The organism is Gammaproteobacteria bacterium (assembly GCA_015709695.1).
GTDB lineage: Bacteria > Pseudomonadota > Gammaproteobacteria > Steroidobacterales.
In genome coordinates this window covers 109,503-166,293 of the sequence record CP054183.1, presented here as the reverse complement: position 1 = coordinate 166,293, position 56,791 = coordinate 109,503, and the positions used below count along the sequence as shown (strand labels likewise).

Genomic DNA, 56,791 nt, shown 5'->3' with positions numbered 1-56,791 from the left:
TGGCGCTCGGCGCGGCGCCCCAGCCACCAGCCGTTGAGGGCCCAGGCGCCGGCGAGCCCGGCGCCAAGCAGCGCCACACCCGCGGCGGACAGCCCGCCGCCCTCCAGCGCGCCCTTGACCTGCGCGGACAGGGCATCCCCGCCACGGTAGACGGGGACGTCGATCAGGTTCTTGGCCTTGTACTTGCTCTCGGTATCCACGCGGCTGAAGAGCATCTCGCGCGCCGGGCGGATGAAGGCGTATTCGCCGGCGCGCCGCGCCACGAATACCACCGCCAGCACCGCGAAGCTGTTGAACAGCGCCAGCGCGGTGAAACCGGCCACCATCGCCACCGGAATCACCGTCAGCAGGACCATCACGCCGAGGCGCGAGGCCACCCGGCCGGTGATGAAGAGCTGCGAGACCACGGCCAGCGACTGCACGATGTAGTCGAGGCGGCTGAAGACCCGGGTACGCTCCTCGATGTCGGGGAAGGTCTCGGTCACCAGCCGCAGCTGCTCGAAGTACAGGAAGGTGTTCACCGAGGCCAGCAGCACCACGAACAGCGCGATACCCAGCAGGTAGGGCGACTTCAGCACCAGCGTGAACCCGGCGAAGGGATTGCCGCCCATGGCGCGCTCGTCGCGCGCTGGTGCGCCGTGCTGCACCGGGGCACCCGCCCAGATGCGCAGCAGGCGGCGCTGGCAGAAGATGGCCACGGCGAAGAATGCCGCGCCCATGTAGAGCACGCCCGAGTTGCCGATGTGCGCAACCGTCAGGTCCGTCATCAGCGGCCCCAGCAGCGCGCCGGTGGTGCCGCCGGCGGCAATCACGCCGAACAGGCGATGGGTCTGGCCGGTGTCGAACAGCTCAAGCAGGAAGCTCCAGAACACCGAGACGATGAACAGGTTCAGCACGCTGATCCACACATAGAAGAATTCGCCGAAGGCCAGGTAGCCGGCCTGCGTGGAGAACGCCAGGCCGACCGCCGCCAGCGACAGCATGACGAAGCCGTAGATCCAGGGCAGGAACGCCGAGCGCCGGAATCGCGTGCAAAGCCAGCCATAGGCCGGCACGATGAGGATGGACGCGACCCATGTCACCAGGTACAGGTCCGCAACCCGTTCCTTGCCGAGGATCGTCCCCACGGTCTCGCGCACCGGGCGCACCGCGAAATAGCCGCCGAGCACGCAGAAGAACAGCAGGAACGCCGCCACCACCGCCGGCGCTTCCGCGGGTTCCACCTGCGCGACCCGGCCCAGCAGGCCGCCGCGGCCGCCGGCACGGCTCACCGGGCGCCGACCCGCAGGATCTTCATGCCGTTGGTGCCGCCGGAAACGCCGGTGAAATCACCCTTGGTGATGATCACCAGGTCACCCTCCTCCACATGGCCCATGGCGCGCAGCGTCGAGATCACTTCCTCGTTGACCAGCGCCGGATCGGAGTGGGTGATGTCGAAAGCGACCGGGTAGACACCGCGGTACAGCTGCACCCGCCGCCGCGTGGTCTCGTGGCGCGTGAAGGCGAAGATCGGGATGTCGGTGCGTACTCGCGACATCCATAGCGGTGTGCTGCCCGACTCGGTCAGGGCCATGATGGCCTGGGGCCGCAGGTGGTTGGCGGAGTACATGACGGCCATGGCAATGGCCTCGTCCACGGCCTCGAACTGGTCGTCGGCGCGGTCGCGCGGGCGCCCGCCGGAGAACTGGTAGGTCTCGGCGCCGACGCAGACCTCCGCCATCGCCGCTACCGCGCGCACCGGGAACTCGCCCACCGCGCTCTCCGCCGAGAGCATGACCGCGTCGGTACCGTCGATGACCGCGTTGGCCACATCCGACACCTCGGCGCGGGTCGGCATGCGCTGGTGCACCATGGATTCCATCATCTGGGTCGCCGTGATCGCCACCTTGTGGCGGCCGCGGGTCATGCGCAGGATCTTCTTCTGCAGGCCCGTGAGCCCGGCGTAGCCCATCTCCACCCCGAGGTCGCCGCGGGCGACCATCACCGCGTCCGAGGCGTCGATGATGCTCTCGAGGTTGGCCACCGCCTCCGCGCGCTCGATCTTCGCGATCAGGTGGCCGCTGCCACCTGCCCGGCGCAGCAGTTCGCGCGCCTCGTGCATGTCGTCGGCACCCCGCACGAAGGACACCGCGAGCCAGTCGATGCCGGCGGCGGCGGCCTGGCGGATGTCCTCCTTGTCCTTCGGCGTCAGCGCCGGCGCCGAGAGGCCGCCTCCCTGGCGATTGATGCCCTTGTTGTCGGACAGCACGCCGCCGGCGGTGACGGTGCAGCACACGCGGCTGCCATCGACCTTGTCGACGCCGAGGACGATCTGGCCGTCATCGAGCAGCAGCACGTCACCGCGCACCACATCCTGCGGCAGGCGGTCGTAGGCCACGCCGACGCCGCCGGCATCCCCCGCCTGCGGATCCATGGCGGTGTCGAGCACGAAGCCCTGGCCCTCCTTGAGGGTCACCGGGCCATCACGGAAGCGGTGGATGCGGATCTTCGGGCCCTGCAGGTCACCGAGGATCGCCACGTGCTTCCCCGCCGCAGCCGACAGCTCGCGGACCTGGCCGATCTGCCGCGTGCGGTCCTCCCAGCTGCCGTGGGAGCAATTGATGCGCACGACATCGGCGCCGGCGGCAATGAGCTCGGCAAGAACACCCGGCTTGTCGGTGGCCGGGCCGAGCGTGGCGATGATCTTGGTTCTGCGCATGGGAATGTCCCGTGCCGGCGGCTCAGCCGCGGGCGCGCTCTTCGAGGATGGCCACGGCGGGCAGCGTCTTGCCCTCGAGGAACTCGAGGAAGGCGCCACCGCCGGTGGATACGTAGGAAATGCGGCTGGTGAGGCCATATTTGTCGAGCGCGGCAAGCGTGTCGCCGCCGCCGGCGATGCTGAAGGCCGGGCTGGCCGCCACGGCCGCGGCAAGCTGGCGCGTGCCGGCGCCGAACTGCTCGATCTCGAACACGCCCACCGGCCCGTTCCAGACGATGGTGCCGGCATCCCCGACGATGGCCGCATAGGCGGCTGCCGTGGCCGGGCCGATGTCGAGGATCATCTCGCCGGGCTGCACGCCGGACACCGGGCGGCTGACGGCCTGCGCCGACTCGCTGAATTCGCTCGCCACCACCACGTCGGTGGGCAGCGGGATGCGCGCCCGGCCGGGGCCCGGCAGCGCGAGCCGGCGCGCCTCGGCGACGAGCTCGGCCTCGTGCAGCGACTTGCCGACGGCATGGCCGGCGGCGGCGATGAAGGTGTTGGCGATGCCACCGCCGACGATCAGCGTGTCGACGCGGGTGACGAGATTCTCCAGCACGGAGAGCTTGGTGGAGACCTTCGAGCCGCCGACGATGGCAACCACCGGCCGCTTCGGCTCCCGCAGCGCCTTGCCCAGCGCCTCCAGCTCGGCCACCAGCAGCGGGCCGGCGCAGGCGATGCGGGCGAAGCGCGCGACACCGTGGGTGCTGGCCTCGGCGCGGTGCGCCGTGCCGAAGGCATCCATGACGAAGACATCGCAGAGCGCGGCCATGCGGCGCGCCAGATCCTCGTTGTCCTTTTTCTCGCCCTTGTTGAAGCGCACGTTCTCGCAAAGCACGACTTCACCGGGCTTCACGTCCACGCCATCGAGCCAGTCGCGCAGCAGCCGCACCTCGCGCCCCAGCAGCCCGCCGAGATGGTCCGCCACCGGCTTCAGCGAGAACTCCTCGGCGTACTGGCCCTCGGTGGGCCGCCCGAGGTGCGAGAGCAGGATGATCGCGGCGCCCTTCTGCAGCGCCTGCTTCACGGTGGGAAGCGTGGCGACGATGCGCGCATCGCTGGTGACACGACCGTCCCTGACGGGCACGTTCAGGTCGGCGCGGATCAGGACCCGCTTGCCCGCCAGGTCCTGTTCCGACATCTTCAGCACGTGCATCTCGGCGCTCCCTCCCCGGCCTGCCTCCGTGTTCAGCGTGCGTTGACCAGCGCCAGCGTGGTGTCGAGCATGCGGTTGGAGAAGCCCCACTCGTTGTCGTACCAGGCCAGCACCTTCACCAGCGTGCCGCCGATGACGCGGGTCTGGGTGGCATCGAAGATGGAGCTGCGGGGGTCGTGGTTGAAATCGATGGAGACCAGCGGCTCGGTGTTGTAGCCGAGGATGCCCTTGAGCCCGCCCTCCGAGGCGGCCCTGAGGATGCCGTTGACCTCGTCGACGCTGGTCGGCCTGGCGGCGGTGAAGGTCAGGTCGACCACCGAGACATTGATGGTCGGCACGCGCATGGCGAAGCCGTCGAGCTTGCCGTTGAGCTCCGGCAGCACCAGACCCACCGCCGCGGCGGCGCCGGTCTTGGTGGGGATCATCGACTGGGTGGCCGAACGGGCACGGCGCAGGTCCTCGTGGTAGACATCGGTGAGGACCTGGTCGTTGGTGTAGGCGTGGATGGTGGTCATCAGGCCATGGAGCACGCCCAGCTTGTCGTGCAGCGGCTGGACCAGCGGCGCCAGGCAGTTGGTGGTGCAGGAAGCGTTGGAGATGACCGTATCGGAGGCCTTGAGCTTCTGGTGGTTCACGCCGTAGACGATGGTGGCGTCCACGTCCTTGCCGCCCGGCGCGGAGATGATCACCTTCTTCGCCCCGCCCTTGAGGTGGGCCGAGGCCTTTTCCTTGCTGGTGAACAGCCCCGTACACTCGAGCACCACGTCGACGCCGAGATCCTTCCAGGGAAGCTCGGCCGGGTTGCGCATGGCCAGCACGCGGATGCGGTCGCCGTTGACGACCATGTGGTCGCCATCCACGGCAACCGTGCCCGGGAAGCGGCCATGGGCGGTGTCGTGGCGGGTCAGGTGGGCATTGGTCTTCGAGTCGCCGAGATCGTTGACGGCGACGATGCTGATCTCGCGGTTGCGACCCGACTCGTACAGGGCCCGGAGGACGTTGCGGCCAATGCGGCCATATCCGTTGATCGCGACTTTGACTGCCATGGTTACCTCACTTGCCAGATGCTGCCGTGACGGCGCCCAGTTCCCGGGCCAGCCGCACGATGTGGTCGGCCGTCAGGCCGAAATGTTCGAACAGCGCCTTCGCCGGCGCCGACTCGCCGAAGCCATGCATGCCGATCACCCGCCCGGCGGGCCCGACGAAGCGGTACCAGAGGTCGGTGACGCCGGCCTCGATGGCGATCCGTCGCGTCACCGCGGCCGGCAGCACGGCCTCCTGCCAGGCGGCGTCCTGGGCCGCGAACAGCGGCGCACAGGGCATCGACACCACCCGCGCCCGGCAGCCGGAGGCCGCGAGCTGCGCGGCCGCCGCCATTGCCAGCGCCACCTCGGAACCCGAGGCCATGAGGATGATGTCAGGGTTTGCCGCATCCATTAATACGTAGCCACCACGCCGGATGGCATCCAGCTGCCCGGCGCTTCGCGCCTGCGCCGGCAGGTTCTGCCGGCTGAGCACCAGGCTGCTCGGCCCGTCGCGCCGCTCCACCGCATCGCGCCAGGCCACCGCCGTCTCGGCGGTATCGCAGGGACGCCATACGCGCATGTTCGGTATCAGCTGCAGGCTGGCGACATGTTCCACCGGCTGGTGGGTCGGGCCGTCCTCGCCGAGGCCGATGGAGTCATGCGTCAGCACGAAGATGCTGCCGACCTTCATCAGCGCCGCCATGCGCAGCGCGTTGCGCGCATAGTCGGAGAACACGAGGAAGGTGCCGCCGTAGGCGATGAAGCCGCCGTGCAGGTTCAGCCCGTTGAGCATGGCGCTCATGCCGAACTCGCGCACGCCGTAGTGGATGTAGTTGCCCGCCGCGCTTTGCGCCGTGATGGGCACCGAGGCGACGTGCAGCGTCAGGTTCGAGCCGGTGAGGTCCGCCGAGCCGCCGATGAGCTCGGGCAATGCGGGGCCGAGCACGTTGAGCACCTCGAGAGAGGCCTTGCGGGTGGCCTTGGCGGCCGTGTCGGCTGCGGCGCGCGCCAGGGCATCGGCGGCGGTTGCCGCCCAGCCGTCGGGTAGTTCCCCGCGCATGCGCCGCTCGAACTCGCGGGCCAGCTCCGGGTGCTCGGCCGCATAGCGGCCGAACAGCGCGCGCCACCCCGCCTCCTGGCGTTCGCCGCGGCCACGGGCATCCCAGCCGGCGCGGATGGCGTCCGGGATGACGAAGGGCGGTGAGGTCCAGCCCAGGCGCTCGCGCGCGGCGGCCACCTCGGCCGCACCCAGCGGGCTGCCGTGGGTGGCCTCGGTGCCCTGCAGGTTGGGTGCGCCGAAGCCGATGATCGTGCGACAGCAGATCAGGGTCGGTGCCTCGGTGTTCTGCCGTGCGGCGATGACTGCGGCGCGGATGGCCTGCGGGTCATGACCGTCGACATCGGGGATGACCTGCCAGCCGTAGGCGCGGAAACGCGCCGCGGTGTCGTCGGCGAACCAGCCATCGACGTGGCCGTCGATGGATATGCCGTTGTGGTCGTAGAAGCAGATCAGCTTGCCGAGCTTGAGCGTGCCGGCGAGCGAGCAGGCCTCGTGCGAGATGCCTTCCATCAGGCAACCATCGCCGAGGAACACGTAGGTATGGTGGTCGACCACCGGAAAGCCGGGCTGGTTGAAGTGCGCGGCGAGCACCTTCTCGGCCAGCGCCATGCCCACCGCGTTGGCCAGGCCCTGTCCCAGCGGGCCGGTGGTGGTCTCGATGCCATGCGCAGGACTGCGCTCGGGGTGCCCGGCGGTCGGCGAACCCAGCTGGCGGAAGTGGCGCAAGTCGTCCATCGACAGCGGATAGCCCGTCAGGTGCAGGACGGCGTACAGCAGCATCGAGCCGTGCCCGTTGGAGAGCACGAAGCGGTCGCGGTTGGCCCAGCCGGGGTTGCCGGGGTTGTGGCGCAGGAAGTCGTTCCACAGCACCTCGGCGATGTCCGCCATGCCCATGGGCATGCCCGGATGGCCCGAATTGGCCTGCTGCACGGCATCCATGGCCAGCGCGCGGATGGCGTTGGCGAGGTCACGGCGCCCGGAGGCGCCGGTCTTGTCGTTCGTGGTGCTCATCGGCTTCCCGGACCGGGCTGCGAGCCGCGGATTGTAGCGTGCCGGGTCGGAGTTTCGAAGCGCCGGGCCGCTATCGGTGGATCCCGCGGCCGGCCCGGACGGCAAACGGCAGGGCGCCCGGCCGCCTTGGCAGGTCCGCGGGGCATCGCTAAGCTAGCGCGCCCTTCCTGAACAGCCGCCCATGCCGACGCACAAGCTCAAGCCCCTGCCCAGCCTCATCTTCTTCTCGCGATGGCTGCAGCTTCCGCTTTATCTGGGCCTGATCCTCGCCCAGGGGGTGTACGTCTACCTGTTCCTCAAGGAACTGTGGCACCTGATCCACGATGCCGAGTCGCTCAGCGAGCAGGGCATCATGCTGATCGTGCTCGGCCTGATCGACGTGGTAATGATCTCCAACCTGCTGGTCATGGTCATCGTCGGCGGCTACGAGACCTTCGTTTCCCGGCTGCGCCTCCAGGGCCATCCGGACCAGCCCGAGTGGCTGAGCCACGTGAACGCCAGCGTGCTCAAGGTGAAGCTGGCCATGGCGATCATCGGCATCTCCTCCATCCACCTGCTGAAGACCTTCATCGAGGCGGGCCAGCTCGGGCTGCCGCCATGCCAGCCGGGTGTGCCGGCCACCACGACCTCTTGCAGCCGGGCCAGCCACCTGGGCGTGATGTGGCAGACCATCATCCACTGCACCTTCATCCTCTCGGCGCTGGGGGTGGCCTGGACGGACCGGGTGATGACAGGCAATACCGAGAAGCGCCAGCACGCCGCCTGAGGCCGGCAGCGGGCGCAGCACCCCGGGGGCCAGGGCGCCCCGTGGCAGCGAAAAACTTCGAACCTTCCAGCCGGCACCCTATAATGCTCGGCCTTCGGCAGCCATAGCGGACCTTTCCATGCCCAGCAGCAGCCTGTTCACCTCGGAGTCGGTATCCGAGGGCCACCCGGACAAGATGGCGGACCAGATCTCGGACGCCGTGCTCGACGCCATCATCAAGCAGGATCCGGCGGCCCGCGTCGCCTGCGAAACGCTGGTGAAGACGGGCTTCGTGCTGGTGGCCGGCGAGATCACCACCTCGGCCTGGGTGGACCTCGAGCCGCTGGTGCGCGAGGTGGTCTGCGACATCGGCTACGACCACTCCGATCTCGGCTTCGACGGCAATGCCTGCGCGGTGCTCAATGCCATCGGCAAGCAGTCGGGCGACATCGCCCAGGGCGTGGACCGCAAGGACCCCCGCAAGCAGGGCGCCGGTGACCAGGGCATGATGTTCGGCTACGCCACCAACGAGACCGAGGTGCTGATGCCGGCACCCATCACCCTGGCCCACCGCCTGGTGAAGAAGCAGTCCGAGGTGCGCAGGAAGGGCAAGCCCGGCTGGCTGCGGCCCGATGCCAAGAGCCAGGTGACCATGCGCTACGAGGACGGCAGGCCCGTGGCCATCGACGCCGTGGTGCTCTCGACCCAGCATTCGCCGGAAGTCAGCCAGAAGACGCTGCGCGAGGCGGTGATGGACCTCATCATCAAGCCGGTGCTGCCGAAGAAGCTCGTCCACAAGGGCACGAAGTTCCACATCAACCCGACCGGCCGCTTCGTCATCGGCGGGCCCACGGGTGACTGCGGGCTCACCGGCCGCAAGATCATCGTCGACACCTACGGTGGCATGGCCCGCCATGGCGGCGGCGCCTTTTCCGGCAAGGACCCCACCAAGGTCGACCGTTCCGCGGCCTACGCGGCGCGCTACGTCGCCAAGAACATCGTCGCCGCCGGCATCGCCGCGCGCTGCGAGGTGCAGCTGTCGTATGCCATCGGCGTGGCCGAGCCCACCTCGGTGGCGGTGGAGACCTTCGGCACCAGCGCGATCCCCGCCGAGCGCGTCACCGCACTGGTACGCCGGCACTTCGACCTGACGCCATACGGCATCCGCGAGATGCTCGATCTGCACCGGCCGATCTACCGGGCCACCGCAGCCTACGGCCACTTCGGCCGCGACGACGCGAAGTTCCCCTGGGAGCGCACCGACAAGGCCGCCGCGCTGCACGAGGCGGCCGGCATCCGCCGCTGAGGACCGCCGGGCGGGCCGTCCGCGAGGACGGTGCCCCAAGAACGCATCGAGAGGACCAGACATGAGCAGCAAGCCCGCAGTAGCCCTCCAGGCCGACCACAAGGTCGCCGACATCGGACTCGCCGAATGGGGCCGCAAGGAAATCCGCATCGCCGAGACGGAGATGCCGGGCCTGATGGCGGTGCGCGAGGAGTACCGGGCCGCGAAGCCGCTGAAGGGTGCGCGCATCGCCGGCTGCCTGCACATGACCATCCAGACGGCGGTGCTGATCGAGACACTGGTGGAGCTCGGCGCGCAGATCCGCTGGTCCTCGTGCAACATCTTTTCCACGCAGGACCACGCCGCCTCCGCCATCGCAGCCGCCGGCATCCCCGTGTTTGCCTGGAAGGGCGAGACCGAGGAGGAGTACTGGTGGTGCGTGGAACAGACCATCCTCGGGCCAGACGGCTGGCGCCCCAACATGATCCTCGACGATGGCGGCGACCTCACCGCCATCATGCACGACAAGTATCCCGAGCTCATGAAGCAGGTGCGCGGCATCTCCGAGGAAACCACCACCGGCGTGAAGCGCCTCTACGACATGGCGAAGGCCGGCACGCTGGCCTGCCCCGCCATCAACGTCAACGACTCGGTGACCAAGAGCAAGTTCGACAACCTCTACGGCTGCCGCGAGTCGCTGGTGGACGGCATCAAGCGTGCCACCGACGTGATGATCGCCGGCAAGATCGCCGTGATCGCCGGCTATGGCGATGTCGGCAAGGGTTGCGCGCAGTCGCTGCGCGGGCTGGGCGCCACGGTGTGGGTCACCGAGATCGACCCGATCAATGCCCTGCAGGCGGCGATGGAAGGCTACCGCGTGGTCACCATGGACCAGGCCGCCGGCAAGGCGGACATCTTCGTCACCGCCACCGGCAACTTCCATGTCATCACGCACGAACACCTGAAGCAGATGAAGGACCAGGCGATCGTCTGCAACATCGGCCACTTCGACAGCGAGATCGACGTCGCCTCTCTGCGCAAGTACAAGTGGGAGAACATCAAGCCGCAGGTCGACCACATCATCTTCCCGGACGGGCGTCGCCTCATCCTGCTGGCCGAGGGTCGCCTGGTGAACCTCGGCTGTGCCACCGGCCACCCTTCGTTCGTGATGTCGAACTCCTTCACCAACCAGGTGCTGGCGCAGATCGACCTGTGGAACAGCGCCTCGAAGTACGAGCGCAAGGTCTACGTGCTGCCCAAGCACCTGGACGAGAAGGTGGCGCGGCTGCACCTGAAGAAGATCGGCGCCGCGCTCACCACGCTGACCCAGGCCCAGGCCGACTACATCGGCGTGCCGCTGGAAGGTCCGTACAAGCCCGAGCATTACCGCTACTGAGTCGCCCGTCGCCGGGCGTGCGACTTAATGCGGCGCCCGGTCGTCCGGGCTGAGAACTGCGGCCGGACGCGGCGGTCGCGACTGGCTATAGTCGCTCCCGGCATCCGACAAGAACGGCCAGCCCGCAGGCGGCCAGACAAACATACCGTGGCCCACCCGGCGCTCAGAATCCTGCACATCACCGACACCCACCTGTTCGCCGAGGCGGACGGGCGGTTGCGCGGCGTGGACACCTGCAGCAGCCTGCAGGCCGTGCTGGAGGCCGCCACCTCCGGCCCCTGGCCCGCGGACGCCATCCTCGCCAGCGGTGACCTGAGCCAGGACGAGAGCGCCGGCGCCTACCAGCGGTTCCGCGGGATGCTGGCGCCGCTCGGCGTTCCCGTCTGGTGCCTGCCCGGCAACCACGATGCACCGGCACGTCTGGCCGACGCACTCGCCGGCCCGCCCTTCCAGGTCGGCGGCGCCGTGGTCGCGGGCAGCTGGGCCATCCTGCTGCTCGACAGCTGCATCCCGGGCGAGCACGGCGGCCGGCTCTCACGCGCACAACTCGCCTGGCTCGCCGACGCGCTCGAAGAGCACCGCCAGCGCCACGTCCTGATCGCCCTGCACCACCACGTGTTGCCGCTGCAGAGCCGCTGGCTGGACGAGCTGGGGCTGGCCAACGCCGCCGAGCTGCTGGCGATCATCGACCGCGCGCCGCAGCTGCGGGCCGTGGTGGCCGGCCATGTGCACCAGGCCTCCGACATCGATCGCGCCGGCGTGCATTTCCTCACCACGCCCTCGACCTGCTTCCAGTTCCTGCCGGAGGCCGCCACCTTCGCCGTGGACAGGCGCCCTCCCGGCTACCGATGGCTGGAGCTGCATGCGGACGGACGCCTCGACACCACGGTGGCCTGGATCGAGCCACCGCAGTAGCGCCGGCACGGGCGCAGCGTCGCGCGGCCGTCGCGGCAGCGACCGGCTGGTGTACCCTGCGCCCATTGCGCCATGGACGCGAAGGGCCCCGCGATGAGCCACCCGCTGCGATACCCGGCCGCCCTGCTGGCGGCGGCGATCCTGCTGTTCCAGGTCCCTGCTGCGCGCGCGGATGCCCTGCCGATGTGGGAAGTCCAGGGCGCGGCGAACCGCGTGGCCATCCTCGGCTCGATCCACTTCCTCAAGCCGGGCCGCGATCCGCTGCCGCCGGCGGTGGTCGAGGCCTACCGCAACGCGGATGTCGTGGTCATGGAGATCGACCTCGACGACCTCGATCCGGCCGCCGCCCAGGCCAGCCTGCAGCGCCTCGGCATCGACCCGCGGGGCCGCACGCTAGAGGAACTGCTAGGACCGCGCGCCTACGGGGCCGCGCAGGCCAGCGCCCGGGCGGCGGGCATCGAGCTCACCCTGCTCCAGGGCTTCGAGCCCTGGCTCGCCGCGATCACCGTGACCCAGCTGCAGCTCGAGCGGCTCGGCTATGACGCGGACTCGGGCGTCGAGCGCCAGCTGCTGGAGATGGCGCAGCGGGACCGCAAGGAGATCCGCGGCCTGGAAACCGTGGAGCAGCAGTTCGCCGCCATGGACTCGCTGCCACCGGCCGCGCAAAGCGCCTTCCTGCTCGAGACCCTGGATGATGCCGCCACGATGGCCGACCAGGTCGATGCCATCGTCGCCGCCTGGAAGAAGGGCGACACCCGTGCGCTGGAATCCGAGTTCCTCCACGGACTGAAGGAGCAGCCCGACCTCTACCGGCGCATCGTCGTGGATCGCAACCGCAGCTGGGCCACCCGGCTCAAGGTGCTGCTGAGCGACCGCCACGACTACCTGGTGGTGGTCGGCACCCTGCACCTGGTCGGACCCGACAGCCTCATCGGCATGCTGGAGCGCGCGGGTTACGCACCGCGGCAGGTGGTGGTGCCGGCCGCCGGACCGGCGGACTGAGCAGCGCGCCGCTCAGTCCACCACCAGGTCGAAGTCTTCCTTGCCGGCGCCGCAGTCCGGGCAGCGCCAGGACAGGGGCAGGTCCTCGAAGCGCGTACCCGGGGGATGGCCACGGGCGGGATCGCCGACTGCCTCGTCGTAGACATACCCGCAGGTGAGACACATCCAGTTGCGCTTGCCCGGTGGTCCGGCGTTGCTCATAGGCTTGTCTCCCGGCGTACCAGCGGCCGTCAATCCGCAACGAAACGCGCCGCCAGCGCGGCAGCCAGCGCGGCGCGGATGCCCTGGAAGCCGCCGTTGCTCATGATCACGATGGCGTCACCCGCCCGCGCCTCGGCGGTGACGGCGGCGACGATGCCGGCCGTATCGCGGCACAGGCGCGCCGTGGGCGTCGGCGCCAGGGCCTCGGCCAGGTCCCAGGAGAGGCCCTCCGGCTCCAGCACCCAGCTCTGGTCGGCCAGCGCCAGGGCCGGCGCCAGCTCGGCACGCTGCGCGCCGAGCTTCATGGTGTTCGATCGCGGTTCGGTCACCACCAGCACGCGCTGCGGTCGCAGCGACCGGCGCACCGCGGACAGCGTGCGGGTGATGGCCGTCGGGTGGTGGGCGAAGTCGTCGTACAGGCTTACCCCACCCCAGCGGCCGAGCAGTTCCAGGCGCCGCTTGACGCCGCGGAAGCGGCCGACGGCCGCCAGCGCGGTGGCGACATCGACGCCGGCCGCACGGGCGGCCAGTATCGCCGCGGTGGCGTTCTCGGCATTGTGGTCGCCCGCGAGGCTCCAGGCCGTGGCGCCCTGCGGTGCCCCGCGGCGCTGCAGCCGGAAGCCCGTGTCGTCGGCGATGCCGGTCCAGCCGGCGTCGACCCCGGCCTGGCTCGAGAAGGTCTCGAGCGGCGTCCAGCAGCCGCGGGCCAGCACCTCGGCCACGTTGGCATCCTGCGCACGGTGAATGATGGTGCCGCTGCCCGGTACGGTGCGCACCAGCTGGTGGAACTGCCGCTGGATGGCGGCGAGGTCCGGGTAGATGTCGGCGTGGTCGTATTCGAGGTTGTTGATCACCAGGGTGCGCGGCCGGTAGTGCAGGAACTTGGCGCCCTTGTCGAAGAACGCGGTGTCGTATTCGTCGGCCTCGATGACGAAGGCCGGCCCCCGGCCGAGCCGCGCCGAGACACCGAGATCGGGCGTCACGCCGCCGATGAGGAAGCCCGGCTCCTGGCCGGCCTCGCTGAGGATCCAGGCGGCGAGGCTGGTGGTGGTGGTCTTGCCATGCGTGCCGGAGATGGCGATCACGTGGCGCGTGCGCAGCACCTCGCGGGCCAGCCATTCCGGACCCGAGCTGTAGGGAATGCCGCTGTCGAGCAGTTCCTCCACCACGGGCATCCCGCGCGTCATCACGTTGCCGACGACGACCATGTCCGGCCGCGGCGTCAGTTGCCCCGCGGCGCAGCCCTCGGTCACCGCGATGCCCAGGGCGGCCAGCTGGTCGCTCATCGGCGGATAGACGCCACGATCCGAGCCGGTGACGCGATGGCCCGCCTCGCGGGCGATGGCCGCCACTCCTGCCATGAACGTGCCGCAGATGCCGAGGATGTGGACGTGCATCAGCCGGACGGGGGCGCGAACATCCCCGATACCTCGTAGCTCAGGATGAAATACACCAGCGCGACGGCGAGCCCGACCCCGTAGCCGCCCGACAGGGCACGCGCAGCGATGTGCGCCTGCACGATGATGGACCAGAGCAGCAGCGCCAGCAGGCCCAGGCTGGGACCCGCCGCGGTCTGCCCTGCGGCTCCGGCCAGCTTGGTCAGGTACACGAGTGGCGCCTGGGCCAGCGCCAGCAGGGCGCCGGTGCCGGCCAGCGCCGTCAGCGTCTGGCGATAGCGCGGCGCATGGCCCGTGAAGCGCAGCAGCGCCCAGAAGACTCCGGACAGCAGCGCACAGTCCACGGCGATGGCGGCGGCGGCCGTGGCCGTCGGGCCGAAGATGATCCCGGCGACCGGCAGCTGGGCGAGCACGTAGGCCGCGAGCGTGAGGCCCAGCAGGAATCGGGAGTCCGGGAGGTCTTCCGGGCCACGCCGGCGCAAGACGATCTGGAGGAATGCCTCGAGCAGCGCAAGCATGGATCACGGACGGCAAAGTGTTGAGTGGCGGACATGATCCTCTACACTTCCGCCCATGCCAACCCCTGACATCGCCGTCCGCTTCGTGGCCAGCCAGGCCGGCCTCGACGAGGCCTGCGTCGCCATCTCGCAGTCCGCCAGCCTGCCGATCGACACCGAGTTCGCCCGCACCGACACCTTCCGGGCACGGCTTTGCCTGATCCAGGTCGGCACGCCCGCCGGCGCCTTCTGCATCGACACGCTGGCCGGTCTCGACCTCGCGGCACTCTGGCAGGCCATCGCGGCATCCGGGCGCGAGAAGGTGATGCACGCGGCCAAGCAGGACATCGAAGTGCTCCTGCAGTGCTTCGGCGCACCGCCGGGCCCGCTGTTCGATACGCAGGTCGCCGCCGGCCTGCTCGGCCACCCGCCCCAGGCCGGATACGCCAGCCTGGTGGAGGCGGAACTCGGCCTGCGGCTCGACAAGTCGCAGACACGCACCGACTGGACGCGCCGGCCGCTGACGCCGGCGCAGGTCGACTACGCCGCCAACGACGTCGCCTGGCTGCCCGAGCTGGCCGGGCGCCTGCGCCAGCGGCTGGTGGCGGCCGGCCGCGAAAGCTGGGCGCTGGAGGACAGCGCGGCGCTGCTCGATCCCGGCCTCTACAGCCTGCGCCCGGAGCGGGCCTGGGAGCGGCTCGGCGGCCTGGAATACCTGCCCGCGTCGGTGCAGGCTCGCGCCCGGCGACTGGCCGCCTGGCGCGAGCAGCGCGCCGACGACAGCGACCGCCCGCGGCAGTGGATCCTGGCCGACGCCGCGCTGATGGCGCTGGCCGCGGCCAGCGTGCGTGATGCGGCCGGCCTGGAAGCGCTGGGCCTGCCGCCGGGGCTGGTGCGGAATTCCGGTGCGGCGATCCTCGCCGAGCTCGATCGCGCCGACGCCGGGCTGGCCGATGGCCTGCTGCCGGCTCCCGTGCAGCAGGCGCGGCCGGCGCCGGCGGACAACGGCCAGGTGAAGCGGCTGGCGGCGGTGGTGCAGAAGGTCGCGGGAGAACTCGGCATCGCGCCGGAGATCCTCGCCACGCGCGGCGACCTGGCGGCGCTGCTTCGCGGCTCGCGCGAGCTGCGGCCGTTGCGCGGCTGGCGCCGCGCCATCATCGGCGACGCGCTGCTGGCGGCGCTGCCCTGATTCAGGCGGCGAGGCCGAGGGCGCGCGTCAGGCGTGCGTACACCTCGTCCATGCCACCTTCGCCGGCCACCCGGCGCAGCAGGCCCTGCTTCTCGTAGTAGGGCACCAGCTGCTCGGTCTGCTCGCGATAGACCCTGAGGCGGTTGTCGATGGTGGCCTCGTTGTCATCGGCGCGCTGCACCAGCGTGCCACCGGCGCCGGTGCAGGCATCGAGCTCGGCCTGCGGCGAGAAGTGGATGTTGAGCAGCTTGCCGGTCAGCGAACAGGTGCGCCGCCCGGTGATGCGCTTCCTGAGGATGTCGAGGTCGACGTCGAGCAGCACCACGGCATCGAGCGACTGGCCGATACCGGCGAGTTCCGGACCCAGCGCCTCGGCCTGCGCCAGGTTGCGCGGAAAACCGTCGAGGATGAAGCCGCGGCGTGTATCGGGCGCAGCCAGCCGCTCGCGAATGAGTTCCAGCACGATGTCGTCGGACACCAGGGCGCCGGCGTCCATCTTCGCCTTGGCCCTGAGGCCCGCCGGCGTGCCGCGCCTGACCGCATCGCGCAGCAGGTCGCCGGTGGACACCTGCACCATGCCGTGCTCGGCCATGAGGCGCTGGGCCTGCGTGCCCTTGCCGGCACCGGGAGGACCGAGGAAGACGATGCGCATGACTCTCCGCCTGGACAAAGCTGACGTGGAAACGGCGTCACCGTAGCGCCCCGCCCCGGCCGGGTCAAACGCGCCGGGCACTGTGCTAAGGTGCTGACCGACCCCAGCGGCAGCCCGGGCACCAGCACCATGCCGAAGAAGAATGCCTTCTACGCCCAGTCCGGCGGAGTCACCGCCGTCATCAACGCCAGCGCCTGCGGGGTGATCGAGACGGCGCGCCGCCACCGCTCGCGCATCGGCCGGGTCTATGCGGGGCGCAACGGCATCCTGGGCGCGCTCGACGAGGAGCTGATCGACACCGGCAGGGAGAGCGCGCGGGCGATCGCCGCCCTCAGGCACACCCCCGGGGGCGCCTTCGGCTCGGCCCGCTACAAGCTCAAGGGCCTCGAGCAGAACCGCGCCGAGTACGAACGGCTGATCGCGGTGTTCCGCGCCCACGACATCGGCTACTTCTTCTACAACGGCGGCGGCGACTCGGCCGACACATGCCTGAAGATCTCGCAGCTCGGCGCGAAGCTGGGATTTCCCATCACCGCCATCCATGTGCCGAAGACGGTGGACAACGACCTGCCCCTCACCGACACCTGCCCCGGCTTCGGCTCGGTGGCGAAGTACGTGGCGGTATCCACCCGCGAGGCAGCGCTGGACGTCGCCTCCATGGCGAAGACCTCCACCCGGGTCTTCATCCTCGAGGTCATGGGCCGGCATGCCGGCTGGATCGCCGCGGCTGCCGGGCTCGCCGGCAGCGGTGCCGGCGAGCCACCGCACATCATCCTGTTCCCGGAGATCCCCTTCGACAGGGCGGCATTCCTCGCCCGGGTCCGCGAATGCGTGTCGCGCCACGAGTATTGCGTGATCGTCGTCAGCGAAGGCGCACGCAACCCGGACGGCCAGTTCCTTGCCGATGCGGGCACCACCGACGCCTTCGGCCACAAGCAGCTCGGCGGCGTGGCCGCGGTGGTCGCGGAGCTGGTACGCAGCGAGCTCAAGCTCAAGTACCACTACGCCATCGCCGACTACCTGCAGCGCTCGGCACGGCACATCGCCTCGAAGGTGGACGTGGAGCAGGCCTACGCCGTGGGCAAGGCCGCGGTCGAGCTGGCGCTCGGCGGCCACAATGCCGTCATGCCCACCATCGTCCGCAAATCCGACAGGCCCTACCGCTGGACCATCGGCACCGCTCCGCTGGCCCGCGTCGCCAACCGCGAGAAGATGATGCCGAGGCACTTCATCACGGCGGACGGCTTCGGCATCACGGCTGCGGCCCGCCGCTACCTCGCCCCCCTGGTGCGGGGCGAGGACTACCCGCCCTATCGCGACGGCCTGCCCGATTACGTCAGGCTGCGCAACATCCCGGTACCGAAGAAGCTGCCGCCCCGGGGCTGAGCGCAGCCCCGGGAAGGACCGGGGCAGGGTCCGGGAAGGCCGGCCGGTTTTTTGCGTCAGGGGGCACTGATGCTATGATGCCGCGCCTTTTTCGCGGCCGCGCCGCAACCGCTCGCAGAAGCGGAAACCCGCATTTTTGGGGAGTGATACCGAATGTCCACTGAACTGGCTCTCTGGCTGGCCATCGGCGCCGGCATCCTGGCGATCCTCTACGGGATCTTCTCGGTCCGCTGGATCCTGGCGCAGTCCGCCGGCTCCGAGCGCATGCAGGAGATCGCCAGCGCCATCCAGGCGGGCGCTGCGGCCTACCTCAACCGGCAGTACATGACCATCGCGGTGGTCGGCGTGGTGCTGGCCATCCTGCTCGGCATCGCCCTGGATGCGCCGACGGCGGTCGGCTTCGTGGTGGGCGCGGTGCTCTCCGGCGCCGCCGGCTACATCGGCATGAACATCTCGGTGCGCGCCAACGTACGCACCGCGCAGGCGGCGAGCGTGGGGCTCAACCCGGCGCTGCAGATCGCCTTCCGCGGCGGCGCCATCACCGGCATGCTGGTGGTGGGCCTGGGCCTGCTGGGCGTCGCCGGCTACTTTGCCGTGTTGCGCGGCATGGTCGGCGACGAGCATGCGCTGCATGCGCTGGTGGGCCTGGCCTTCGGCGGCTCGCTGATCTCGATCTTCGCCCGGCTCGGCGGCGGCATCTTCACCAAGGGCGCCGACGTCGGCGCCGACCTGGTGGGCAAGGTCGAGGCCGGCATTCCCGAGGACGACCCGCGCAACCCGGCGGTCATCGCCGACAACGTGGGCGACAACGTGGGCGACTGCGCCGGCATGGCGGCCGACCTCTTCGAGACCTACGCCGTGACGCTGGTTGCCACCATGGTGCTGGGCGGCCTGCTGTTCAAGACCGCCGACGGCTCGCTGGACCTGGCCTACATCGCCTACCCGCTGGTGCTGGGCGCGGTATCGATCGTCGCCTCGATCATCGGCACCTTCTTCGTCAAGGCCGCCGAGGGCGGCAAGATCATGAACGCGCTCTACCGCGGCGTGATCGTCTCCGGCGTCATCGCCCTCATCGCCTTCTACCCGGTGACCACCGCCATGATGGGTGCCAAGGCCGGTGCCCTGTTCGGCTGCGCGGTCATCGGCCTGGTGCTGACGGGCGTGCTGATCTGGATCACCGAGTACTACACCGCCACCGAGTACGCCCCGGTGCGCTACGTCGCATCGGCTTCGCAGACGGGCCACGCCACCAACATCATCGCGGGGCTGGCTGTCTCCATGAAGTCCACCGCGCTGCCCGTGCTCGCAGTCTGTGCCGCCATCTGGGGCGCCTACACCCTGGGCGGCCTCTACGGCATCGCCACTGCCGCCACCGCCATGCTGTCGATGACGGGCATGATCGTCGCGCTCGACGCCTACGGCCCGATCACCGACAACGGCGGCGGCATCGCCGAGATGTCCGGCCTGCCGAAGAGCGTGCGCACCATCACCGACGCGCTCGACGCCGTCGGCAACACCACCAAGGCGGTGACCAAGGGCTACGCCATCGGCTCGGCCGGCCTCGCCGCGCTGGTGCTGTTCGCCGACTACACGCACAAGCTGGAGATCGAGGGCAAGCTGCAGGCCTTCAGCCTGTCCGACCCGGCGGTGATCATCGGCCTGTTCATCGGCGGCCTGGTGCCCTACCTGTTCGGCGCCATGGCCATGGAGGCCGTAGGCCGTGCCGCAGGCTCGGTGGTGACCGAGGTCCGCCGCCAGTTCCGCGAGATCAAGGGCATCATGGAGGGCAAGGCCAAACCCGACTACTCCAAGGCGGTGGACCTGCTCACCCGCGCGGCGATCAAGGAAATGGTGGTGCCCTCGGTGCTGCCGATCCTGGTGCCGGTGGCCCTGGCGATGCTGGTCAACCTGGCGATGGGTCCGGGCGCCGGCATCCGCGCACTCGGCGGCATGCTGATCGGCACCATCGTCACGGGCCTGTTCGTCGCCATCTCCATGTGCACCGGCGGCGGTGCCTGGGACAATGCCAAGAAGTACATCGAGGAAGGCAACTTCGGCGGCAAGGGCTCGGACACCCACAAGGCCGCGGTCACCGGCGACACCGTCGGCGATCCCTACAAGGACACCGCCGGCCCGGCCATCAACCCGCTGATCAAGATCATCAACATCGTGGCGCTGCTGCTGGTGCCGTTGCTGTGAGGCCCCCGCGCGGGCTGCGGGGCCTGGTGTGGCCGGCAGGTGCAGGGGCCCCGCGCCGCGGGGCTTCTCGCTGAGCGGTACGGCAGCGGGGACCGCCCGATTCAGCCAGCGCCGGCAACTCCGCTCCTGCAGCGCCTGACGGGCGCCTTGCGCGAGTTCGGCCTGTTCGAGGGCTGCCTGTACCTCGCCTCCGGCCTGCTCGACCGGATCAGCCGCGGCCGCTGCCGCCTGGTCCGCTACCACATCGTCGCCCAGCCGGTTCCACGGCCCGCGCCACCGCCGCCGAATGCCTCGCTGGCAGTGCGGCTCGTCGCTGCCGGTGATCCGGTGACCGGGCAGTTTCCACGCGAACGGGCGGTCATCGCGCGCCGCTTCGCCGACGGCGCCGAATGCCTCGTCGCCGAGAGCCGGGGACGCTTCGCCGGATTCCTGTGGATCGCCCGGCGGCACTACGAGGAAGACGAGGTGCGTTGCCGCTACGAGCTGCGTGATCCCGGGCAATGCGCGTGGGACTTCGACGTCCACGTCGAACCCGCGTTCCGCCTCAGCCGCGCCTTCGCCCGGCTCTGGGAAGGCGCCAATATCCACCTCGCCGCCGGCGGCGTGCGCTGGAGCCTGTCGCGGATCTCGGCGTTCAACCCGGGCTCGCTCGCGGCGCACCGGCGCCTCGGTATCCGCAGGCTGGCGAGCGCCACCTTCCTCGTCGCCGGTGGACTGCAGCTCTCGCTGTTCAGCACCGCGCCCTTCGTCCACTTCGGCTGGAGCCCGCACACGCGGCCCATCCTGCGCTTGCACCCTCCGGCAGCGTCGTGACCCGCGCCGCTTCGCCCATGGTGCCCTCAGGACGGCTTCGCTAAGCTATCGGCCGGCATCGTCCCGCTGACCATTGCCCCGGGCACAGGAACCGATGGACGCCAGCGCCGATACGCTGCAGGCTTTTTTCGACCGATGGACCGAGCCACTGGCGCTCACGCAGCTGGTGACGCTGGTGGTGGCCGTGATCGCCGCGCTGGTTGCCTCCCGCGCCGCGCATCGCTGGCAGCAGCGCCGCGCGCGCAGGCCTGACGCGGTCCGCTGGCGTGCACGGCTGGTCGAGGGCCTGGCGATGCAGGCCGGCTTCCTGGCCGCGCTGCTGCTGATGCTCACCGCGCGCGCCGCGCTGGCCGCGGGCGGCCTCGGCACGCGCCTGATCGACACCGCGCTGCAGCTGCTGGCGGCGCTGATGCTGGTGCGCCTCGGTGTCTACCTGCTGCGCCTGCTGTTCGGCGATCGTGGCTGGGTGCGGGCCTGGGAGCTGCGCGTCACCGCGGTGCTGTGGCTGGTGGTCGCCTCGCAGCTGGTCGGCTGGTTCGGCATGCTGGAGAGCGTCCTCGACGCCATCGACCTCCTGCCCGGCAAGGCGCAGTTCACGCTATGGGCGCTGCTCAAGGGGCTGGTGGTCATCGGCGGCTTCGCGCTGATCGCCTCGGTGGTGGCGCGGGCCATCGAGCAGCGTGTCATGCGCATCGAGAGCCTCGCCATCTCCACCCGCATCGGCATCACCAAGTCCACGTATTTCTCGCTGGTCGGACTCGGCGTCATGCTGGGCATCAACGCCGCGGGCGTCGACCTCACGGCGCTCACCGTGCTGACCGGCGCCATCGGCCTCGGCCTGGGCTTCGGTCTGCAGGCCATCGCCAGCAACTTCGTCAGCGGCTTCGTGCTGCTGATGGACAAGTCCATCAAGCCGGGCGACGTCATCAGCTTCACCGGGCATACCGGCACCAGCACCGAGAACTTCGGCTGGGTGGAGGCGCTGCGCGGCCGCTATGTCGTGGTGCGGGACCGCGATGGCGTCGAGACGCTGGTGCCGAACCAGCAGCTGATCATGAATCCGGTGATCAACTGGAGTTACTCGGACCGTCGCATCCGGCTCAAGCTGCCGGTGCGCATCAGCTACCGCGACGATCCGGAGCTGGCGCTGGAGATCCTGCTGCGCGCCACGGCGGGCCACCGGCGCGTGCTGCACGAGCCGGCACCGGTATCGCGGCTGATGCAGTTCAACGAGATCGGCATGGACCTGGAGCTGCGCTTCTGGATCTCCGACCCGCAGAACGGCGTCAACAACGTGCGCTCGGACGTCAACCGGGCGATCTGGCGCCTGTTCCGCGAGGCCGGCATCACCATGCCGGTCGCGCAGCGCGAGGTCCTCGTCTACTCCGCCGACCAGGGCCTGCCCCGCGGCACGGCCCCCGCGCTGGACGCGCCCGCCGGCAAGCCGCGCTGAAGCAGATCCGCGCGCGGGAAATTTACGCTGCCGCGGATTTGGCGCAGACTATGCAGCCACGGGTGGTTCGATTCCCGATTCACCCGCACCCCGTCCCGTAATCGAGGAGCAAGCCATGACTTTCCGTACCCACGGCATGATGCTGCCGTTTGCGCTGGCCGCACTGGTCGTTGCACCGGGCTGCGCACCGAAGAAACCCGCCGACGCGCCCCCTGCCGCCAGTGCCCCGGCCGCAGCGCCGGCTCCGGCCCAGACGCCGGCTGCAACCGACACCGCCAGTTCGCCGGCACCCGCCGCGACCACGGCTACGTCGACCGCCGAGGGCGAGAAGGTCTTCCAGACCTATTGCGTCAGCTGCCACGGCACCACCGGCAAGGGCGATGGCCCGGCGTCGGCGGGCCTCAATCCCAAGCCGGCGGACTTCGCCGATGCCATGTTCAAGTACGACGTCGACGGCAATGGCAGCAAGGGTGACATCGCCGACATCAAGGCCATCGTCCACGACGGCGCCGCCAAGCACGGCGGCTCGCCGCTGATGGCCCCCTGGCCGATGATCTCCCCGGACCAGCTGCAGTCGCTCGCCGAGTACGTCAAGTCGCTGCACCGCTCCTGAGGGAGCGCCTGCACCCCGCGCCGCCGGCCGGCCGGGTCAGTGGACAGCCATGCTCACTGCCCCGGCCTCGCCGATGCGCTGCGGCCGCTCGATGTAGTACCCCTGGATGAAGTCCACGCCCATCTCGCGCAGGGCGTCGAAGTCGGCCTGTGTCTCCACCTGCTCGGCGACCACCTTGAAGCCGATGGTGCGCGCCAGCCGGGTGATCGCCGCCACCACCTGGCCGTTGACGGTATCGCCGCGCAATTCGCGCGTGTAGGCACCGTCGATCTTCAGGTAGTCGATGTCCAGCCCGCGCAGGCTGGCCAGCGCGCCGACGCCGCTGCCGAAGTCGTCGAGGCCGAACTGGCAGCCCATGCCGTGCAGCACGCTGGCGAAGCGCGCGGCCCGCTCCGGATCGGCCATGAGCGCGGTTTCCGTCACCTCGAAGCACAGCTGTGACGGCGGCACCTGGCTGTGGTCCAGGCACTCGACCACGAACTCGAGGAAATCATCCTCGCCCAGGCTCTGCCCCGACAGGTTGATGGAACAGCTGCGGTTCTCGGGCACGCGGATCGTCCCCTGGCCCATCGCTGCCAGCGTGGTGCGCACCACCCAGCGGTCGAGGCTGCCCATGAGGTGGTAGCGCTCGGCAGCCTGCAGGAACTCGCGCGGCTGCACCAGCTTGCCCGTCTCGTCGGTGAGGCGCAGGAACACCTCCATGGCCGGCCCCTGCGCCGGCTTGCCGGCCACTGACAGGACCGGCTGCACATGCAGTTCCAGGCGATTCTCCTTGAGGGCCGCCTGCAGCTGCCGCAGCCAGTAGATCTCGCCCCGCTGCCGCGCGGATACCTCGTCACGGGCGGAATAGACGTGCACCTGGCCGCGACCCTCCTGCTTGGCGACATAGCAGGCGGAATCCGCCGCGCCGAGGATGTCCTCGATGGAGGCGCTGTCGCGGCCGATCTCCACCAGGCCGATGCTGACGCCGATCTGGAAGACCTTGTCCTGCCAGGTGAAGCGGTAGTCGCGCACCGCGGTGCAGACGTCGTCGGCGATCTGGCGGGCCTTCTCCAGCGGGCAGCCGAGCAGCAGCACGCCGAATTCGTCACCACCCAGCCGCGCCACGGCGTCGGATTCGCGCACCTTGTCGCGGATCAGCGCGGCGATGGCCCGCAGCAGGGCGTCGCCGGCGACATGGCCGCAGCTGTCGTTGACCGGCTTGAAGCGGTCGAGGTCGAGATAGCAGAGCACGTGGGTCACATCCTGCTCGCGCACCGACTGCAGCGCCTCCTCCAGGCGCCGCTCGAACTCGCGGCGGTTCATCAGGCCGGTCAATGCGTCATGCGTGGCCTGGTAGCTCATGCGCTTGGTGAGGCCGCGCATCTCGGACACGTCGTGCATGATCACCACCGCGCCGGCGATGACCTCCCCGGGCCCCTTGATGGGCGAGGCGGTCAGCTCGATGGACAGCTCCTTGCCGCCGGCGGTCGAGAGCATCATGGCGCGCCGGCCCATGTTCACGCGGCGGCGGTCGCTGAGGCAGCGCTGGATGGGGTCGCCGAGATCGCGCCGGTCGGCCTCGTCGACCAGCTTGACGATGTCCGGCATGCGCCGGCCGATGGCGAGCTCGCGGGCGATGCCGGTGAGCTTCTCCGCCGCCGTGTTCATGTAGTCGATGAGGCCGCTGGCATCCGCGGTGATGACGCCCTCGCCGATGGACTCCAGGGTGACCTGCGCCTGCTGCTTGCCGCGCCCCAGGCTGGTCTCGAGGTTCTTCCGGTAGCTGATGTCGCGGGCAATGGTGAGGATGGCGCGCTGGCCGCGGTAGTCGATGACGCCACCGCTGACTTCGGCCCACATCCCGGCCTCCTCGCCATTGATCAGCTGCACCTCCATGTTCTCCGGGAGGATCTCCCCGGCCAGGCGCCGGGTGACGGCGCTGCGGGTCATCGCACGGTAGGCCGGGCGCACCAGATCGGTCACCGGGCGGCCCACCAGCTGTTCGGGCGTGACGCCGAGCAATCCCGCCGCGACGCGATTGGCGAAGATGATGCGCTCGCGGTGCACGACCACGGCCTCGGGCATGGTATTGGCGAGGTCCGCGAACAGCACCTCGCGCTCCCTCACCTGCCGGTCGCGCGTCTGCAGCGCGTCGAACAGGCGGTTGATGGTCTCGCCGAGGCCGGCGAGGCCGGGGATGTTGCGCGGGTAGTCCACCCGCTTGCCGAAGGATGCCGTCTCGGCGACATCCATGACGTCCTTCTGCAGGGCCGCGAGGTGGCTGGCCTGGCGGCGCAGCGCCAGCCAGAGCACGCCGGCGATGCCGGCGAGGCCGACGCAGCCGAGTGCCAGCGAGCCGACCAGCCAGAAATCGGTCATTGCAGCCACCACTGCCGCCTGTCGCCGTGTTCCGGCCTTGTCATGGGGTTCGTGACGCCGAACATCCTGTCCGGCCTTGGTTTTCCGACAGCATAGCCCATGGCCGCCGGCGGGCACCGGCGGTTTTCACCATAATCGATGGTGGCCTACGCCTTGTCTGCAACGACCAAACTCCTTACCCTTGCGGCCTCCCGGCGACCCAGCGCGACTCCCGGCGCCATCGACGATGAATGACGCAGCCCGCCAGCAGATGATCAGCCAGCAGGTCCGTGCCGGATCGGTGCTCGATGCGCAGGTCCTGCAGGTCATGAGCGAGGTGCCGCGCGAACGCTTCGTGCCCGCCGCCTACCGCCGCGTGGCCTTTGCCGATACGGCCATACCGCTGCCGGGCGGCCAGGAGATGCTCACGCCACAGGTCGCCGGCCGCATCCTGCAGGCACTGGCCATCACCCCGGCGGACCGCATCCTCGAGATCGGCACCGGCAGTGGCTTCCTCAGCGCCTGCCTGGCCCGCCTCGGGGCGCAGGTAACCAGCCTGGAAATCCGCCACGAGCTGGCCGATGCGGCGCGCCGGGCCCTGCACGGCGCAGGTGCCACCAACTGCGAAGTCCTGACGCAGGATGCCTTTGCCTGGCAACCACCGGGCCCGTTCGACTGCATCGCCGTCACCGGCTCGCTGCCCCTTCCCGATACACGCTTCCAGGAGTGGCTGGCGCCGGGCGGGCGCATGTTCGTCGTCGTCGGCGAGCCGCCGGCCATGGAAGCCTGGCTGCTGAAGCGCGAGGAACACGGCACCGTGCTCGGCGAATCGCTCTTCGAGACCAGCCTGCCGCCGCTGGACCACGCGCCGCGCCCCGACCGTTTCGCCTTCTGACCTCCCGGGTGCCGCCGGGCAGGCCGGAGACTTGCGGCGGATCGGTTGCCCGCCCGCCGTTACAAAACGTTACAGTATGGGACTCGGAGCCCGGCGGGGATTCCTTTAGTCTGTGTCGCTCGCAGGGCGCATCCCGCCAGGCCCGGCACGCGGAATGGTGAACATGGCATCCAGAATCAGCGGTCTCGGGCTTTGCGCCCTCCTCCTCATCGCACCCTTCGCCCGGGGCGACACCCTCTGGGAGGTCTACCAGCTCGCCCGCCAGAACGACCCGCAGCTGAGGGAGGCCGAAGCCACCCGGATGGCCACCCGCGAGGGCAAGCCCCAGGCGCTGGGCGCCCTGCTGCCGCAGATCTCGGCCACGGGCGACTTCGGGCAGACCCAGACCAACGGCGACCGCAGCGGCGTGTCCTTCGGCTCGATCTTCGGCACCACGATCTCCAACACCCGCACGGACCAGACCGACTGGGGCCTGCAGCTGCGCCAGACCGTGTTCCGCTGGGACCAGTGGGTGCGCTACCGCCAGGCCGACAAGCAGTCGCTGCAGGCCGACATGGACTACCGGGTGGCCGAGCTCGCCCTGTACACCCGGGTGGCCGATGCCTACTTCAACGTGCTGGCCGCGGAAGACACCCTGGCGGCCAATGTCGCCGCCCGCGAAGCCATTGGCCGCCAGCTGGAGCAGGCCCAGAAGCGCTTCGAGGTCGGGTTGATCGCCATCACCGACGTGCAGGAAGCGCAGGCGGGATACGACCAGGCGGTGGCCGCCGAGATCGTCGCCAAGCGCCAGCTTGCCAACAGCAAGGAAGCGCTGCGCGAGATCGTCGGTGATTCTCCCGGCGTACTCGCCAAGCCGAAGGACGACCTGCCGCTGATCCCGCCCGATCCGGCCGACGAGAACCAGTGGGTCGAGGTTGCCCTGCAGCAGAACCTGGGCCTGCAGTCGGCACAGCTCGGCGCCGACATCGCGCGCGACAACATCAGCATCGCCCGCTCCGGGCACCTGCCGACGGTGGATCTGGTGATGAGTCGCAGCGACAGCAGCCAGGACGGCAAGACCAACGGCAGCTTCACCAGCAACAACAACACCAGCCTGAGCATTGGCTCGACATCCTTCGACCAGACCTCCGACCTCATCAGCCTGCAGGCCACCCTGCCGATCTTCAGCGGCGGCGCCACCAGCTCGAAGGTGCAGCAGGCGGTGTATCAGCACCGCGCCTCCAAGGAACGGCTGGAGCGCACGGCACGCGAGACCGAGCGCTCGACGCGCGATGCCTACCAGGCGGTGATCACCGACATCTCCGGAGTAAAGGCGCTGCAGCAGGCATTGAAATCAGCCCAGACGGCGCTGCAGGCCACGGAAGCCGGCTTCGAGGTCGGCACCCGCACGACCGTCGATGTCCTCGATGCGCGCCGCCTGCTCTACCAGGCCGAGACGAATTACGCCCGCAGCCGCTACGACTACATCGTCGACGTCCTGAAGCTGAAGCAGGCAGCGGGTACGCTCGGCGACGAAGACGTGCAGCGGGCCAACGCCTGGCTGTCGTCGGCACCCGCGCCGGCGGAGGCGACCCCGGCGCCCGCCGCGGCCCCTGCCCAGCAGCAATAGCGCCCTTCAGCCGTCGGCCGGCGGTACCGCCAGCGGCTCCACCAGGGCCAGCAGGCGGTTGACCGCGCCCCGGTTGCTGGCCAGGGCATCCAGGCCCGCCTGCCCGCGCCGGCTGCGCTCGGCCGGGTCCGCCAGCAATGCGAGGACCTCCCTGGCAATCCCGCCGGCATCCCGTGCCACCGTCGTCGCACCGCGTTCCATCAGCAGGTCGGCGATGTCCGGCGCGTTGAAGTTGTAGGGCCCGGTGATGGAAGGCAGGCCCAGCGCTGCCGGCTCCAGCAGGTTGTGGCCGCCGACCTGCACCAGGCTGCCGCCGACGAAGGCCACGTCCGAGGCGGCATAGAGCAGGGTCAGCTCGCCCATGCTGTCGCCGAGGAAGACCTGGGTCTCCGGGGCGCAGGTCAGCCCGCTGCTGCGCGTAACGGTCGCCAGCCCCGCGCGCTCCAGCAACGCCGCGACCGCAACGAAGCGCTCCGGGTGGCGCGGCACCAGGATCAGCAGCGCGGACGGATCCTGGCGCAGCACTTCACGATGTGCCTCGATCAGCACCTGCTCCTCGTCCTGGTGCGTGCTGGCGCCGATCCACACCGCCCGGCCCGGCGCATGCAGTGCGCGGAATTCGCGACCGCGCCCGGCCACGGCCGGGCCCAGTTCGAAATCGAACTTGATGTTGCCGGTCACGTGGGTGCGGTCGCGGTTGGCGCCCAGCGCACGGAAGCGCTCGGCGTCTGCCACGCTCTGCGCGCCGATGACGATGCCATGGGCCAGGGTGTCGCGGATCAGGCCGAACAGGATGCGGTAGCGGCGCAGCGACTTCACCGAGACCCGCGCGCTGGCCAGCACCAGCGGCACCGAGCGCCGGCCGCACTCGGAGTAGAGGTTCGGCCAGATCTCGGTTTCCAGCACCACCGCCAGCTCGGGCCGCGCCCAGTCGAAGAAGCGGCGTACCGACCCGGGGGCATCGTAGGGAACGTAGCAGTGGGTGACCGTGCTGCCGAACAGGTCGCGGGCCCGCTGCGAGCCGGTGGGCGTCATGGTCGTGACGACGATGGGCGTGGCCGGGAAGCGCTGCCGCAGCGTCCGCAGCAGCGGTGCGGCCGCCGTGACCTCGCCCACGGACACCGCATGGATCCAGATGCTCGGCGCAGGGAGCCGCTCGAAGCCGAAGCCGAAACGCTCGCCGATGCGCCGCCGGTAGCCGGGCTGGCTCAGGCTGCGCCACAACAGGTGCCCGACGAACACCGGCGCCAGCAGCCAGGACAGCAGGATGTAGGCCAGGCGCACGGTGCGGGGTTCAGCGCCGCTTGCGGATGGCTTCCAGGATGCGCGTCGTCGAGCGGCCCTCCCGGAACGGCAACACCTCGACCCGCCCGCCATGGGCGATGACCGCCGGCCCGCCGGCGATGTCCTCAGGCCGGTAGTCGCCACCCTTGACCAGGACGTCGGGCAACACCTCGCCGATGAGGGCGGCCGGTGTGTCCTCGCTGAACGGCACCACCCAGTCCACAGCGGCCAGGGCCGCCAGCACCGCCATGCGGTCCGCCAGCGGATTGACGGGCCGTTCCGGGCCCTTGAGGCGGCGCACGGACTCATCGTCGTTGACCGCGACCAGCAGCCGATCGCCGCGGGCCTTGGCCTCCTCGAGGTAACCCACATGGCCGGCATGCAGGATGTCGAAGACGCCGTTGGTCATCACCAGGCGCTCGCCCCGGGCACGGGCTTCGCCGATGGTGCGGGCGATGTCCTCGCGAGCGACGATGCCGCGGCCACCCAGCCCGTGCTCGTGCAGTTCCTGGCGCAGTTCCATCGGCGTCGCCGAGGCAACGCCGATCTTGCGCACGACGATGCCGGCGGCGACGTTGGCGAGCGCCGCCGCGTCCGTCAGCGTCATGCCGGCGCCGAGGCCGGCCGCCAGCGCGGCGATCACGGTATCGCCGGCGCCCGTGACATCGAACACCTCGCGGGCGCGGGCCGGCATGAACACGGCCTCGGCCGCGCCGGTGACCACCATCATGCCGCGCTCGCCCAGGGTGACCACCAGCGCCTCCAGCCCCAGATCGTCACGCATGCGCCGCGCGCGCGCCGCCAGGTTCGCATCCGAGCTGGCCGTCCCGGCCACAGCCTCGAACTCCGCCAGGTTGGGGGTCAGCAGCGTGGCGCCACGGTAGCGCGCGAAATCGGTGCCCTTCGGGTCCACCAGCACCGGCAGCCGTGCCGCTCGCGCCACGTCAACCAGCGCGGTCATCTCGAGCAGGCTGCCCTTGCCGTAATCGGAAAGGATGCACACGGAGGCCGCGGCGGCTCCCCTGCGCACGCGCTCCAGCAGCAGGCGGGACTCCTCCGGGCCGAAAGCGTCTTCCGTATCGAGGCGGATCAGCTGCTGATTGCGGCTCAGCACGCGCAGCTTGGTGATGGTGGGACGGGCGCCCGACTCGACGAAGTCCAGAGCGATGCCACGTTCACCGAGTGCCTGGCGCAACAGGCCGCCGCCCGCATCCTGGCCGACGACGCCCGCGAGCGTGGTGCGCACGCCGAGGCTGGCGAGGTTGACGGCGACGTTGGCCGCGCCGCCGGGCCGCGCCTGGGATTGCGTGACCTTGACCACCGGCACGGGGGCTTCGGGGGAGATCCTCGAGGTGGGCCCGAACCAGTACTGGTCGAGCATGACGTCGCCGGCGACCAGTGCCCGGACGGTGGAGAAGTCGGGGATGGCGAGGCTCATGGTGTGCGGGTCGGAGCGGGCATGGGCCTAGTCTACAGGGGCCGTGGGATCGTGGCGCCCTTGCGGCGGGGCCCTCCGAAGTCGCTCCTCGTTATTCGCTTTGTTCGGAGGACCCTGCCTCCGGGCGATCCGCGACGGCGTGAAGCACGGCCATGAAGGCGCTGAAGCGGGGCCGGGCGGTTCAGCAATGGCGATGACCGCTTCCGGGCCGCACGGCGGCTTTCACCCGCACTTCGAGTCGCCGCAGGCGAGGCAGGTGAGGCAGCCGTCCATCATCACCACGGCGGTGGTGTTGCAGACCTTGCAGAGCTGGGCGCCGTCGGGATGGTGCCCCTTGGAAAAGGCATCCTGCTGGCGATTGCGCTCCTCGTACTCCTTGCGCTTCATCTCCACCAGGCGCTTCTGCTGCTCGTCGAGCGAGTCCGCGGGCAACAGGCCGATCGACCTGAGGTGCCGCTCGACGATATGGCCCAGCTCGGCAATGATCGACGGCATGAACTTGCCACCAGGCTGCCAGTAGCCACCGCGCGGGTCGAAAACCGCCTTGAGCTCGTCCACCATGAACGTCACGTCGCCGCCCTTGCGGAACACCGCGGACATGAGCCGGGTGAGCGCGACGATCCACTGGTAGTGGTCGAGGTTTTTCGAGTTGATGAAGATCTCGAACGGCCGGCGCTGCTCGTACTCCGTGCCCTGGTTGAGGATGATGTCGTTGATGGTCACGTACATGGCGTGGTCGGAGACCGGCGTCTTCACCTTGTAGGTGGAGCCGAGCAGCATCTCCGGGCGCTCCAGCTTCTCGTGCATGCGCACGACCTTGCCGTCGGCGCTGACCTCGCGGACGGCCGGCTTCGCGGCCTTCGCCTCCGCGGCCCTGGCATCGGCACCCTCCACCCGGTAACCGACGATCTTCTTGTCGATGCTGATCTTCGACATGATTTGCTCTCCGTTGCGCTGTGCGGCAGTTGCTCAGAACTTGCCGTAGTAGCCCTCCTTGAGGGCATCGAACAGGTTGGCGGCGGTGTGCACCTCGCCGTCGTACTCCACTTCCTGGTCACCCCGCAGGGTAACCTCGCTGCCGTCGTCCAGCACGAAGGTGTACTGGGTGTTCTGCAGGTCCTTCTCCTTGACCAGCACGCCCTGGAACGCCTCGGGATTGAAGCGGAAGGTGGTGCAGCCCTTCAGGCCCTTCTCGTAGGCATACAGATAGATGTCCTTGAACTTCTCGTAGGGAAAGTCCGTGGGCACGTTGGCCGTCTTGGAAATGGAGGAATCCACCCACTTCTGCGCCGCGGCCTGGATGTCCACATGCTCCACCGGGGTGACCTCCTCGGCGGCGACGAAATAGTCGGGCAGCCGCTCGTCGGTCCTGGTCGAACCCGGCATGGCGTCGGGATTGACGAGCTGGCGGTAGGCCAGCAGCTCGAAAGAGAACACGTCCACCTTCTCCTTGGTCTTGCGCCCCTCGCGGATGACATTGCGGAAATAGTGGTGGGCGAAGCTCGGCTCGATGCCGTTGCTGGCATTGTTGGCCAGCGACAGGGAAATGGTGCCGGTGGGCGCGATCGAGCTGTGGTGGGTAAAGCGCGCCCCGGTCTCCTCCAGCTCCCGCACCAGCTCGGGCGCCACCTGGGCGAGACGCTGCATGTAGCGGCTGTAGCGTGCATGGAGGATGCGGCCCGGTATGCGGTCGCCGACCTTCCAGCCATCGGCGGCCATCTCCGGGCGCTTGCGCAGCATCTCGCGGCTGACGGTGAACTCCTCCAGCATGATCGGCGCCGGCCCCTTCTCGCGGGCGAGTTCCAGCGCGGTCTCCCAGCCCGCGAGCGCCATCTCGCGCGAAACATCCTCGGTGAACTGCACGGACTGCGGCGAGCCGTAGCGCAGGCGAAGCATGGCCATGGCCGAGCCCAGGCCGAGGAAGCCCATGCCGTGGCGGCGCTTGCGATGGATCTCCTCGCGCTGCTGCGGAAGCGGCAGACCATTGATCTCCACGACGTTGTCCAGCATGCGGGTGAACACGCAGACGACGCGACGGAACTCGTCCCAGTCGAAACGGGCCGTCTCGGTGAAGGGATCGAGCACGAACTTGGTGAGGTTGACCGAGCCCAGCAGGCAGGAGCCGTAGGGCGGCAGGGGTTGCTCGCCGCAGGGGTTGGTGGCGCGGATGGTCTCTTCGAACCAGTTGTTGTTCATCTCGTTGACGCGGTCGACGAGCACGAATCCTGGTTCGGCGAAATCGTAGGTCGAGGCCATGATCAGGTCCCAGACACGCTGCGCCGGCAGGCGCTTGTAGACGCGGCAGGCCACCTCGCCCCGGTCATTGGTGACATAGCCCTCGGTGATCGGCCAGTCACGCCAGACGACCTGCTCCGGGTCGTTGAGGTCCAGGTCCTCCTGGCCGAGCTGCCGGGCGTCCAGCGGGAACACCAGCGGCCAGGGCTGGTTGGCCTTGACGGCACGGATGAAATCATCGGTAACCAGCAGCGAGAGGTTGAACTGCCGCAGCCGCCCGTTCTCGCGCTTGGCGCGGACGAAATCGAGGACATCGGGATGACCGACGTCGAAGGTACCCATCTGGGCGCCGCGCCGCCCGCCGGCCGAGGACACCGTGAAGCACATCTTGTCGTAGATATCCATGAAGGACATCGGGCCCGAGGTGTAGGCCCCGGCGCCGCTGACATAGGCCCCGCGCGGGCGCAGCGTGGAGAACTCGTAACCGATGCCACAGCCCGCCTTGAGCGTCAGGCCCGCCTCGTGGACCTTCTCCAGGATGGTGTGCATGGAGTCGCCGATGCTGCCGGACACCGTGCAGTTGATGGTGGACGTGGCCGGCTTGTGCTCGCGGGCACCGGCGTTGGAAACGATGCGCCCGGCCGGGATGGCTCCCCGACGCAGGGCCCAGAGGAAGGCCTCGAACCAGCGCTCCCGCCCGGCCTCGGGCTCCACCCCGGCCAGCGCCAGGGCGATGCGCTTGTAGGTATCGTCCATGGTTTCGTCGATGACCTCGTCGGTCTTCGACTTGAGCCGGTACTTCTTGTCCCAGATGTCGACCGAGGCCTCCTGGAAGGAGATGCCCGGTGCCTTGGCACGATCGATTTGGACAGCCGTTTTCATTGCGACTTCTTACCCCCGAGAGCACAAGCGGCACGCGCCGCACCATCCCCGCCAGCATCCACCCCCGGCCGGTCCCGCCACCGCCTTTCAGCGACTTTCCGGCTGCCAGCGCAGGGCGCCGGCCACGGAAGGGATCACTGAAGCGGCGGCACAAGATGTTGTGCCGGCCGAAAGCTAGGGTATGTCCGGTCCACAAGCCTGTCAAGGATTCGAGCTCATCGTACAGGCCATCTTTTCTTCTTTAAATACAGCTACTTGAACAATCGGTCTCAAGTTGATCAAAAAATCATCAGCAGGGTGCGCCTAACTGCCTGCGGCGACTGGAAAACACAATATCTTGTGGTTCCTGTACCCAGGACATCCCCCCACTTTCCACAGGTTTTTCACCGTCTGGCACCCCCCGGCGACCGCACCACAAAGGCAGCGCCCGTGCCACGCCCGCCCTCGTTGCCCGCCCGGCGAAAGCGCTTATGATGCGCGGGCTCTCCGACAGACAGCCGCACGCATTTCCGAAGGAACCACGATGACCATGAAGTGGATGAAGGCGATAGTCCTGGCCAGCGGCCTCGCCCTGCCCCAGCTCCTCCCGGCGGCGATGCCGGCGGTGGTCGGTGACCAGTCCATGCCGACCCTGGCGCCACTGGTCAAGCAGGTATCCCCCGCCGTGGTCAGCATCGCCACCCGCGGCACGGTCAACGCGCCGCCGAACCCGCTGATGGACGACCCCTTCTTCCGCCGCTTCTTCGGCGTGCCGCCCCAGCAGCAGGAACGCAAGCGCGAGGTTCGCAGCGCCGGCTCGGGAGTCATCGTCGATGCCCGCAACGGCTACGTCCTCACCAATCACCACGTCATCGAGAATGCCAACGAGATCGAGGTGGTGCTCGAGGACAACCGCAGCCTGAAGGCAACCGTAGTCGGCTCCGACGACGGCACCGACATCGCCGTGCTGAAACTTGCCGAACCCGGCCAGCTGACGCAGATTCCGCTCGGCAATTCCGACCAGGTGCAGGTCGGCGACTTCGTGGTGGCCATCGGCAACCCCTTCGGGCTGCAGCACACCGTCACCTCGGGCATCGTCAGCGCGCTCGGCCGCAGCGGCATCAGCCCCGACGGCTACGAGGATTTCATCCAGACCGACGCCTCCATCAATCCCGGAAACTCCGGCGGCGCCCTCATCAACCTGCGCGGCGAGCTGGTGGGCATCAATTCGGCGATCTTCTCCAACAGCGGCGGCAACATCGGCATCGGCTTCGCCATCCCGGTGAACATCGCCAAATCGATCATGGCGCAGATCCTCCAGTACGGGAAAGTCCGCCGCGGCCTGCTGGGCGTCAGCATCAGCGACTTCAGCGTCGATACCGCCAAGGCTTATGGCGTCGATGCCCACGAGGGAGCGCTGGTGCAGGAAGTGACGCAGGGCTCCGCCGCCGAGAAGGCCGGCGTGCAGGTGGGCGACGTCATCGTCGCGGTGGATGGCGAGCCCATTCGCAGTGCCTCGAACCTGCGCGCGACCATCGGCGTGAAGCGCAGTGGCGAAAAGGTACGGCTCGACCTGCTGCGCGACGGCAAGAAGCGCAGCGTGACCGCGCAGCTCGACGAACGCGAGGCCGCCGAGAAGGTCGGCGCCGCGGATATCCACTCCGGCCTGGAGGGCGCCGAGCTCGCCAACTACGGCGGCGAAGGCGGCGGCTTCAACGGCCCGGCGGTGCAGGTCGTCTCGGTGGAACCGGGTAGCCCGGCCGCCGAACGCGGCCTGCGTCCCAATGACCTCATCGTCGCCGTGAACCGCGTGCGGGTGCGCACGGTGAAGGAGCTGCAGGCCGCAGCCAGCCAGCAGTCACTCCTCATCCTGTCGATCCGCCGCGGCTCGCGGGACCTGCTGCTGCAGGTCCGCTGAGGCCCGTCGCACAGGCCGGATCGGGCCCGCGCAGGCTGGGTCGCCGGATCTCCTGCAGCACCTCGGCGCGGTCGCCTGCCGGCAGCTCGCCGAGCCGGGCCACGCGCCGGTAGAACGTCGGCAGGTCACCGGCCTCGCTCTCGAGGATGACCCGCAGGGTGCCGACATGGCGATCGTAGGCCGCCATGGCACCGAGCCGTGCGTTGTTGAGGGTTCCGGTGAACCAGCCGTCGAAATACGGCGGTGCGCCCCAGCCGGCGCGAAGCGTGGCATAGCGCTGGCGCAATTGCCCGATGACAGCCGCCTTGGCGGCGCGCCGTGATCCATCGTCAGCTCCCGAAGCATAGGCGGCGCGCAGGCCTGCCCGCGCCTCGTCGAGCAGGTGATGGACCTGGCGCTCGCGATCCAGGCCAACGAGGAACCGGCACAGGCCTGCCGCATCGCCCCGCGCGCTGAACCAGCGCACCATGCCCTCCTGCGCCACCAGCGTGGCAAAGCTCTCGTTGAAGGCGGTGTCACCTGCGACGTAGAACTGCTGGTGCGCCAGCTCGTGGAACAGCAGCTCCACCAGCGAATCGTCCGGCAGGGCCAGCACGCTGCTGAGGAGCGGATCGCGGAAGAAGCCGAGCGTCGAGTAGGCGCTGGCGCCGCCGACGAACACATCCTCGCCGCGTGCGGCCAGCCCGGCGGCAAATGCCCGGGCACGCGCCTCGTCGAAGTAGCCGCGATAGGCCGTGCAGCCGGCCACGGGGAAGCACCAGGTCTGCAGCCTGAGATCGAACTCGGGCGCGGCGAACACGTTCCAGACGGGGAACTCGCGGCCAAGGTCCACGTATTGCGTGTAGCTGCCGTTGTCAGGCAGCGCCAGGGCCTGGTGCGCGAAGGCCAGCGCCTCGCCGGCCAGGGCGAGCCGGGCACGCAGCCAGTCGGGCGTGGCAGCATCCGCTGTCACGTCTGCCACGGGCCGTCGCGCCTCCAGGATGGCGACCTGCCCGGCGGCCGCCTGCACCAGGTACAGCGGATGGCAGGCGGCCTGCAGCGCGGCGGCGCCGGCGATGAGCACACGTCCTGGCCAGCCGTGACGGTCCATGGAGCGGCAAAGATACCGCTAGAATGCGCCCATGCAGACATACCTCGTGGGTGGTGCGGTCCGCGACCGGCTGCTCGGGCTGCCCGTGCGCGAACGCGACTGGGTGGTGGTGGGCGCGACGCCAGCCGAACTCGAGGCCCAGGGTTTCCGCCGCGTTGGCGCAAGTTTCCCCGTGTTCCTGCATGCCGTGACGGGCGAGGAGTACGCGCTGGCGCGCACCGAACGCAAGACAGGGCCCGGCTACCGCGGCTTCGCCATCGACGCCGACCCGGGCGTGACGCTGGAGGAAGACCTGCGGCGGCGCGACCTCACCATCAATGCCATGGCCGAGGATCCGGCCGGCGGCATCATCGATCCCTACGGAGGCCAGGCGGACCTCGCCGCCCGGCAGCTGCGCCATGTCTCCGACGCCTTCCGCGAGGATCCGGTGCGCATCCTTCGTGTGGCGCGCTTCGCCGCGCGGTTCGCGCCCCTCGGCTTCCGCGTCGCGCCCGGGACGCTGCAGCTCATGCGGGAAATGGTGGCGGCCGGAGAGGCGGCCGCGCTGGTACCCGAGCGCGTCTGGCAGGAAACCGAGCGCGCCCTTTCCAGTGCACGGCCCGACGTGTTCATCGCCACCCTGAAGGATTGCGGCGCGCTGGCCGTGATCTTCCCCGAAGTGGCGGCACTCTGGGGGGTGCCGCAGGTCGCAGACTGGCATCCGGAAGTGGACACCGGGACCCACCTGCTGCTGGCACTCGAGCAGGCTGCACGCCTCTCGCCGCGGGCCGAAGTGCGCTTCGCGGTGCTGGTACACGACCTCGGCAAGGGCACCACGCCTCCCGCGGAATGGCCGCGGCACATCGGACACGAGGAGCGCGGCGTGGCGCTGGTCGAGGCACTCTGCCGGCGCCTGGGCGCGCCCAACCGCTTCCGCGAACTCGGCTGCGCGATGGCACGCTGGCACGGGCTCTGCCATCGCGCGCTGGAACTGCGGCCGCCGACGATTCTCCGGCTGCTCGAGGGCGTCGACGCCTGGCGCCGCGCCGGGCGTTTCGAGGATTTCCTGCTGGCCTGCGAGGCCGATGCGCGTGGCCGCAGCGGCCGCGCCGATACCCCCTATCCGCAGGCGGCACTGCTGCGACGCTGCCTGCAGGCTGCGCAGGCCGTGGATGCCGCGTCACTGGTCTCCGCCGGCCTCGCTGCGGAAGCGCTGCGCGAGGCCCTGCGGGAGGCCCGGACGCGGGCCATCGCCGCATGCCTGCAGGATTGAACCATCCCCGGGCCAGGGTCCTGCTCAGAGGCTGTGGCGCAGATCGCGGAAACCGAAGCCGCGCATGGGCACCGTGCCGCGCGTCAGCGCCATCACCTTGAAGCGCTCGCCCATCTCGCCGGGGAGCAGCAGGGTCTTGGCCTGCTGCGCGAGCCGCAGCGGCACCGCATCACCGTCGCCGGCCAATTCGAGGTCGAGCCCGGCATCGAGCAGGAAATGGGCCTGCGTGGCGTAGCCGGCCACCTCCAGCCCGCTCGCCTGCGCCGCCTCCGCCACGGCCGTGAAATCCACCCAGGCAGTGATGTCCTGCAGGCCCGGGAGATGAAACGGATCATCGTGAAAACGATGGCGGTAGTGGCAGCCCAGCGTTCCCTGTGACCGCTGCGGGTGGTAGTACTCGCTGCGTGCCATGCCGTAGTCGCAGAGAAGCAGCGCGCCCGCGCCCAAGGCTGCTGCCAGCGCCGCGATCCAGCCCGGAAGCCGCTGGCTGATCTCGCTGGTGTAACCCTCCGCGAAAGCACCGGTCCCACCGGGCAGCAGGCGCGATACGGCGGCAGCCAGCGCGGGCCTGGCCGGGCGCGCGGCCCAGCCGAAGCCGCCAGGCGTCGCGCACACCCCGAGGGCCTGCGCCGCGCCATCGCAGATGGTGAAGCGGCTGACCGGCAGCGCGTCCGCCACCTCGTTGGCGATGACGACGCCATCGAGCGGCGCATCGGGCAGCGCATCCAGCCACTCCACGGCCGGCCAGGCCTGCCCGGCGGCCGGCGACAGCAGGGCCCGCTGGCGTTCACGCAGGTCGGCGCTCACCTCGAGGATGAGGTAGCGTTCCGGCGCCGCCCCCAGGCGCAGCAGCGCCGGAATCAGCTGTGCCGCCAGTGCACCACTGCCGGCGCCGAGTTCCAGCACGCTGGCACCTGCCTGCGCGCGAAGCACCGGCGCGATCGCGCGCGCCAGGCAGCGTGCGAACAATGGCGAAATCTCCGGTGCGGTGACGAAGTCGCCGGAGGGTCCGAGCTTGGCGGTGCCGGCGCTGTAGTAGCCGAGGCCCGGCGCATAGAGCGCCAGGTCCATGTAGTCGGCGAAGTCCATCCAGCCACCGCCCGCGGCAATCCGCGCAGCGACCAGGCGCGCCAGGCGCGCGCTGTGCTCGCGGGCCTCTGCTGACGGCTCGGGCAGTTCGAATCGCATGCGCATGCTGGTGTAATCTTAATGTGCGCAACCGCCGCGCGGCGCCACCCATCACGGAGCAGAGGAGCCCGGTCATCGCAACCCTCGACGGCAAATGGGCGCTGGTCACCGGCGCTGCACGACGCGTTGGCGCCAGCATCGCCCGGGCGCTGCATGGTGCCGGCGCCGGCGTGGCCATCCATTACCGCGGCTCGGCCGCCGCGGCAGAGGCACTCGTGGCCGAACTCGACGGGCGACGCCCGGGTTCGGCCTTCGCGATCCAGGCCGACCTGCTCGACTGCGCTGCGCTCAAGGCCCTGGTGGCCTCCACCGTCGCCCGCACCGGGCGCCTGGACGTGCTGGTCAACAACGCCTCGAGCTTCTACCCGACGCCACTCGCCAGCGTCACCGAGGCCCAGTGGGAGGACCTCATCGGCACCAACCTGCGCGCACCGCTGTTCCTGTCGCAGGCGGCACTGGCGCCACTGCGCGCCAGCGGCGGCGTGATCATCAACCTGATCGACATCCACGCCACCCGGCCACTGCGCGACCACCCGGTCTACGGCGCCGCCAAGGCGGCCCTCGCCATGCTGACCCGCTCGCTGGCGCGTGACCTGGCGCCGGACATCCGCGTCAACGGCGTGGCACCCGGCGCCGTGCTCTGGCCCGATGACGGCCTGGCCGAGTCCACGCGCGAGAGCATCCTGCGGCAGATCCCGCTGCGCCGGGCCGGCGCGCCGGAAGACATTGCCGGCTGTGTCCTGTACCTGGTGCGCGACGCCGGCTACGTGACCGGCCAGGTCATCGCCGTCGACGGCGGACGCAGCGTCGGCTGGTGAACGAGCGCAGCATCCGCGGCCGGCGCCGGTTCAGGCGAGCAGCAGCGGCACGCGGTGTATCGGATGGCTGGCCTGGTCGAAGGATTCCCAGAGCTGCGCCATGGTCTGCCCCGTGACCGGGTGGCGCAGCTGCGGCGCGATCTCCGCCAGCGGACCCAGCACGAAGCTGTACTCGGTGATGTCGCGGCGCGGGATCTGCGGCGATTCGCACACCCGGTCACCGTAGAGCAGCAGGTCGAGGTCCAGCGTCCGCGGCGCGAAACGGGCGGCGCCGCGGATGCGCCCGGCCGCCCTGTGCAGCCGTTCGAGCTCCGCCACGATCGCCCCGGGTGATTCCCGGGTGGCGAAGCCCGCCACCAGGTTGAGGAAATCCTCGCCCGCGAACCCGGCGGAGCGGCTGCGGTACACCGAGGACAGCAGCAGCGGCCCGAAGCGCTCGCGCAACAGCGCGACAGCCATGCGCAGGTGCTGTTCCGGCTCGATGTTGCTGCCGGCGCTGATATAGGCCATGAGCGGCGCCGGCGCATCCCCGGCACCCTGCGCTGTCACCGCCGGCCCCGCTCGATGCTGATGCCCACGTCGCTGGACCCCCGGATGGCAAAGGGCTTGTGCACCGCCACCTTCACCCATGGCACGGCGAACTCTGCCATGACGATCCCGGCGATGCGCTCGGCCAGGGTCTCGACCAGCTGGAAGCTGGACTGCTCGACGAATGCCCGCACGCGGTGGCTCACCGCCTTGTAGTCCAGGGTGGCCTCGATGTCATCGCGGGCCGCGGCCTGGCGGATGTCCGCGGCCATCTCCAGATCGATGCTGACGACCTGCGGCAGGCGCCGCTCCCATTCCCAGATGCCGACGATGGTCCGGACGCGGAGATCCTTGAGGAAGATGCTGTCGCTCATGTGCGTCCCGCCAGAGTGGAATCCAGGGTGGCAGCCGGGTCAGGGTTGCCGGAGATCCTCGAGGTCCCATCGCGCCCGCGCCTCAACCCGGCCGCCCGGCCCGGCGGCGCCGGGCAGGCGCAGGCTGCCGGTCAGGGCCACCATGGCGCCATTGTCGGTGCAGAACTCGTTGCGCGGATAGTAGACATGCGCTCCGCGTGCCGTCAGGTCATCGCGCAGCCGCTGGCGCAGCCGGCGGTTGGCGCCCACGCCCCCGGCCACCACCAATCGCTCCAGACCCGTGGCTTCCAGCGCGCGCGCACACTTGGCGACCAGCGTATCGACCACGGCCTCCTGGAACGAGTTGGCCAGATCCACCCGGTCGGACTCTTCCAGCTGCCCGTCCCGGGAGAGCTCCCGGGCCTTGAGCAGCACCGCGGTCTTCAGGCCGCTGAAGCTGAAATCGAGCCCGGCACGGTTGAGCATCGGCCGGGGGAAGGCATGGCGATCAGGCCGGCCCTCCCCGGCCAGCCGTGCCAGCTGCGGGCCGCCCGGATAGGGCAGGCCGAGCATTTTCGCCGTCTTGTCGAAGGCCTCTCCAGCCGCATCGTCCAGGGTCTGGCCGAGGATGCGATAGCGGCCCAGCCCGGCCACCTCGACCAGCATGGTGTGGCCGCCGGATACCAGCAGGGCGACGAAGGGAAAAGCCGGCCGGTCCGCTTCCAGCAGCGGTGCCAGCAGGTGGGCCTCCATGTGGTGCACCGGGACGGCCGGCACGCCCCAGGCCGCCGCCAGGCCCACGGCCACCGTCGCGCCGACCAGCAGCGCACCGATCAGCCCGGGCCCGGCCGTATAGGCGACCCCGGCCAGCTCGGGCCCCGTCATCCCGGCGGCCTTCAGGCAACCGTCGACCATGGGCAGGAGCTTGCGGATGTGGTCCCGCGAGGCCAGCTCCGGGACCACGCCGCCATAGGGCGCATGGGTGGCGATCTGGCTGTGGATCAGGTGCGCCAGCAGGCCGCGGGCCGGGTCGTAGAGGGCAACGGCGGTCTCGTCGCAGCTGGTCTCGATACCCAGGGTGGTGTTGGTCCGGTTCATCCGGGAGCTTTGCAATCGGGCCGCGAATGGCTATATTGTGCGGCCTCAACCGGCCGCGCGCCGGTTTTTTCGCCTGAGATCACGGCCGAGGGTCACGAACTTGCCGAGCGTACGCGTCCGAGACAACGAGCATTTTGATGCCGCCCTGCGGCGCTTCAAGCGCGCCTGCGAGAAGGCCGGGGTGCTGACCGAACTGCGTCGCCGCGAGTTCTACGAAAAGCCCACGCAGGAGCGCAAGCGCAAGCGTGCGGCCGCCATCAAGCGCCAGCTCAAGCGCAGTTCCCGCGAGAGCAATCGCCGGCGTCGTCTCTACTGACCGCCTCGGGCCCAGGACCGGCCATGTCCCTCAAGGCCCGGATCAACGATGACATGAAGGCCGCCATGCGTGGCGGCGAGAAGCTGCGGCTGGGCACCATCCGCATGCTCATGGCCGCCATCAAGCAGCGCGAGGTCGACGACCGGCGCGAAATGGCCGATACCGACGTCCTGCAGATCGTCGAGAAGCTCATCAAGCAGCGCCGCGAGGCGGCCACGCAGTTCGCCAGCGCCGGACGCGGCGACCTCGAGGCCAGGGAGACCGAGGAAGCGGGCATCCTCTCGGCCTATCTGCCGGCACAGCTGGATGAGGCCGGGATCAGGGCGCTGATCGAGGACGCCCTGGCCAGCACCGGCGCCGCCGGCGTCAGGGACATGGGCAAGGTGATGAATGCCCTGCGCCCGAAGCTGCAGGGCCGCGCGGACATGAGCCAGGTGAGCAACCTCGTCAAGGCCAGGCTCGCCGGCTGACACACCCCTGGCAGGCAACCGCGGCTGCGACCGTGGACCCCTGCCCAGCCCTGGCCGTATCCTTCAGGCGCCTCCCCGGAGCCCGCGATTCCAGCAACCATGGCAGGGCGCATCCCACAGCACTTCATCGACGAGCTGATGCAACGGGCCGATATCGTCGAGATCATCGGCTCGCGCATCCAGCTGAAGAAAGCGGGCCGGGACTTCAAGGCCTGCTGCCCGTTCCATGGCGAGAAGACGCCCTCCTTCACCGTCAGTCCGGCCAAGGGCTTCTATCATTGCTTCGGCTGCGGCGCCCACGGCACCGCGCTCGGCTTCCTCATGGAATACGACCGCCTGGAGTTCGTGCCTGCCGTGGAGGAGCTGGCAGCCCGGCTCGGCCTGGAGGTGCCACGGGAAGACGGCGGCCAGCAGCCGGCGCCACTGGCGCCCCTGTATGCAGTGCTGGACCGCGCCGCCGGGTTCTTCGAGCAGGCCCTGCGTGCGCACCCGGGTGCGATCGACTACCTGCGCGGACGCGGCCTCGATGGCGAGACGGCAAAGGGTTTCCGCATCGGCTATGCGCCACCCGGCTGGGATGGCCTGCTGACGCAGTTCGACGGCGGCGAAGAGACGCACCAGCACCTGCTGGCCGCCGGCCTGATCGTCGCCCGCGAGGGCGCGAGCGGGTATTACGACCGCTTCCGCGACCGGATCATGTTCCCGATCCGCGACAGCCGGGGTCGCGTGATCGGCTTCGGCGGCCGCGTGCTCGGCAGCGGCGAGCCGAAGTACCTGAACTCGCCGGAAACCCCGGTATTCCACAAGGGACAGGAACTCTACGGGCTGTACGAGGCACGCCAGGCCGAGCGCAGGCTCGCGCGCCTGCTGGTGGTCGAGGGGTACATGGATGCCGTGTCGCTGGCCCGCCACGGGATTCGCGATGTGGTCGCCACGCTCGGCACGGCCACCACGGGTGAGCATCTGCGCCGGCTGTTCCGCGTGGTGCCGGAGGTCGTCTTCTGCTTCGATGGCGACCGCGCCGGCCGCGCCGCCGCCTGGCGCGCGCTGCAGGCCACGTTGCCGGAGCTGCGCGATGGCCGCCAGGCGCGCTTCCTGTTCCTGCCCGAGGGCGAGGATCCCGACTCGCTGGTGGGCAAGGAAGGCGCCGCGGCCTTTGGTGCCCGGCTCGGCCAGGCAACGCCGCTGTCGGAGTACCTGCTGGAGGAACTGCGCCGGCAGGCCGGCACCGATTCGCTCGACGGGCGCGCGCGACTGGCGGAGCTCGCCCGGCCACTGGTCGGGCTGCTGCCAGCCGGCGTCTATCGCGAACTCCTGGCCGACCGCCTGGCCCAGGAAGTCGGCCTGCAACGCGAGCGTCTCGCCGCCGCCCTGGGCGAGGCACCGTTGCGGGAAACCCCGGCTCCGCCCCGGCGCCGTGCTGTGGCGAGGCAGGTGGGCGGACGGACCTCGGTGGTCGGCCAGGCCATCGCCCTGGTGCTGAGCTATCCGCAGGTTGCCGCCACCCTGGATTCCCCGCCCGGCCTGGCGGCTGCCCGGATCAAGGGAGCCGGCCTGCTCGCCGAATTGCTGCAGCTGACCCGCGCCCAGCCCGGACTCAACCCGGGTGCCCTCCTGGAACGCTTCCGGGACCGGGCGGAAGGCCCGCACCTGGCGGCCCTGCTGGCAGCGCCGAACCCGGTGGGGGAAGCCGGCGCCCGGGCCGAGCTCGCCGACAGCCTGCAGCGGATCCTCGCGCTCGAGCGCGAGGAGCGGCTGGCCAGCCTGGCGTCCAAGGCCGCCGCGGCCGGCCTGACGGCCGAGGAAAAGGAAGAATTTCGCCAGCTGCAGCGCAGCCAGGCCAGCGGCACCCGGTAAAGACCCCGGGTGGCCTGCCGATAATCCAGCCACGGGTTCCAGGGGCGGGCCGGTTTCCGGGCACAAGCCTCTGTGGCTGGCCGCAATTCGCCCCCATATAATGCGCGGCTTCCCCGCGCGAGCCGAGGTACAACGGTGGACGAACTGACCGAGAACACCACGACTGCAGAACAGCAGTCCCAGCTCAAGCTCCTGATTGCCCGCGGCAAGGAGCAGGGTTACCTCACTTATGCCGAGGTAAACGATCACCTGCCCAACGATATCGTCGATCCAGAGCAGATCGAGGACATCGTCAACATGATCAACGACATGGGGATCACCGTCTACGAGAAGGTCCCCGATGCCGACGCCATCCTGCTCTCCGACGTGCCGGTCACCAGTGACGAGGAGGCTGCCGAGGAAGCCGCCGCGGCGCTGGCCACCGTCGACAGCGAATTCGGCCGCACGACGGACCCGGTGCGCATGTACATGCGCGAGATGGGCACCGTCGAGCTGCTGACGCGCGAGGGCGAGATCCGCATCGCCAAGCGCATCGAGGAAGGGCTCGACCAGGTCAAGCATTCCGTGGCGTTCTTCCCGCCCTCCGCCGACGTCATCGCCATGGCCTACGAGCCGGTCAAGACCGGCGAGGCGCGGCTGCAGGATGTGCTCACCGGCTTCGTCGATCCGAACCAGCCCGAGGAAGTCCTCCCGGCCAGCGCTCGCGAGACCGCGGTCGAGGACGACGACGAAGCAGCGGACGACGAAAGTGGCAGCGAGGAGGAACAGGGGCCGGATCCGGTGGAAGCGGAGAAGCGGCTGAAGTCCATCTTCCGGCACCAGAAGAAGGTGCTGGCGGCCATCGAGGCCAACGGCGCCTCCCACAAGACCTCCATGAAGGCCCGCGAGAAGCTCGCCGGCGAGATCATGGACCTGAAGCTCGCGCCCAAGCTCTTCGACACGCTGTGCGCCAACCTGCGCGACACTGTCGAGGGAATCCGCAGCCAGGAGCGGCGCATCATGCAGCTGGCGGTGCGCGAAGCAGGCATGCCGCGCAAGGACTTCCTCAGCACCTTCCCGCAGAATGAAACGGCCACCAACTGGGTGGACAAGCACATCCGCGCGAAGCGCAAGCACTCCTCCGCGCTCGCCAGGCTCAAGGACGAGATCCTGCGCAGCCAGAAGAAGCTGCAGGCGATCGAGGTCGAGTGCCACCTGACCATCGCCGAGGTCAAGGAGATCAACCGGCAGATGTCCATCGGCGAGGCCAAGGCCCGCCGCGCCAAGAAGGAGATGGTGGAGGCCAACCTGCGGCTGGTGATCTCCATCGCCAAGAAGTACACCAACCGCGGCCTGCAGTTCCTCGACCTCATCCAGGAAGGCAATATCGGCCTGATGAAGGCGGTCGACAAGTTCGAATACCGCCGCGGCTACAAGTTCTCGACCTATGCGACCTGGTGGATCCGCCAGGCCATCACCCGCTCCATCGCCGACCAGGCACGCACCATCCGCATCCCGGTGCACATGATCGAGACCATCAACAAGCTCAACCGCATCTCGCGGCAGATGCTCCAGGAGATGGGCCGCGAGCCGACGCCGGAGGAACTGGCGGTACGCATGGAGATGCCCGAGGACAAGGTGCGCAAGGTGCTGAAGATCGCCAAGGAGCCGATCTCGATGGAGACTCCCATCGGCGACGACGAGGATTCGCACCTGGGGGATTTCATAGAGGACACGACGATTTCCTCGCCGCTGGACTCGGCAACCTCCGAGGGCCTGAAGGAAGCCACGCACAACGTGCTCGCCGGCCTCACCCCGCGCGAGGCCAAGGTGCTGCGCATGCGCTTCGGCATCGACATGAACACCGACCACACCCTGGAGGAGGTCGGCAAGCAGTTCGACGTCACCCGCGAGCGCATCCGGCAGATCGAGGCGAAGGCCCTGCGCAAGCTGCGCCATCCCTCGCGCAGCGATCAGCTGCGCAGCTTCCTGCTGGAAGACTGAGCGCAGAGCCCGCGGCGCAGGCCGCTCAGGCGGCCGCCGGGTCGGGGAACAGTTCGCTCAGCAGCGCCGTCTGGCCGCTGGCCTGGACGATGCGGCAGTGCTGCCGCCGCAGCAGGCGCGGCTCGGCAGCGCCACAGGAGTGGGCGATTACCGAGACTTCCTTCTCCATGCCGAGCGCGTAGCGCGCCACGCGCTCGGCCTTGTCCGCCACCACCAGGCCCCGCTGCAGGTTCCGGTCGTGGGTGGTGATCCCCGTCGGGCAGGTATTCTTGTTGCACTTCATGGCCTGGATGCAGCCGAGCGCGAACATGAAGCCGCGGGCGGAGTTGACGAAATCGGCGCCGGTGCACAACGCCCAGGCGACGCCGACCGGGTTGATCATCTTGCCGCTGGCCACCACCTTGATGCGTTCGCGCAGCCCATGCTCGCGCAGCAGGTCCACCACCCGCGGCAGGCTCTCGCGCACCGGCAGCCCGACGTTGTCCAGCAGGGTCATGGGGGCGGCGCCGGTGCCGCCATCTCCCGAATCGACGGTGATGAAGTCCGGTGCGCTCTCGAGTCCACGCTGGTGGATGACCTCGAAGAGCTCGCCCAGCCATTCGTAGCTGCCGAAGACGGTCTTGAACCCGGTCGGGCGCCCGCTCACGTCGCGCACGCGGTTGATGAAATCGAGCAGGCTGCCCGCATCGTGGATCTCCAGGTGGCGATTCGGGCTGATCGAGTCCTGGCCCCGGGGAATGCCGCGGATGCGCGCCACCTCGTCGGTCACCTTCGCGGCCGGCAGGATGCCGCCCTTGCCGGGCTTGGCGCCCTGGCTCAGCTTCACCTCGATCATCTTCACCTGCCCGTAGCTCGCCAGCTCGGCCAGGCGCAGGTCGCTCAGGCGCGCATCCGCCTCCCGCACGCCGTACTTGGCGGTGCCCATCTGGAAGACGACATCGGCGCCGCCCGCGAGGTGATAGGGCGCCAGCCCGCCCTCCCCCGTGTTCAGCCAGCAACCGGCCTTGTGCGCGCCCTGCGACAGGGCCAGCACCGCAGGCCGCGAAATGGCGCCATAACTCATGGCGGAGACATGGAAGAAGCGGCTGGTGGCATAGGGATGGCGGCTGCCGGGGCCGACGGTCACCGTCGAGGTGGGGCAGGTCTCCTCGTCCAGCAGCGGATAGGGGCAGTTGACGAAAATCGCCGTCCCGGCCGGCCGCAGGTCGCGGGTGGAGCCGAAAGGAACGGTGTTCTCCTCGCCCTTGGCGGCACGGTAGACCCAGGCGCGCTCGGCACGGTTGAACGGCATTTCCTCGCGGTCCATCGCGAAGAAGTACTGGCGGAAGAACTCGCCCACATTCTCGAAGAAGTAGCGGAAGCGGCCGATGACCGGGTAGTTGCGCCGGATCGCATGCCGGGTCTGCGTCTTGTCGATGACGTAGATGACGAGGATGGAGACGGCACCGATGCCGATGGCGGCCACGAACGCGTAGGCGAACAGGCCGAGGATCTCGCTCACGACGTTCATCGCAACTGCCTCCCGCCAGCGGGCCTCTGGTGCGCGCCCGGAGCATGCCCTCGCAGGCCCGGGCCTGCGCTGCGACTATTTACCACGTCTGGCCGCGGCTTGCCTACGCCGCGGCAGTCGCGACCTCAACGCGCATGAAGCAGCGTGACCTCCAGCGGATAGTGGTCGGAGCCGACATCCGGGCCACGTCGAACGCGGGTTGGGGCCAGCGCACGATCCACCAGGCAGTGATCGATGGCGATCTGCATCGGCGGCAGCCAGCTGGGCCAGGTGCCGAGCAGGCCGTCCTGTTGCCGGGCATCGTGCAGCCCCGTCTGCGCGAGCAGCGTGCGGAAGTACGGCGAGAACGGCGTGAGGTTCATGTCGCCCACGAGCAGGCGCGGCGGCGCGCCCGCCGCACGCTCCGGGCCCAGCAGCCTCGCCAGCCCGGCCAGCTGCCGGTTGCGCATGTCCGCGCGCGTCGGGGAGGTGGGCGACGACAGATGCACCGCCATCAGCTCCACTGCCCCGGAAGGCAGCTCGAGGATCGCACGCACGTTGACGCTGCCCGGAACGCCCAGGTTCGTGGCGACCGCCTCGCGCAGCGGATAGCGCGAGAACACACCGAGGCCCCAGGGCCCCCGATGGTCCACCGACATCCAGTATGGATAGCGCGCGGTCACCGGCGCGAGTTCGCGCACCCACTCCGGCGTGAGCTCGGAGAGCACCAGCACGGCGGGATCACGCCCGAGCAGGTAGTCGCGTACCCCGGCGTGGTCCTGGTTGCGGTAATACAGGTTCAGCGACAGCAGCTGCACCGGTTCGCCCACGGGCGCGTCGCGCCCGCCTGCACGCGGCAGCAGGTACGCGGCGCCGTACACGCCATGCAGCAGCAGCAGCGCCAGCGCCAGCAGTGCGGGAAACCGGCGGCGCAGGGCTGCAAAGACCAGCACCAGCAGCAGCGCACCCGCCAGGTACTGCAGGCGGAAATGCGTCGCCAGCTCCGGCAGCCAGCCGTAGCGGCCAAGCTGCGCCAGCACGCTGGCCAGCAACAGGCCGGCCAGCGCCAGCCATGCGGCACGCTCGGCGGCCCGCCGGATCACCGTGCTGCGCACGACGCCGCCCTCAGTCCGCCCGGGGACGACGCAGGCGGCGCAGCGTCAGCCGGCGCCAGGCGCGACGCAGGCGGCGCGCAACAGCCTCGGGCAGCGTCGGCCGGTGGTATTGCTGGTCGGCGGGATCCATCTCGACCCACTGTCGCTGGTACTTGAGCTTCACCCAGGCGTTCAGGTCGGTGCGCCGCGCCTGCCGGAACAGCCAGCGGCGCAGCATCCCCGCGCCAGGTGGCGCCGACACCGCGGTGCCGAAGTCGATGAGGAACGGGTGGCCACCCGGGCCCACCAGGATGTTGTCCTTGCGCTTGAGGTCGCCATGGGCAACACCTGCGCGATGCACGGCCTTGATGAGCTCCAGCAGTTCGGCGAAGAACTGCCCGCGATCGCCGGGCGGCTGGCCGGGTTCGCGCAGCGAGACGCCCGGCACCAGGTCGAGGACCAGTTCATCGCCTTCGCGCAGTCCATGGCAGGCCGGAACACCGGACACGCCGGCGAGCATGCGGTAGATGCCGTATTCGCGGCGGAGCATGGCGCGGCGCAGGGCGCGGGTGATGCCGCGGCCCATCGCCTTCTTGACGATGACCGGGCCGCTGGCTGTGTCGACGCGATACACCGCGCCCTGGTAACCCTGGCCAAGAAGGGTCGCGGTGCCATCCGCCGGCACGACGGCCTCGCCCTGTCCGCCCGCATCGTCGACCTCGCCGCTCGGCATGGCGGGGACCGGTCTCAGAGCTGCCAGTAGATCCAGCCGAGCCAGAATGCCGAATACGCCAGCACCAGCGGCTCCGCATTGCGGCTCATGCTGGTGCGAAACGACCAGCTTCCGCCCCGCTTCGGCACCAGGCCCGCAGGAATCACCGCAGGGGTGGCGCGCTGCCAGTCTTCGCAGGGCTGCCCGAAGATGCGTCGCAGCTTGCGGTCCTCGTACTCGATGGCGGCCGGATAGTAGAACCACCAGAACAGGACAGACAGCACCGCCGCCCACCACAGGCCGCTGGCCAGCGTGAACCCCGCAACCAGCAGCAGGTTGCCGGTGTAGAGCGGATGGCGGACCAGCGAATAGGGCCCGACCGTCGCCAGTTCCTGGTTCTTGGTGATGTAGCCCGAGGCATAGAGGCGCACCAGCGCACCGGCCACGGCCAGCACCGCCCCTGCCAGGAACAGGCCGGGCAGCGGCTGGCTGAGCAGGGCATACACCGGCATCAGCAACAGGCCGATACCCTGCCGCGCGACTTCCTGGTAGCGCAGCTCGCGCAGCACGCCGGCGATGCCCGTCAGGGGAGGCAGATCTCTGGTTCGGGAACCCATCTCTATCCTGTGTGCGGAACCTGGCCGCGGGCGGGACAGTACCAGAACGGCGGCGGCCGGGTCACGCCTGGCGCCGTGTGCCGGCCCGCAAGGCCGGCTGCTAGAATCCGCCCGGTCGCCCCGGCCACTGCGCTGGCGGCTGGCGTGGCCGAGGGCCTGTAGCTCAGTTGGTCAGAGCGGCGGACTCATAATCCGTTGGTCCCTGGTTCAAGTCCAGGCAGGCCCATACCCTCCAGCGGCCCGTTGCGCGCACAGGCCGGGATTTCATGCGTCATCGCGGGAATGGAGCCAGGCCGGATGAAGGACAGCGGACAGCAATCCCTGGGGCCCATTCGTCTTGCCGCCGGCGTCATGCCGCGCCACGTCCTGTGCTACCTGTTTGCCGCCTTCGTCAGCATCGGGCTGTTCACCTACTTCACGGCCCTGACGCCCTACCTGCTCCGCGTCAATCTCGGCCTGCCGCAGGCCGAGCATGGCCGCGTATCCGGTGACCTGCAGTTCTGGCAGGAAATCGTGCTGCTGGTAACCATCGGCCTGTGGGGTGCCGCCTCCGACCGGATCGGCAGGCGCGCGGTCTATGTCGCGGCTTTCCTGGTCATGGCGCTGGGCTACGGCCTGTACGCTTTCGCCGGTACCGTGGGCCAGCTCCTGGCCTGGCGCATCGTCATCGGCGTGGGCATCGCCGGGGCCGCGGCCATGCTCTCGACCATCATCGCGGACTACCCGGACGACGGCTCGCGGGGCAAGCTGACCGGCATCGCCTTCTTCCTCAACGGCATCGGCGCGGTGCTGTTCTTCGTCGGCCTGACCAGGTTGCCGCAGATGTTCGAGGCCAGGGGCAGCAGCGAACTCCTTGCCGGGCGTTATGCCTTCCTGGTCGTCACCGCCATTGCGCTGCTTGCCGGCCTGGTGATGCTGGGGCTGAAGCCGGGACGCCCGGATTCGGCGGCGGCGCGCACCCCGCTGCTGCGTCTGCTGGCCGAAGGCGTCACCGCAGCGGCGCGCGCGCCGCGCATCGCGCTGTGCTATGGCAGCGCCTTCGCCGCCCGTGCGGACATGGCCATCATCACCCTGTTCATCACCCTGTGGGTGACCCAGGCCGTGGCCGATACCAGCCTGAGCGCAACCCAGGCTGCCGCGAAGGCCGGTCAGGTAGTCGGCATCGTCCAGGGTGCATCGCTGCTGTGGTCGCCCGTCTTCGGCTTCATCGCCGACCGCATGAACCGCATCACGGTGCTGATCGTCGGCTTCCTGATGGCAGCCATCGGCTATGGCTGGGTGGCCGTCATCAAGGACCCGACCGCACCCGCCGCCATCCCCGCGCTGCTGGTGCTCGGCATTGGCCAGGGCAGCGCCATCCTCGCCTCCACCCTGCTCCTCAGCCAGGAGGCGCCGGCGCACATCCGCGGCAGTGTCTTCGGGCTGCAGAGCTTCTGCGGCGCGCTCGGCATCATGGCCATCTCCGCTGGTGGCGGGCGGCTGTTCGATTCGGTCGGACCCAGTGCTCCGTTCGTCGCCGTCGCCGTCGCCAACGGGCTGGTCTGCCTGTGGGCGGTGGCGCTGCGGGCAGTGGAGCGGCGGCAGCAGGTCACGGCACCCGCCTGATCCGAAGCGGCGCTGCGGGAAATCCGCCGCAGGTCGCAGTCCGCCCTGACACGGCCCGGCAGAATTGCTGCATGCCGCCTGATCGCCCGCATCCGCCGCTTGCGCTCGCGATGGCCCTGCTCGCCGCGCTGCCAGCATCGATCGTCGCCTGGGCGCTGGCCGCACCCCACGCGCCGTTGCGGGTCATAGGCTGGCTGCTGCTCGCACTCCTCGTCGGGGTGGCTGCGGCGCTGCTCCTCGCCGCACGCATCACCGGCCCGCTGGCGGAGCTGGAACGCAGGCTGCGGGGCTTCGATCCCGAGGCCGGGACACGCTCATCCGAACCGCCGGCCGCTGCACCACGCGAAGTCGCCGTGCTGTTCGATCGCCTGGCCGCGATCGACGAGCAGATGCAGGGCACGCTGCGCAGCCTGCGCGCCTCGGGGCAGCGCGGCGACCAGCTGCGACAGGAGCTGGTGGCAGTCATCGGCGCCCGTGACCGCGAGCTGAAGGGACGAGGCGAGGCGCTGCAACAGGCGCAGATCGCCCTCGAACGCCAGACCCGCATCGACGCGCTGACCGGGGTCGCCAACCGCCGCGGCTTCGAAGAGTCCTTCGACCGCGCCTGGCGCATGGCGCAACGGGAACAGCAGGCACTGTCGATCCTCATGGTCGACGTCGACCACCTCCGTACCTACGAGGCCGCTCGCGGGCAGGAGCAGGCCGATGCCTGCATCCAGGCGATCGCCAACACCACCCGCCACCTGGTTGGGCGTGCCACGGACCTCGTCGCCCACCATGGCGACGGCCGCTTCGTCGTGCTCCTCGGCAACACGCCGCTGGAGGGCGCGCTGCGCCTGGCGGAACAGCTGCGCGGCACGGTCCAGGCGCTGGGCCTGGCACACCCGCGGGCCACGGGGCCCGGCGTGGTCACGGTCAGCATCGGCGTGACCTCGACGTTGCCGCCGCGCGGCTCGAGGTCCAGGGCCGCCCTGTCGGCGGCCGAGCGTGCGCTCCAGCTGGCCATCGAGAAGGGCTGCAACCAGGTGGCATGGAGCAGCGCCGCCCGGACCGGCCTGTTCCAGGCGCTCTGCCTGCCGAACGACACGGCGACGCGCCCCTGCTGATTCCCCGATATTGAATTCAGGGCGGCCGCCCCCATCACTGGCCATGACCAGACCCCTTCCGCCCGTGCCGTCGGGCGGCAATCCATCGACGAAGGACGGGCCGGCATGAGCGACATCGAGCAGAAGACAGGCGAGCGGCCCGAGGGCGCGGCAGCCGCCACGCCCGGCGTTCCCGAGGACGTGCTGATCATCCTGCCGGTGCGCAACACGGTGGTGTTCCCGGGCGCCGTGGTGCCCCTCACCATCGGCCGCAAGGTGTCGCTGGCGGCTGCCGAGGAGGCCAGCCGCAGCGGCAGGCCCATCGGCCTGCTGATGCAGCGCGATCCCACCATCGACGAACCGCAGGGCGGCGACCTGCATGCCGTGGGCACGATCGCCCGCATCGTCCGCTACTTCACCGCGCGCGATGGCACGCAGCACGTCGTCTGCCAGGGCGAACGACGCTTCCGTACGCTCGACTACATCGGCGGCATGCCCTTCCTTGCCGCGCGGTTCGACCTCGTGGCGGAACATGCGCCGGAGAACACCGAGCTCGAGGCGCGCCTGCGCATCCTCAAGGAACGTTCCCTGGAAGCCATCTCGCTGCTGCCGCAGGCGATGCCCGAGCTCGCCGGCGTGGTCAACGGCATCGAGTCACCCGGCCAGCTGGCCGACCTGGTGGCCGGCTTCCTCGACATCAAGCCGGGCGAGAAGCAGAAGATCCTCGAGACCCTCGATCTGCGCAGCCGCCTCGACCGCGTCATCGAGCACCTCAACCACCAGATCGAGGTGATGAAGCTCTCACGCAGGCTCGAGGAACAGACCAAGGAGAAGATCGACGAGCGGCAGCGGGAGTTCTACCTGCGCGAGCAGATGAAGGCGATCCGCAACGAGCTCGGCGAGGGCGAGGAATCCGGCGAGGTCGAGGAGCTGCGCCAGGCCATTGCCGCGGCCGGCATGCCCGAGGAAGCGGCCCAGCAGGCCGCCAAGGAACTCAAGCGTCTGGAGCGGATGCCCGAGGAGTCCACCGAGCACTCCATGGTGCGCACCTACCTAGACTGGCTGATCGCCCTGCCCTGGGCGAAGCTCGATGCCGAGTCCATCGACATCGCCCGCGCGCGGGAGATCCTCGATGAGGACCACTTCGGCCTGCCGAAGGTCAAGCAGCGCATCCTCGAGTACCTGGCGGTACGCAAGCTCAACCCGGAGGGGCGCAGCCCCATCCTCTGCTTCGTCGGCCCACCCGGCGTGGGCAAGACCTCGCTCGGCCAGAGCATCGCCAGGGCGCTGGGCCTGAAGTTCGTGCGCGCGAGCCTCGGCGGCGTGCACGACGAAGCGGAGATCCGCGGCCACCGGCGCACCTACATCGGCTCGCTGCCGGGCAACGTCGTGCAGCAGCTGCGCAAGGCCGGGACGCGCAACCCGGTATTCATGCTCGACGAGATGGACAAGCTCGGCGCCAGCATGCACGGCGACCCCTCCTCGGCGCTGCTGGAGGTACTCGACCCGGAGCAGAACGGCAGCTTCCGCGACAATTACCTTGGCGTGCCGTTCGACCTGAGCAAGGTGTTCTTCCTCGGCACCGCCAACGTGCTCGACGCCATTCCCGGGCCGCTGCGCGACCGCATGGAGATCATCGAGCTGCCCGGCTACACCCAGGAAGAGAAGCTCGAAATCGCGCGCCGCTACCTGGTGAAGCGCCAGCTGTCGGCCAACGGCCTCAGCGACGCGCAGGCGCAGGTCGACGACGCGGCGCTGCAGCTCATCATCGGCCGCTACACGCGCGAGGCGGGGGTACGCAACCTGGAGCGCGAGATTGGCGCCGTGCTGCGCAATGCCGCGGTACGCATCACCGAGGGCAAGGCCGAGGCGGTGCACGTCGGTGCCGGCAACGTGGCCGAGGTGCTGGGTGCCCCGCGCTTCGAGCCGGAAGTGGCCCTGCGCACCGCCACCGCTGGCGTCGCCACCGGCCTGGCCTGGACACCGGTCGGCGGCGACATCCTGTTCGTCGAGGCCACGGCCGTGCGTGGCAAGGGCGGACTGATCCTCACCGGCCAGCTCGGCGATGTCATGAAGGAAAGCGCCCAGGCCGCGGTGACCCTGGTGAAGGCGCGGGCCGACAGCCTCGACCTCGGCGACTACCGCTTCGACGAGCATGACCTGCACATCCATGTGCCAGCGGGTGCGATCCCCAAGGACGGCCCGAGCGCGGGCGTGGCGCTGTTCACCGCCGTGGCCTCGCTGCTGACGGACCGCAAGGTGCGCAGCGACGTCGCCATGACCGGAGAGATCAGCCTCCGCGGGCTGGTGCTGCCGGTGGGCGGCATCAAGGAGAAGTCGCTCGCTGCCCTGCGTGCCGGCATCCACACCGTGCTGCTGCCGGCCCGCAACCGCAAGGACCTCGAGGAGATCCCGGAGAGCGCCCGCGCACAGCTGGACTTCATCTGGCTGGAGACCGTCGACGACGCACTCCGGCACGCGCTCGAATAGCCCGCACCGGCCGTCGGGCGCTGGACCGGCGACGGCCGGCGGTGTTAGCGTCACGGCCGCCGTGCGGCCCGGCGCCGGCACACCAGGGGAGCTCTCATGGCGGCCAGGGGCGCCACACTCGCCGTCGGCATCATCGGCCAGGACCAGGCGGCCCGGCTGCCACCGCTGCTGCGCCACGCCAGCCGGTTCGCCGACGAGATCCTCTACGTCGACGGCGGCTCGACCGATGACTCGAGGCGCGTCGTCGAGGCCTTTCCCAAGGCGCGCTTCATCAGCCGGCGATTCGACGGCAACTTCGCCCGCCAGCGCAATGTCGTCATGGAGAACCTGCGCTCCGACTGGGTGCTGTTCCTCGACACGGACGAACTCGCCGGGCCGCTGCTGCTGCGGCTCCTGCCGCGGCTCCTGGCTTCGGGCTTCGGCAGCATCAGCATGCCCCGCTACTGGCTCGCCAGCGAAAATCCGGCGCTCTACGTGGACTCCCCGCGGCACTATCCGGACCGCCAGACACGCCTGATCCGCAATCGCCCCGGCGCCCGCTACGACGAATCACGCCCCGTGCACGAATGGATCCCGCGCCAGCACCGCGATCCGGTGCTGCGGCTGAAGCATGCACATCTGCTGCACTATTGCCTGCTGTGGGAGGACCGGGCCGCGCGCGAACGCAAGGTGGCCCGCTACGAGAGCGTCCGGCATGACCCGCTGAACCGGGAGCTCTACCTGTTCGAGGATTTCCGGCATCGCTTGCGGCCCTGCCGCGAGGCCTGGCTGGACGGTGGCACGCGTACCAGCAGCGTGGATGCCGCACTGGACCTGTTGAGGTTTGGCGCCTTTGCCCTGCGCCACGGCGCCTTCAGCTCGGGGGCCGCGAAGACCGCTGAGCATGCCGCTGGGGAACCCGGGGGCGGTGGCTGAAGAGGGGGCGCGGCAGCCTCCCTGCCGCCGCGCAGGCCCGGGGCGCAGCCCCGGAACCCGGAACAGAAGATAGTGGGGTCAGCAAGCGCCGGCTGTGATCGCACTCACAGCGATGACGCGCCGAGCGCGGCGCGGGACGCAGTTCGCGCAATCAGCCCTGGGCCGGCGCCGCGGCACGCGTCGTGCGGTAGCCCCAGCGGCCGGCGCGGCGCTCGTTGAGCTGGTTGACGATCTGCTCGGCAGCGTGCTTGACCGCCGTGGAGGTGCCCTGCAGGTAGCCGTTGATGGCGTTGGCGCCCTGGCGGATGGTGTAGCGATGCCAGTTCTTGCCGGCCGCACCGGCAGGCGGCTCGGTCCGCTCGATGGATACCAGCCTGAATGGCTCGGGCTGCGCGGTGGCCTTGCCATCCTGCTTCTCGACGGCCTTGGTGTTGTTCTTTTTTGCTCGTTCACTGGCCATGGACAATGCCTCGGTACGCCGGCCGGCAGGCCTGGCTGCGGTGCCTGGGTGACGGA

General features: G+C 69.6%; 48 protein-coding genes and 1 tRNA gene (1 of these 49 running past the window's edge). 25 read left to right on the top strand and 24 right to left on the bottom strand.

What is annotated here, in order from left to right; all coding sequences use genetic code 11:
• The 5 genes in view from HRU81_00845 to tkt are tightly spaced (at most 32 nt apart) and all read right to left on the bottom strand, a layout consistent with a single transcriptional unit that may run on beyond the window.
• Window positions 1-1,244, bottom strand: the 5' portion of a protein-coding gene (locus HRU81_00845) for an MFS transporter (protein QOJ33218.1). It extends 22 nt beyond the left edge of the window; only the first 1,244 of its 1,266 coding nucleotides appear in the window; its start codon is at window positions 1,242-1,244; its stop codon lies beyond the left edge, outside the window.
• 23 nt (window positions 1,245-1,267) lie between these two features.
• Window positions 1,268-2,698, bottom strand: coding sequence for a pyruvate kinase (pyk, locus tag HRU81_00840; GenBank protein ID QOJ30775.1), 1,431 nt, complete (start codon window positions 2,696-2,698; stop codon window positions 1,268-1,270).
• A gap of 22 nt (window positions 2,699-2,720) precedes the next feature.
• On the bottom strand, window positions 2,721-3,896 hold the full coding sequence (locus HRU81_00835; GenBank protein QOJ30774.1) for a phosphoglycerate kinase: 1,176 nt from the start codon (window positions 3,894-3,896) through the stop codon (window positions 2,721-2,723).
• Between the two features lie 32 nt (window positions 3,897-3,928).
• Window positions 3,929-4,942 (bottom strand): type I glyceraldehyde-3-phosphate dehydrogenase, encoded by a 1,014-nt coding sequence (gene gap / locus HRU81_00830; protein QOJ30773.1) that lies wholly within the window; start codon window positions 4,940-4,942, stop codon window positions 3,929-3,931.
• A 7-nt stretch (window positions 4,943-4,949) separates the two neighbouring features.
• On the bottom strand, window positions 4,950-6,992 hold the full coding sequence (gene tkt, locus HRU81_00825) for a transketolase (protein ID QOJ30772.1): 2,043 nt from the start codon (window positions 6,990-6,992) through the stop codon (window positions 4,950-4,952).
• Between the two features lie 181 nt (window positions 6,993-7,173).
• On the opposite strand from tkt, the gene HRU81_00820 reads away from it, so the two are divergent.
• From HRU81_00820 to HRU81_00800, 5 genes are all read left to right on the top strand, one after another.
• The gene (locus HRU81_00820) at window positions 7,174-7,758 is read left to right on the top strand and encodes a TIGR00645 family protein (GenBank protein ID QOJ30771.1); all 585 of its coding nucleotides are present in this window, start codon (window positions 7,174-7,176) and stop codon (window positions 7,756-7,758) included.
• Between the two features lie 118 nt (window positions 7,759-7,876).
• Window positions 7,877-9,043, top strand: a complete 1,167-nt coding sequence (locus HRU81_00815; protein QOJ30770.1) for a methionine adenosyltransferase — start codon at window positions 7,877-7,879, stop codon at window positions 9,041-9,043.
• A 61-nt stretch (window positions 9,044-9,104) separates the two neighbouring features.
• Window positions 9,105-10,418, top strand: coding sequence for an adenosylhomocysteinase (locus HRU81_00810; protein ID QOJ30769.1), 1,314 nt, complete (start codon window positions 9,105-9,107; stop codon window positions 10,416-10,418).
• A gap of 147 nt (window positions 10,419-10,565) precedes the next feature.
• Window positions 10,566-11,333, top strand: a complete 768-nt coding sequence (cpdA, locus tag HRU81_00805) for a 3',5'-cyclic-AMP phosphodiesterase (protein QOJ30768.1) — start codon at window positions 10,566-10,568, stop codon at window positions 11,331-11,333.
• A 93-nt stretch (window positions 11,334-11,426) separates the two neighbouring features.
• The gene (locus HRU81_00800) at window positions 11,427-12,335 is read left to right on the top strand and encodes a TraB/GumN family protein (GenBank protein ID QOJ30767.1); all 909 of its coding nucleotides are present in this window, start codon (window positions 11,427-11,429) and stop codon (window positions 12,333-12,335) included.
• Between the two features lie 12 nt (window positions 12,336-12,347).
• Here HRU81_00800 and HRU81_00795 read toward each other — a convergent pair whose 3' ends face one another.
• The 3 genes from HRU81_00795 to HRU81_00785 are packed head-to-tail and all read right to left on the bottom strand — an operon-like array spanning window position 12,348 to window position 14,451.
• Window positions 12,348-12,536 (bottom strand): rubredoxin, encoded by a 189-nt coding sequence (locus HRU81_00795; protein ID QOJ30766.1) that lies wholly within the window; start codon window positions 12,534-12,536, stop codon window positions 12,348-12,350.
• A 29-nt stretch (window positions 12,537-12,565) separates the two neighbouring features.
• A complete protein-coding gene (gene mpl / locus HRU81_00790) occupies window positions 12,566-13,933 on the bottom strand; it encodes a UDP-N-acetylmuramate:L-alanyl-gamma-D-glutamyl-meso-diaminopimelate ligase (protein QOJ30765.1) in 1,368 nt (455 codons plus the stop codon).
• Complete coding sequence (locus HRU81_00785) at window positions 13,933-14,451, bottom strand: hypothetical protein (GenBank protein ID QOJ30764.1); 519 nt, start codon at window positions 14,449-14,451, stop codon at window positions 13,933-13,935. The genes mpl and HRU81_00785 overlap by 1 nt, the downstream gene beginning before the upstream one ends.
• Window positions 14,452-14,506: 55 nt before the next feature.
• On the opposite strand from HRU81_00785, the gene HRU81_00780 reads away from it, so the two are divergent.
• Complete coding sequence (locus HRU81_00780; GenBank protein QOJ30763.1) at window positions 14,507-15,619, top strand: HRDC domain-containing protein; 1,113 nt, start codon at window positions 14,507-14,509, stop codon at window positions 15,617-15,619.
• A 1-nt stretch (window position 15,620) separates the two neighbouring features.
• On the opposite strand, the gene HRU81_00775 is transcribed toward HRU81_00780, so the two are convergent.
• The gene (locus HRU81_00775; GenBank protein QOJ30762.1) at window positions 15,621-16,271 is read right to left on the bottom strand and encodes an adenylate kinase; all 651 of its coding nucleotides are present in this window, start codon (window positions 16,269-16,271) and stop codon (window positions 15,621-15,623) included.
• A gap of 129 nt (window positions 16,272-16,400) precedes the next feature.
• On the opposite strand from HRU81_00775, the gene HRU81_00770 reads away from it, so the two are divergent.
• The 5 genes from HRU81_00770 (at window position 16,401) to HRU81_00750 (ending at window position 22,735) form a co-directional block, all read left to right on the top strand.
• The gene (locus tag HRU81_00770) at window positions 16,401-17,657 is read left to right on the top strand and encodes a 6-phosphofructokinase (protein ID QOJ33217.1); all 1,257 of its coding nucleotides are present in this window, start codon (window positions 16,401-16,403) and stop codon (window positions 17,655-17,657) included.
• A 153-nt stretch (window positions 17,658-17,810) separates the two neighbouring features.
• Window positions 17,811-19,856: a sodium-translocating pyrophosphatase gene (locus HRU81_00765; GenBank protein ID QOJ30761.1), complete on the top strand. Its 2,046-nt coding sequence runs from the start codon at window positions 17,811-17,813 to the stop codon at window positions 19,854-19,856.
• 147 nt (window positions 19,857-20,003) lie between these two features.
• A complete protein-coding gene (locus tag HRU81_00760; protein QOJ30760.1) occupies window positions 20,004-20,669 on the top strand; it encodes a GNAT family N-acetyltransferase in 666 nt (221 codons plus the stop codon).
• Between the two features lie 94 nt (window positions 20,670-20,763).
• On the top strand, window positions 20,764-22,122 hold the full coding sequence (locus tag HRU81_00755) for a mechanosensitive ion channel (protein QOJ30759.1): 1,359 nt from the start codon (window positions 20,764-20,766) through the stop codon (window positions 22,120-22,122).
• Window positions 22,123-22,237: 115 nt separating this feature from the next.
• Entirely contained in the window at window positions 22,238-22,735 is a 498-nt protein-coding gene (locus HRU81_00750; protein QOJ30758.1) for a cytochrome c, read from the top strand.
• 36 nt (window positions 22,736-22,771) lie between these two features.
• Here the strand turns inward: HRU81_00750 and HRU81_00745 are convergent, their stop codons facing one another.
• Window positions 22,772-25,096 (bottom strand): EAL domain-containing protein, encoded by a 2,325-nt coding sequence (locus HRU81_00745; GenBank protein ID QOJ30757.1) that lies wholly within the window; start codon window positions 25,094-25,096, stop codon window positions 22,772-22,774.
• Window positions 25,097-25,322: 226 nt separating this feature from the next.
• On the opposite strand from HRU81_00745, the gene HRU81_00740 reads away from it, so the two are divergent.
• Both HRU81_00740 and HRU81_00735 read left to right on the top strand, forming a co-directional pair.
• The gene (locus tag HRU81_00740; GenBank protein QOJ30756.1) at window positions 25,323-25,970 is read left to right on the top strand and encodes a protein-L-isoaspartate O-methyltransferase; all 648 of its coding nucleotides are present in this window, start codon (window positions 25,323-25,325) and stop codon (window positions 25,968-25,970) included.
• Window positions 25,971-26,133: 163 nt separating this feature from the next.
• Window positions 26,134-27,579, top strand: coding sequence for a TolC family outer membrane protein (locus HRU81_00735; GenBank protein QOJ30755.1), 1,446 nt, complete (start codon window positions 26,134-26,136; stop codon window positions 27,577-27,579).
• A 6-nt stretch (window positions 27,580-27,585) separates the two neighbouring features.
• Here HRU81_00735 and waaA read toward each other — a convergent pair whose 3' ends face one another.
• From waaA to HRU81_00715, 4 genes are all read right to left on the bottom strand, one after another.
• Window positions 27,586-28,956, bottom strand: a complete 1,371-nt coding sequence (waaA, locus tag HRU81_00730) for a lipid IV(A) 3-deoxy-D-manno-octulosonic acid transferase (protein ID QOJ30754.1) — start codon at window positions 28,954-28,956, stop codon at window positions 27,586-27,588.
• Window positions 28,874-30,301, bottom strand: a complete 1,428-nt coding sequence (gene hldE, locus HRU81_00725; protein QOJ30753.1) for a bifunctional D-glycero-beta-D-manno-heptose-7-phosphate kinase/D-glycero-beta-D-manno-heptose 1-phosphate adenylyltransferase HldE — start codon at window positions 30,299-30,301, stop codon at window positions 28,874-28,876. Before hldE ends, waaA begins: the two co-directional genes overlap by 83 nt.
• A 222-nt stretch (window positions 30,302-30,523) precedes the next feature.
• The gene (locus tag HRU81_00720) at window positions 30,524-31,237 is read right to left on the bottom strand and encodes an NrdJb (protein QOJ30752.1); all 714 of its coding nucleotides are present in this window, start codon (window positions 31,235-31,237) and stop codon (window positions 30,524-30,526) included.
• 33 nt (window positions 31,238-31,270) lie between these two features.
• Window positions 31,271-33,418, bottom strand: coding sequence for an adenosylcobalamin-dependent ribonucleoside-diphosphate reductase (locus HRU81_00715; GenBank protein QOJ30751.1), 2,148 nt, complete (start codon window positions 33,416-33,418; stop codon window positions 31,271-31,273).
• Window positions 33,419-33,956: 538 nt separating this feature from the next.
• Between HRU81_00715 and HRU81_00710 the strand changes: the two genes are divergently transcribed.
• Window positions 33,957-35,315 (top strand): DegQ family serine endoprotease, encoded by a 1,359-nt coding sequence (locus HRU81_00710; GenBank protein QOJ33216.1) that lies wholly within the window; start codon window positions 33,957-33,959, stop codon window positions 35,313-35,315.
• On the opposite strand, the gene HRU81_00705 is transcribed toward HRU81_00710, so the two are convergent.
• The gene (locus tag HRU81_00705; protein QOJ30750.1) at window positions 35,263-36,405 is read right to left on the bottom strand and encodes an aminopeptidase; all 1,143 of its coding nucleotides are present in this window, start codon (window positions 36,403-36,405) and stop codon (window positions 35,263-35,265) included. The two genes, HRU81_00710 and HRU81_00705, sit on opposite strands and share 53 nt — an antisense overlap.
• Window positions 36,406-36,436: 31 nt before the next feature.
• Here HRU81_00705 and HRU81_00700 point away from each other — a divergent pair, with 31 nt between their 5' ends.
• Window positions 36,437-37,657, top strand: coding sequence for a multifunctional CCA addition/repair protein (locus tag HRU81_00700; GenBank protein QOJ30749.1), 1,221 nt, complete (start codon window positions 36,437-36,439; stop codon window positions 37,655-37,657).
• 24 nt (window positions 37,658-37,681) lie between these two features.
• Here HRU81_00700 and HRU81_00695 read toward each other — a convergent pair whose 3' ends face one another.
• A complete protein-coding gene (locus HRU81_00695) occupies window positions 37,682-38,845 on the bottom strand; it encodes an SAM-dependent methyltransferase (GenBank protein QOJ33215.1) in 1,164 nt (387 codons plus the stop codon).
• A gap of 74 nt (window positions 38,846-38,919) precedes the next feature.
• On the opposite strand from HRU81_00695, the gene HRU81_00690 reads away from it, so the two are divergent.
• Window positions 38,920-39,663: a pteridine reductase gene (locus HRU81_00690; protein QOJ33214.1), complete on the top strand. Its 744-nt coding sequence runs from the start codon at window positions 38,920-38,922 to the stop codon at window positions 39,661-39,663.
• Between the two features lie 30 nt (window positions 39,664-39,693).
• Here the strand turns inward: HRU81_00690 and folK are convergent, their stop codons facing one another.
• From folK to tsaD, 3 genes are read right to left on the bottom strand one after another with little or no spacing between them, the layout of a single operon-like run.
• Window positions 39,694-40,173 carry a 2-amino-4-hydroxy-6-hydroxymethyldihydropteridine diphosphokinase gene (gene folK, locus HRU81_00685; protein QOJ30748.1) on the bottom strand — a complete coding sequence of 160 codons (480 nt, stop codon included), beginning with the start codon at window positions 40,171-40,173 and terminating at the stop codon, window positions 39,694-39,696.
• A gap of 35 nt (window positions 40,174-40,208) precedes the next feature.
• Window positions 40,209-40,565, bottom strand: a complete 357-nt coding sequence (gene folB / locus HRU81_00680) for a dihydroneopterin aldolase (protein QOJ30747.1) — start codon at window positions 40,563-40,565, stop codon at window positions 40,209-40,211.
• 39 nt (window positions 40,566-40,604) lie between these two features.
• Window positions 40,605-41,642 (bottom strand): tRNA (adenosine(37)-N6)-threonylcarbamoyltransferase complex transferase subunit TsaD, encoded by a 1,038-nt coding sequence (tsaD, locus tag HRU81_00675; GenBank protein ID QOJ30746.1) that lies wholly within the window; start codon window positions 41,640-41,642, stop codon window positions 40,605-40,607.
• 100 nt (window positions 41,643-41,742) lie between these two features.
• Between tsaD and rpsU the strand changes: the two genes are divergently transcribed.
• From rpsU to rpoD, 4 genes are all read left to right on the top strand, one after another.
• Window positions 41,743-41,958 carry a 30S ribosomal protein S21 gene (gene rpsU, locus HRU81_00670; GenBank protein ID QOJ30745.1) on the top strand — a complete coding sequence of 72 codons (216 nt, stop codon included), beginning with the start codon at window positions 41,743-41,745 and terminating at the stop codon, window positions 41,956-41,958.
• Window positions 41,959-41,981: 23 nt separating this feature from the next.
• The gene (locus tag HRU81_00665; GenBank protein ID QOJ30744.1) at window positions 41,982-42,428 is read left to right on the top strand and encodes a GatB/YqeY domain-containing protein; all 447 of its coding nucleotides are present in this window, start codon (window positions 41,982-41,984) and stop codon (window positions 42,426-42,428) included.
• Window positions 42,429-42,527: 99 nt separating this feature from the next.
• Entirely contained in the window at window positions 42,528-44,285 is a 1,758-nt protein-coding gene (locus HRU81_00660; protein ID QOJ30743.1) for a DNA primase, read from the top strand.
• A gap of 144 nt (window positions 44,286-44,429) precedes the next feature.
• Window positions 44,430-46,268, top strand: a complete 1,839-nt coding sequence (gene rpoD / locus HRU81_00655; protein QOJ33213.1) for an RNA polymerase sigma factor RpoD — start codon at window positions 44,430-44,432, stop codon at window positions 46,266-46,268.
• 25 nt (window positions 46,269-46,293) lie between these two features.
• Here rpoD and HRU81_00650 read toward each other — a convergent pair whose 3' ends face one another.
• The 4 genes from HRU81_00650 to HRU81_00635 all read right to left on the bottom strand — a co-directional run bounded on the left by HRU81_00650 (window position 46,294) and on the right by HRU81_00635 (window position 50,180).
• Window positions 46,294-47,778, bottom strand: a complete 1,485-nt coding sequence (locus tag HRU81_00650; protein QOJ30742.1) for an FMN-binding glutamate synthase family protein — start codon at window positions 47,776-47,778, stop codon at window positions 46,294-46,296.
• 125 nt (window positions 47,779-47,903) lie between these two features.
• Window positions 47,904-48,872, bottom strand: a complete 969-nt coding sequence (locus HRU81_00645; GenBank protein QOJ30741.1) for an endonuclease/exonuclease/phosphatase family protein — start codon at window positions 48,870-48,872, stop codon at window positions 47,904-47,906.
• 10 nt (window positions 48,873-48,882) lie between these two features.
• Entirely contained in the window at window positions 48,883-49,584 is a 702-nt protein-coding gene (locus HRU81_00640) for a hypothetical protein (protein ID QOJ30740.1), read from the bottom strand.
• Between the two features lie 14 nt (window positions 49,585-49,598).
• A complete protein-coding gene (locus HRU81_00635; GenBank protein ID QOJ30739.1) occupies window positions 49,599-50,180 on the bottom strand; it encodes an isoprenylcysteine carboxylmethyltransferase family protein in 582 nt (193 codons plus the stop codon).
• A 152-nt stretch (window positions 50,181-50,332) separates the two neighbouring features.
• Here HRU81_00635 and HRU81_00630 point away from each other — a divergent pair.
• The 5 genes from HRU81_00630 to HRU81_00610 all read left to right on the top strand — a co-directional run bounded on the left by HRU81_00630 (window position 50,333) and on the right by HRU81_00610 (window position 56,275).
• A tRNA-Ile gene (locus HRU81_00630) sits at window positions 50,333-50,406 on the top strand.
• A 71-nt stretch (window positions 50,407-50,477) separates the two neighbouring features.
• Entirely contained in the window at window positions 50,478-51,785 is a 1,308-nt protein-coding gene (locus HRU81_00625; protein QOJ30738.1) for an MFS transporter, read from the top strand.
• A 71-nt stretch (window positions 51,786-51,856) separates the two neighbouring features.
• Window positions 51,857-52,891 (top strand): GGDEF domain-containing protein, encoded by a 1,035-nt coding sequence (locus HRU81_00620; GenBank protein QOJ30737.1) that lies wholly within the window; start codon window positions 51,857-51,859, stop codon window positions 52,889-52,891.
• 105 nt (window positions 52,892-52,996) lie between these two features.
• On the top strand, window positions 52,997-55,360 hold the full coding sequence (lon, locus tag HRU81_00615) for an endopeptidase La (GenBank protein QOJ30736.1): 2,364 nt from the start codon (window positions 52,997-52,999) through the stop codon (window positions 55,358-55,360).
• A gap of 96 nt (window positions 55,361-55,456) precedes the next feature.
• Entirely contained in the window at window positions 55,457-56,275 is an 819-nt protein-coding gene (locus HRU81_00610) for a glycosyltransferase (GenBank protein QOJ30735.1), read from the top strand.
• 151 nt (window positions 56,276-56,426) lie between these two features.
• On the opposite strand, the gene HRU81_00605 is transcribed toward HRU81_00610, so the two are convergent.
• Window positions 56,427-56,735, bottom strand: a complete 309-nt coding sequence (locus tag HRU81_00605; GenBank protein ID QOJ30734.1) for a hypothetical protein — start codon at window positions 56,733-56,735, stop codon at window positions 56,427-56,429.
• Between the last annotated feature and the right edge of the window lie 56 nt (window positions 56,736-56,791).

What these genes read in the sequence shown, in the direction of transcription:
- gap (QOJ30773.1), bottom strand. Translation starts at nt 4,942, where the DNA reads ATGGCAGTCAAAGTCGCGATCAACGGATATGGCCGCATTGGCCGCAAC.
- HRU81_00665 (QOJ30744.1), top strand. Translation starts at nt 41,982, where the DNA reads ATGTCCCTCAAGGCCCGGATCAACGATGACATGAAGGCCGCCATGCGT.
- HRU81_00750 (QOJ30758.1), top strand. Translation starts at nt 22,238, where the DNA reads ATGACTTTCCGTACCCACGGCATGATGCTGCCGTTTGCGCTGGCCGCA.
- HRU81_00695 (QOJ33215.1), bottom strand. Translation starts at nt 38,845, where the DNA reads ATGCGATTCGAACTGCCCGAGCCGTCAGCAGAGGCCCGCGAGCACAGC.
- HRU81_00815 (QOJ30770.1), top strand. Translation starts at nt 7,877, where the DNA reads ATGCCCAGCAGCAGCCTGTTCACCTCGGAGTCGGTATCCGAGGGCCAC.
- HRU81_00785 (QOJ30764.1), bottom strand. Translation starts at nt 14,451, where the DNA reads ATGCTTGCGCTGCTCGAGGCATTCCTCCAGATCGTCTTGCGCCGGCGT.
- HRU81_00795 (QOJ30766.1), bottom strand. Translation starts at nt 12,536, where the DNA reads ATGAGCAACGCCGGACCACCGGGCAAGCGCAACTGGATGTGTCTCACC.
- HRU81_00800 (QOJ30767.1), top strand. Translation starts at nt 11,427, where the DNA reads ATGAGCCACCCGCTGCGATACCCGGCCGCCCTGCTGGCGGCGGCGATC.
- HRU81_00720 (QOJ30752.1), bottom strand. Translation starts at nt 31,237, where the DNA reads ATGTCGAAGATCAGCATCGACAAGAAGATCGTCGGTTACCGGGTGGAG.
- pyk (QOJ30775.1), bottom strand. Translation starts at nt 2,698, where the DNA reads ATGCGCAGAACCAAGATCATCGCCACGCTCGGCCCGGCCACCGACAAG.
- folK (QOJ30748.1), bottom strand. Translation starts at nt 40,173, where the DNA reads ATGGCCTATATCAGCGCCGGCAGCAACATCGAGCCGGAACAGCACCTG.
- HRU81_00740 (QOJ30756.1), top strand. Translation starts at nt 25,323, where the DNA reads ATGAATGACGCAGCCCGCCAGCAGATGATCAGCCAGCAGGTCCGTGCC.
- HRU81_00705 (QOJ30750.1), bottom strand. Translation starts at nt 36,405, where the DNA reads ATGGACCGTCACGGCTGGCCAGGACGTGTGCTCATCGCCGGCGCCGCC.
- HRU81_00605 (QOJ30734.1), bottom strand. Translation starts at nt 56,735, where the DNA reads ATGGCCAGTGAACGAGCAAAAAAGAACAACACCAAGGCCGTCGAGAAG.
- HRU81_00715 (QOJ30751.1), bottom strand. Translation starts at nt 33,418, where the DNA reads ATGAAAACGGCTGTCCAAATCGATCGTGCCAAGGCACCGGGCATCTCC.
- HRU81_00765 (QOJ30761.1), top strand. Translation starts at nt 17,811, where the DNA reads ATGTCCACTGAACTGGCTCTCTGGCTGGCCATCGGCGCCGGCATCCTG.
- HRU81_00620 (QOJ30737.1), top strand. Translation starts at nt 51,857, where the DNA reads ATGCCGCCTGATCGCCCGCATCCGCCGCTTGCGCTCGCGATGGCCCTG.
- HRU81_00755 (QOJ30759.1), top strand. Translation starts at nt 20,764, where the DNA reads ATGGACGCCAGCGCCGATACGCTGCAGGCTTTTTTCGACCGATGGACC.
- hldE (QOJ30753.1), bottom strand. Translation starts at nt 30,301, where the DNA reads ATGAGCCTCGCCATCCCCGACTTCTCCACCGTCCGGGCACTGGTCGCC.
- waaA (QOJ30754.1), bottom strand. Translation starts at nt 28,956, where the DNA reads ATGGCGGGCGGGTCGAGGTGTTGCCGTTCCGGGAGGGCCGCTCGACGA.
- HRU81_00710 (QOJ33216.1), top strand. Translation starts at nt 33,957, where the DNA reads ATGAAGGCGATAGTCCTGGCCAGCGGCCTCGCCCTGCCCCAGCTCCTC.
- tkt (QOJ30772.1), bottom strand. Translation starts at nt 6,992, where the DNA reads ATGAGCACCACGAACGACAAGACCGGCGCCTCCGGGCGCCGTGACCTC.
- HRU81_00820 (QOJ30771.1), top strand. Translation starts at nt 7,174, where the DNA reads ATGCCGACGCACAAGCTCAAGCCCCTGCCCAGCCTCATCTTCTTCTCG.
- lon (QOJ30736.1), top strand. Translation starts at nt 52,997, where the DNA reads ATGAGCGACATCGAGCAGAAGACAGGCGAGCGGCCCGAGGGCGCGGCA.
- HRU81_00835 (QOJ30774.1), bottom strand. Translation starts at nt 3,896, where the DNA reads ATGCACGTGCTGAAGATGTCGGAACAGGACCTGGCGGGCAAGCGGGTC.
- HRU81_00650 (QOJ30742.1), bottom strand. Translation starts at nt 47,778, where the DNA reads ATGAACGTCGTGAGCGAGATCCTCGGCCTGTTCGCCTACGCGTTCGTG.
- tsaD (QOJ30746.1), bottom strand. Translation starts at nt 41,642, where the DNA reads ATGAACCGGACCAACACCACCCTGGGTATCGAGACCAGCTGCGACGAG.
- HRU81_00780 (QOJ30763.1), top strand. Translation starts at nt 14,507, where the DNA reads ATGCCAACCCCTGACATCGCCGTCCGCTTCGTGGCCAGCCAGGCCGGC.
- HRU81_00775 (QOJ30762.1), bottom strand. Translation starts at nt 16,271, where the DNA reads ATGCGCATCGTCTTCCTCGGTCCTCCCGGTGCCGGCAAGGGCACGCAG.
- HRU81_00770 (QOJ33217.1), top strand. Translation starts at nt 16,401, where the DNA reads ATGCCGAAGAAGAATGCCTTCTACGCCCAGTCCGGCGGAGTCACCGCC.
- HRU81_00745 (QOJ30757.1), bottom strand. Translation starts at nt 25,096, where the DNA reads ATGACCGATTTCTGGCTGGTCGGCTCGCTGGCACTCGGCTGCGTCGGC.
- HRU81_00610 (QOJ30735.1), top strand. Translation starts at nt 55,457, where the DNA reads ATGGCGGCCAGGGGCGCCACACTCGCCGTCGGCATCATCGGCCAGGAC.
- HRU81_00640 (QOJ30740.1), bottom strand. Translation starts at nt 49,584, where the DNA reads ATGCCGAGCGGCGAGGTCGACGATGCGGGCGGACAGGGCGAGGCCGTC.
- HRU81_00625 (QOJ30738.1), top strand. Translation starts at nt 50,478, where the DNA reads ATGAAGGACAGCGGACAGCAATCCCTGGGGCCCATTCGTCTTGCCGCC.
- mpl (QOJ30765.1), bottom strand. Translation starts at nt 13,933, where the DNA reads ATGCACGTCCACATCCTCGGCATCTGCGGCACGTTCATGGCAGGAGTG.
- HRU81_00700 (QOJ30749.1), top strand. Translation starts at nt 36,437, where the DNA reads ATGCAGACATACCTCGTGGGTGGTGCGGTCCGCGACCGGCTGCTCGGG.
- HRU81_00735 (QOJ30755.1), top strand. Translation starts at nt 26,134, where the DNA reads ATGGCATCCAGAATCAGCGGTCTCGGGCTTTGCGCCCTCCTCCTCATC.
- HRU81_00660 (QOJ30743.1), top strand. Translation starts at nt 42,528, where the DNA reads ATGGCAGGGCGCATCCCACAGCACTTCATCGACGAGCTGATGCAACGG.
- folB (QOJ30747.1), bottom strand. Translation starts at nt 40,565, where the DNA reads ATGAGCGACAGCATCTTCCTCAAGGATCTCCGCGTCCGGACCATCGTC.
- HRU81_00810 (QOJ30769.1), top strand. Translation starts at nt 9,105, where the DNA reads ATGAGCAGCAAGCCCGCAGTAGCCCTCCAGGCCGACCACAAGGTCGCC.
- HRU81_00635 (QOJ30739.1), bottom strand. Translation starts at nt 50,180, where the DNA reads ATGGGTTCCCGAACCAGAGATCTGCCTCCCCTGACGGGCATCGCCGGC.